Origin of the sequence: Mucilaginibacter sp. JRF (genome assembly GCF_015223065.1) — a bacterium.
GTDB lineage: Bacteria > Bacteroidota > Bacteroidia > Sphingobacteriales > Sphingobacteriaceae > Mucilaginibacter.
Genome location: NZ_JADFBY010000001.1, coordinates 519,043 through 576,713, shown reverse-complemented (window position 1 = coordinate 576,713; position 57,671 = coordinate 519,043). Strand labels below are relative to the sequence as shown.

The following is a 57,671-nucleotide window of genomic DNA, read 5'->3' as shown; positions in this document are numbered from 1 at the left end:
AGACCACCAATGGATACACACTGATGAGGAAAGAGCGAAAACCGAAGGGCCCTTCAATTCAACTATAGCCCATGGCTATTTAACTTTATCCTTAATTCCCTATTTATGGAAGCAGATAGCTGACATCAGAAACATAAAAATGGAAATTAACTATGGTATAGAGCGTTTCAAATTCGGGCAAGCGGTAAGGGTTAACGATGAAGTACAACTTAAGGCAAAACTTATATCCATTGCCAATTTAAGGGGCGTTACCAAAGTTGTTATTGAAGCAACACTCCATATAAAAGGTGAGAAAAAAGCAGCCTACAATGGAGATGTAGTGTTTTTATATCATTTTATTTAGAATAACAGCTTCTCAAAAGTTCCGCAAGGCGACTTTGATTAGATACCGTGATGAATATGTGGGGCTGAGTTTGCCAGCCCCACATATTTATTTACATTAACTATCACTTGAAAGCGTATATCAATGATAAACGCAGAGTGTTGTCAATAGCGCTTCGGCTTTTGGTAGATATAAGGTACGAAAGATCAAATTGCAGGGCGTGATATTTGAAGCCTGTTCCGGCAGTTAAGTATTGTACATTATATTTTGAGGGCCCGGCGAAATATCCGGCGCGAACTGCAAAAACCTGATCGTACCAATATTCCAACCCGGTACCTACAGAAAGGCTTAGCGGAGAGAACGATTTGCCAATGGCATTGGGCAAGCTCATATCTTCGTCGGCATTATCGGGTATAAGCAATTTATTAAAGTCAAGCGACCAGGCCAGCATGTTTTTATCAGCCATTTTAAACTGTGCCGTTCCTCCTACCTTGAGGTTTGCCGGTAAAAAGGCCCTTTGGTTACCATAGCCTATTTTAGTACCCAGGTTTCCCAGGTTTACGCCCAGGGCGAGTTTGGTTTCTTTGTTAAACAGCTTCACATCATCTTTCAAATACAAACCAACTGTAGCGGCCACAGCGTTACCGGGTTTTAGATCAAGGTTATTGTAACTACCCGACCCCATTGCCGACCGTATATAAATTGCCGATAGTGACATTGAAAAATTGTTGCTCATTTTACGTATGTAGGCTACGTCAATAGCCAGCTCATTGGCCCGGTATTGCTGTAGCAGATCGCCATAATCGTTTGTAAAATCAACATCGCCCAGCGAAAAATATTTGAGTGATGCCGCAATGGTTTGCCTTTCATCAAGAACGCTGTAGCCCGAGAGGAATGCCATATAGGCGTCCTTTACACCCAGATTGCGAAACCAGGGTGTATAGCTTAAACTAAAAGCCGTGGTATCTGTAGCGAAAGCCAGTTTTGATGCATTGTGATACATCGCGTTCGGATCAGCATCGGCAGAGGTGGCCGCACCCACATCGCCCATAGCGGCCGATCGAGAATCGGGCACAATATTGAGGAAGGGCACTCCGGAAGAGCTATTACTCTGCGCAAACAGCTTACCGCTTATACCCATTAACAGTATTGTACAAATTAACCTTAAAAAATATCTTTTCATTCTTATTATTTTTAAGGGGATGTCAAGGTTGGCATACCCCTGCACTCGTAAATTATTGTTTGATCAGTTTTTGGGTGATGCCGGTATCCTCATTAAGCGAGAGGTTATAGAAATATACCCCGGCAGGCAAGCCCGACATGTTGAAATCTACCTTGTGCGTACCTATGTTTTGGTTGCCGCTTACCAATGTGCGTATCACCCTGCCCGATACATCAAACACACGCAGCAGCACTTTACCACTTTGTGGCAACAGGTACTCAATAGTAGTACTAACTATAACCGGGTTAGGGTAAGCCCGCAAGTTTTCATCGCTGCCGGTAACTACTTTAAGCGACAGCGGTGCGCTCACTGTACCACCTGCACCATCAGCAGCGGTAATGGTTATAGAAGCATCGCCAACTTTAAGCGGGGTTATGGCCAGATCGTTTTGCTCAATTTTAACGCGGGCGGTAGTGCTATCATTAATGGCCGTGGTATATCTCATTGAATCGCCGTCGGCATCAGTAAAATACTGGCCCAGGCTTACTTTCTTTACACCATCGGCTATGTTAATCACCAACGAACCAGGCTGCGCGCTAATAACCGGTGCCGTGTTGTTCTTGATCTCTACATTTACAGTAAGGGTATCTTTACCGCCCTGCCCGTCATCAGCTACAATTAGCGCTGTAGTTGCACCTGCACCAAGCGGGTTAAAGGCAAACTCATCGGCAGCGGTGGTTACCTGTAACAGCGTATTATTGCTTACCACAAAGCTATAGCTGAGCGGATCGGCATCAGCATCACTAAACCACGGTGCTTGTTTAACCCGGTGTACGCTGCCCGTGCGCAGCTGCAAGCTTTGCGCAGCCACTGCAACAGGCGGTCTGTTGTTATTGATCACCTCTATTTTAAGTTGATAAACGGTAGCATGCTGGTATGCATCGGTAGCCTTTACATCAACTATGTAACTGCCCGCATCGGCATAGCCCGGCTTAAGGTTTAGCCTGAATGTACTATCGGCAACCTGGGTAGTTAACCATGCAGGTGCGTTAGCAAGCGTGTAGGTGATCTTATCGTTTTCAGGATCGGTTGCCTGCAAAACTATTGTTGTATCGCGATTCTCTTTAATACTTACCTGATTGCCTACAGGTAGCTTAACAAACACAGGCGGCTGGTTAAGTCGTAAGGTGAGCGCCACGGCATCACGCTTGCGGATAGGATCATTACTGTTAACAATTACCTGTGCCCTATTCTCGGCATTTTTTGTGTTGGCGGCTGTAAACCTCACATCAATGGTTTTTTTAGCGCCACCGGCTACTGTTCCTTTTAATGGCGATGCAAGGTTAACCCAGGCAATGTCTTCATGCGTATCCTCAATGGCTTTTACCATAAAGGCTGCCTTGTTCAGGCCACTTTGCGAGGCCAGGTCAATCCACATCCAATTAAGTTCATCAAAAAAGAAGAACGTATTTGTAAGTGATTGAGAAAGCGTGGCAGTACCTTGCGGAAACTGAACTCCAAGCGGATAATTAATGAGCACGAAGAACTTTTCGTTAGGATAAATTCTTTTTGCTGATGATAAACTAAACGTTTCAAATGAGCCTTCATCGGGCACGCTACGCTGTACCTGAAAACGTTGTGTATGTATCCTTTTAGCAGTGTACAGATCTTCTCCTGCCCATATCTCAACATTAACAGCTGCCGATGGTGTGTTTTCAAGCATCATGTAGGTTTGCACCTTTGACAGATTGAATCCATCATTACCGGCCACGAATGCCGTTGCTGTCCAAAAGGCGTTGCCAACCCCGATTCCTAAAAATCCGTCGGGGCGAGAGGTATTCTCATATTCCAATACATTGGTAGCCGCAACAAACACATCGCGGATTGCTCTCCTGTTAACGGTATCCCGTGGTACAACCTTCCTGCTTAGCTTGAATGGCTTAGATGCACGGGTTTTTGCTTTCGGTACCTTTGCTGTTTCCAAATCGCCGGTTGGCTGTTCGTCGTCGCGGCTGTACTTTATGCTCATGTCATACTTCAGCTCTGAACGGCCTTGTGTGTTATCAATAGTAAATGCTTTGGTAACAACCTCAGTAGCGGTGTTGGCCTGCGCTATAATGTTCTTCTCGTATACTGACATCAGCGGCGGATAGGCCACAGTACCCAATATTTTTACGGCCTTTGTTTCAGCATTTCCGGTGATGGTAAGCGAGGTATTGAAAACCATTGCCTTACTCCCATCTACCGCTAAGCGGAATAAAGCTGTTTCGTTAGGCGTAACTGTAAGTGTTTCGCCGGGGAGGGTATTGTGTACAGGTGTCCAAACAGTATCGAGCCTGTAATTGCTCTGCACCTCTTTGCCATACTCAATATTAAGGGAGGCATTGTTACCCAATACCATATCATTAATAACGAATGGAGCATTACCCAAATTAATAATATCAAAATAAGTATAGCTGGTTGAGTTGCCTGCACCTATCATCACCGTACCTGCATCAATAGTATCAGGAATGCTAACCAATGGCGTTCCGCTTACGGATAACGATACCGGTATAATGATATTAGGTTTTGATGGGGTGTTATTTTGTAACACCAGTTTGGTATCATACTCGCCGGCGCTAAGGGTTGTGGCATCAAATTTAAGATCATACACCTTTGCTTGCCCCGCCGGTATGGTTAACCGGTACGAAGGGCTAAAGGCTACAGCAAGTTTATTAATAATAAACTCCTTGTTGCGTGCAACCTGCACACCACTGGTACCGTCATGGTTTTCGATGCCTATTAACGGCCTGCGTATCCAAAATTCAACACCCCACTCATCACCAACACCATTATATTGGAATTTTACGCTGCCGTTTTTATACAGTATGATCTGGAATGATATGTTCCCTCCGGCAAATGCTGAGCTCGATATAAAGTTTTCGTAAGAGATAACCGCCTTATCATCGTAAAACTTATAAAAAATACCCGAAGATGCTCTTGGGGCGGTAACATCAATCCCACCTCCAATAAAGCATGGCGCCAGATAGGTGTTCGGTGCATCGGGGGTTGGTATATCCGGCGGGCCAAAACGAAATGTTTCAGGTATAGTATCAGTGAATGATATTGCGCCTGCCCATAAACCAATGTATACCTTTTTATATTTTTTACCGTAATACTCAAATTCAAACGGCAACTCAATTGTTCTTGATGCATCGGGAGTATTTCCGCTGTATTCTATACGGGTGCCTTGCTTCAGCAGATCTATCCACTCAAATTTCGGCCCGTCAGTGCTACGGCTGTCGCTCCAGCTGTAGGCCGGGGCTGTTTGGGTATCCTTTTTATCATACAGGCTTAACCAATGCGCGGCTGTAGGGATCACCTCCAGCGGAGCCTTTCCGGCACTGTTATCAATAGTTAGTAGCCTTTCTTTAACAGCACCGGCATTAATGCTTTCTGCAATAGGTTTGGCATCAACAACTATGGCCGGTGATGGTATAACTTCGGCTTTTATTTTAACCGTTAAGGTTTTACCCTCCGCCGGTTTAATAGTGAGTACATCATTATAAATACCTACTGCTTTGGTAGAATCAATACGTATATCAATAAATGCCTTGCTTTTAGCCTTTATAATAAAGCTATCATCGCCCGAAATGGTAAAATCATTATTACCTAAACTTAGCGAAGCTATTTGCAGTTGAGAAGTGCCGGCATTACTTAAAACTACGGTACGCTCACCGGCACTGCCTTGTTGCAGTTTGCCAAAGTCAATTTGTGTATTATCGATCTCCAGTGCTGCCTTGCCCCCGGTGGTATTGACTTTTACTGTAAGATAAGCCGACTGGTTGCGCGGATCATTAGTGAGTACCGTTAGATTTTGCGTATGGCTACCCTCGGTAAGGCTGTCGGTATTTATGGTAAGCTTAAGCTGCTTGCTGCCGCCCGGGGCTATGATACCATCAGGGTTTGACAGGCTGGTAACCATATCCGCACCCGGACTAACAATGTTCACCACTGTTTTACTGGTGATGTTAGCCTTGCTTTCCCAATTCTGTATCAAAAGGGCATCTTCCCTGTCAAAACCTTCTACCGCGAGAAAGTAATCTTCGGGATTCGATTCCTCCACATCATCATACAGGTATTGCACATTACCCGTATCATAAACAATAATTTGAAAAGTAGTAGCCTTACGAGTGTCATTCAAAAAATCAGAATACACATTTTTATATTCTACTATTAGTTTACCCGGTTCCCGTTTGTAATATATATGGCCACCCTTGTTCAAATTATAGGGTACATAACTGGCAGATATGTAACCATTAGGCATATGGTCAGCCTTAATGTCGGGTGTGCTGCCGTTGGCAAAGTTGGCAAATTCATCGCACGTAAGCGCCCCCAGCGGGGTGATGTACAATTTATCAACCTTACGCCCAAAAAAGTTAATGGAAAAGCCAAGATCAACAGCATGGAAGTATGAGCCAAACGGCTTGAATACATCGCTAATATCCTTACCGGTAGTACTTATATCAGTCCAGTTGTAACCTTCTTTAGTTACTTTGTACGAATACCCGTAAGTGCTCACTTTTTTAGGGTCTATATCTTCAATAGTATTCTTTGAAAATTTAGGCGCCGCGTACTTAAGCGGGTATTTACCCACATTTTTCAGGGTAAAGGTAGCAGAGGCAGTATCGCCAATGTTCAGGTCTAAACTACGTTCGGCCGGTTCAATTTGCAGCTCGGCAGGCTCGGCGGCTACGGCGAATAAGTTAAATTGGAATTTAATTCCCTTGTCGTCGGTAAGTGTTAAAATGGCATTCGTTGTGCCGGTGGTTTTGGGCTTAAATGTAACCACCAGATCAGTTTGGCTGCGAGCCGGTATAGTACCCGGATCATTTACCACGAACTGCGCATCAGACGCGCTTAGCAAAGCGGTTTTAAAATCACCGTAGCCGGTGTTCTCAACCTTAATAGCTACCTGTTTTTCTTTACCTAAAAACACAGTGCCAAACTCCACCACATCGGGCATGTTAAGCGTAGCCATACGGTTGCTTACTTTAGTATTAACAGGTATACGTACTTCTTTTTTAGCAGGATCATTGTTATTGATGACGATTACGTGGGCATAATCGCCGTTTGTTAAACCAGCTGCGTTAACGTGTACATTTACCGGCGATGCGGCTTTAGCCGTGCCTCCTATCTCGCCCGAAGCTGGATCAAGCGTAATAAAATCTCCTTGGTGGGGTTCCTGGCTCTGGGCAACTACATTCCAGGCAAAACCTTCGGAAACAATGGCACTGGCCAAAGTTGTCCAGCTGGCACCGGTATCAAAACTCATCAGGAAGTAACCCGAAGGCGTATTCTCATTGATCAGGTATCCCATCCCCAACGGATACTCATTGCCCGCAGGTGTATGTATCACTATCCAAAATTCATCGCTTTGGTTAAAATACAACTGTTCATTTAACCTGATGGTGTAATACCCTTGGGTTGATATAGAATTAGTGGTTTGCGAATAAACGAGGTTATCAGCATCGGGTTTTACGCCCCCCTTGTAAATTTCTACAAGTATTGGCTGGTTGCTGCTTTTTATATTTAGAAAAGTGCGTACATGGGTAAGGTTAAATCCCTCAGCACTTTCAACAATAAACTTTGTGGCGGATGAATTAGGAATAGACAGATCATTATCTCCGATAACATTGGTAGGAAATTCAGAGTAATACATTTCTATAGGCTGAAAAGCCATCACTTTTGGCTTAGCTACCGAACGCGCTGCATGTGCCTTAGCTATGTTTACCTTGTGTTTAATGTTGGCTTTTACCGCGGTTTTTGTGGTAGGTTTAGCTTTGGTACGGAATGCTTCAGTTTCGGCCGCTCTTTGACGGATTACCGAATGCCACGATAAATTACCTGCCCCGGTATTTGTTATATTGAAAATATCACCGGCTTCCAGGCCTGTTTTAGCATCCAAACTAAAGGCAAGCAAACTTTTATCAACGCTTATTGCAGGACCGGCAGTGGTGCTTGCTTCTGTGGTGTTTGACAGGTCTGAAACATTGTCCCATCTATCAATGGCTACCACAGTAAAATAATACCTGGTTAGCGGTGATAGCTTTTCAAAAACATGCTCTTTTACGGTGCCCGCCGCATCCCAATTACGCAGTTCATGAAACTTAGCCTTGCCAATTGTGGCGGCAGTAATAGGCTGTGTATCGTAGTATAACCGTAATGTGGCGGGGAAGTCATCATCCCCATCAGCGGGTACTTTAAAGCTGATGCCTATGGCATCCTGGGTAACCGATGTGATAGCGAGATCAGCTACCTTATCCGGCCGTACAAGATTATTTGTTTTGAGGGCGAGTACCGCATCGGCATACCCTGCGCCAAGGTTACCGGCATCGTCAGGATTAGTATCGTAAACATTTTTTACACCTGTTAGAATGTGCTTCTTCAGCTTATCGGCCGTGAAGCCGGGGCCGCCATATTTTGATACGATGAGCGCTGCAATGCCCGCCACATGCGGACAAGCCATTGAGGTGCCCTGGAAATAGCCGTAACGGTTATTAGGCAACAAGCTTAAAATACCATCCTCACTGGCAGTGTTTTGCTCGCCGCCCGGTGCTGATATATCAACCCAGTTGCCATAGTTTGAATAGTATGAACGTACGTTATTTTTATTGAGCGATGATACGGCAACCACCTCATCATAATAACCGGGATACCATTGCCCGTCGGCACCGCTGTTACCCGATGCAAATAGCACTATGCCGCCGCGCATGGGGCTGCCGGGAAAGCGGCCAGCTTCGGCAACAAAGTATTTTATGGCTTCGTGGATAATCTGTTCGTCAACACCGGGAGCATTATAGCCCCAGCTGTTTTGAGATATTACCGCGCCGTTGTTTGCCGCGTAAATGTATGACAGGGCAATATTTTCAGCAGAAGCGCCTCCCAGTATTTTGAGCGACATGATACGTGCGCCATCACCCGTACCCGTACCTCCTGCCACGCCTGATACACCAATGCCATTGTTGCTAACAGCCGCTATGGTACCCGCAACGTGGGTGGCATGATCATCAGGATCGATAGTACCGCTTTCACTTACATAATTGTAACCGTTTATATCGTCAATGTAACCGTTCTCATCATCATCAACCCCTGGCTTGCCATTGGCTTCGGCCGTATTTACCCACATGTTGGCTTTCAAGTCCTCGTGTTTTACATCAAGGCCAACATCATGTACCGCCACAATTACATTACGGGTGCCTTTGGTTACCTCCCATGCTTTGAGCAGATTAATATCGGCACCGGGCGTACCACCGTTTTGGCCGGTATTGTTATAATGCCACTGCTGGGCAAAGTATGGATCGTTAGGGAAACCGGCCGGCTTGATCGGGGTTTTAGGCAAGTCAACCAGGCGTTTACTGCCGGGAAGATAGCCATCGTTTATCTTTTTTTCGTAAACGGGCTGGGCAACGGTAATTTCAGACAGTTTGCTGAATGCCGCCACAGCCTGGTTCACATCCACACTTTGATCAAACGTAAGTTTGTACCATAAATGCAGGCCATGCTTACGTAGCTGTTCTTCATGCTTTGCATCATACGGAAACACACGCTGCATGGAGGTTGCCTTGAAACGAATGGCTATGGCATCAAGCGTGGTGATACCGGTATTGAGCTTTCCGCTCCGGGCGGTAACAATACGCGATGCTATACGGCTTTCGGCCTGCGGCGCAATTTTGATGTTCACTACGCCGCGTAGCACACCTTTGCTGTACGGGGCAGGCTGAGCTTTTTGCTGCGCCTGCACATTATTGCATGTAACAACAAGCGCCAGCAATACCCAAAAAACCTTAAATAACTGGAGTAAATTTTTCTTCACGGATGTAATCGTTTTATGAGGTCAGATAATAGCTTACTAAACTAAGCTACAAGGCTTTTGATGCCTATTTTATCCACCCTTACACCAATACATCACCACAATGTTAACGCATATTTAACACTACATCACGATTACATCACAACAGACATAAAACACTAATTATCAATGACATAATTCACCAAAAACAACAAATTAAAATAAACCCGCAAACAAGATGAAATAATTGAATTTACACGCTCATCATAAACTCAATAAGGTTTTGATCGCTATTTAGCTTAAGCCTTTTGCGCAGGCGATACCGTTTTATCTCTACACCGCGCGGAGTGATTTTAAGAAGCGGCGCTATTTCTTTGGTACTCAAATTCATTTTAAGATAGGCAGCCAGTTTTAGATCGTGCGGAGCCAGATCAGGATAAGCCTGCAAAAGGCGTTTAAAAAATTCGTTATGCACCTGCTCAAAACTTTCATCAAACAATTGCAGATCATTATCACTACTGGTTTGCATGCTGATCATCTTAACAAGCCGGTTATACCTATCCACAGGAAAACCGGCACCAGCTTCTTCTTTTATTTTAGCCAAGGCGCTTTTTACCTTATTCAAAAATTCCTTTTTCTCGATAAGGTTGAGCGATGAATTAGCCAGATTCCTGCTATTTAATGCCACCTGCTGAGCCAGTTTTTGCTGTTCGCCCAGCATAATACTATGTTCGTGATCCTTTCGCTCCTGCTGCATACGCCGTTCCAGATCGAGCTCCATTTGTTTTTTTTGCTCGGCGAGTTTAAGCTTGTGTGTGCGGTATAAAAACACACCGAGATATACCAGCGCGCCCACATAGGCTATTTTAGCCCAAATGGTAAAATACCAGGGCGGCAACACCTCAAAGCTAAATGAGGTTACGCGCTGATTAATATCTGTACGTACCTGAAAGATATAGCTACCCGGCGAGATATTATCAAACTGCTTTTGATAGGCTGCCGACCATGCGCTCCATTGCTCATGCCCAGCCATGGCTTTTACACGGTAGCTATACAGCTTTTGCGATGCGAACATTGGCATTCCCCATGATATGGCGATATTGTTATGATCATAATGCAGTCGGGGCCGCGCAGTGGTATCAAACTTATTTACCGGATTGTAAACGCTGTTTTGCAACACATTAACTTCGTTTATAACAGGTGCGTTGTTAACCGGATTATGGATCATCTTGCTTTCATCGTACAAACTGAAACCATCTTCGGTACAAAAAATATAGTTAGACTGAAACTTACGGATGTGCTCAAAATCATTCAGTAAATAAAAATTGCGCTGCTTGAACCGGTCAATTTCGGTTTTGCCGTTAGGCAGCCACTTTAGTCGCGCTATCGAATTATCGTCCATAACCATCCACCACTCGGGCTGGTACGCAGATATGATACGCTTTGAATAGAAATATGGACCCAGCTTTTTCTTTAACATATTATCCGGCACAAAACGACCATTCGCAGCCTGCATATAAATACCTTTACTGTTTGAAATGCGTATGCCGTTGTTGTATTTAAATATGTTGAGCTTGCCCGTGTTAGGCAGCCCGGAACGTTCGTTAAATAACTCTGTCTTCAAAATGGAACGCATATCGGTACTGAGCGTTATTTTATATATTCCGCTATACAGATGCTTCATCCAAATATTACCGTGCTTATCAAAATCCAAATCTCGGGCTGGCAGCCACTGTGCTGACTTTAACATAGCATGTAAAGCCCATTTGCCTTGTTGTTTACGGTATACTATCAGCCCATGATAGGAACCTTGTATAATATAATCGGGATTAGAAGTATACTGTTTAATTACCCAGCCTACCCCTATATTCGATACACGGTTCAACTTATCTCCTTCCATTTGATACATCCCTGTTGTGGAGCTGAAAAACAAGCTGCCATCCAAAACCTCTATACTGGTTACGGGATCACTGATATTATTTATTCGTTTAAAACTTTGGGCTGGTTCTGTAATATTACGGGCAAACAAACCATTCGGCGTAGCCAGATACAGCACATCTCTATAAACGGCGGCGCTGTAAACTATACCTAAAAGTCCCTCACTGTCTTTATATTGTGAAAAAGGCGCTTGTAATAACACGGTGCTTATCCCGCCCTCTAAACCAACCCACAAATCAGCATCCCGGTCTGCAAAAAGTGACAGCGCTGTATTACTCCCCAATCCGTTATGCAGATCGAGTTTTTGAATTATGCGTCCAAAGCCATCACTAATAATAACTCCTTTGTGCATGGAGCTGAATGCAAACCTGTTTTCATCAATACGTAATGCCCGTAAAATACCATGCTCACGCAAAAAGGACTGTGTTTCGGATATAAAAGGCTTGAATTGTTCGTGGTTGTAAATAAACATATCGCCACGGGCAGTAATAGCGAGCAACTGATCAAGCGCGTAAGGAATAAGCTCATCTGGGGCTTGGCCGTTAAGCGCGGTACTACCGGCTATAAAAGCAAGTTTGTTATTCTTGTACTCATACAGGCCATCATCAGCTAAAACAAATACCTGGCCATTAATCACCTTTACATTTGAAAAAGGATGTTGGGTGCTCACCACTTTAACAACCCCGTTTTTAGCATGATATAAGGTTGTTAACGACTGAAAAATGATCTCATCATCACCAATAACAGCAATGTTCCATATTTCCTCCTGTTTAAAGTTGGGATGGCTGATGTTATTTGCGTATGAATGATAAATAAGTTTACCGAAACGCTCCTTTTTCCAATAGCCAACTTCGGCATAACCACCGGTGAAAATGCGGCCCTGGTTATCTGTCGCTACTGTGCGTACCACCTGCCTCATGGGCAACTCGTTCACCTGCCATTGGCTGCCGTTGTATGATAGTAAACCTTTTGAATTAGCAAAATACATGGTACCATCGGCCCCCTGCGCTACCGACCAGTTTTGGTTATAGGCATTATAATCAGCGCGGCTGTAATGCTGTATTTTGGGCATTGCCAACTGCTGCAACTCCTGCGCGTAGGCAACGCCCTGTATTTTGAAAATAATAAGAAAGAATACCCATACCTTAAGTACGGTTTTCATTTTCAGTTGAACCACTAATAGCAATATTTTTAACTTACCGATATAACCTTATCATAAAGATAACTTTAAATAAGCGAGTTAGTAGATGCTTGTGGCACACTATAATAAACTCAGCTTAAGTAAACTTAAGCCGTTACGTATTTTTAAGCAGCTACGCTACAGCTATTATCTAACTATTGGTTCCCAGGTGCCTTTGTGTTCAGGCTCGGCAATTTGGTTGCCCCAATCATACATGGCCTTTAAAACGGGAATTAGTGTTTTGCCAAGTTCGCTTAGTTCATATTCAACACGTGGTGGTTTCTCCATATAGCTGTGACGGATTATCAGGCCATCCTCCTCCAGCTCCTTTAATTGCTGGCTGAGTATTTTTCGGGAGATATCCGGCATCTGAACGCCCAACTTGCCAAAGCGCACCTTTCCGCCGTTTAGCAATCTTACTAAAATAATAGGTTTCCATTTCCCGCCGATATAACCTACCGTACGTACAACAGCACAGTTTTCGGGATTTTGCAGCATTTTTCTCATGTGTTAGTTACCAGTATGTTACCACTATTTGCTTTTGGTTACAACCATGTAACCACTTATTCCGTGCTTATATAATTGAGCCGGAAAATGCTTTAGTAACTTTATGAAACAAAAGTAATTTAAATTTTATAAAGATGAGCGATCAACAGGATAATGTTAAAGACCTTGAAGGAAAAACAGCACTCGTTACCGGAGGCACCAAAGGCATCGGAAAAGCGATAGCCGCACGTTTACTGGCTGCCGGGGCTACAGTAATAGTAACAGCACGAAATCAGCCGGATGAACAGAATAACCCCTATCATTTTATAGCGGCCGATCTTTCGCAAACGGATGATGTAGAAAAGGTAGCGGCGCACATCAATCAAAATTTTGGCGGAGTTGATATTCTAATCAACAATATGGGGGCCAATACGTTTCCGGGCGGTGGATTCAACACACTTACTGACGACCATTGGTACAAGGCATTGGAGATAAACCTACTGTCATCAGTACGCCTGGACCGGGCCTTATTACCTGCAATGCTCGAAAAGAAAAGCGGGGTGATCGTCCACATATCTTCAACAAGCGGACAGTTCCCAATCTGGGAATCCACAATGGCCTACAGCGCCGCCAAGTCTGCACTGAATTCATACAGCAAATCACTTGCCGACGAAGCCGGACCGCAAGGCGTTAGAGTGGTTACCGTATCACCGGGGTTAAATAAAACAGAAGCGATGTCAAGCTTTTTGACAGAACTTGCAAAACAGGCCGGAATAACGTTCGAGGAAATGACTCAGAAGCTGTTTGACAGGGTTGGTGGCGTGCCGCTGGGCAGAATGGCCGAACCCGCGGAAACTGCTGAACTGGTTTATTTCCTCGCATCACCTAAAGCCTCCTACATTAGCGGTGCGAATTATTTTATCGATGGAGGTAATTTTCCGGTCGTAAAATAATACTATCCCTAATCATGTAAAGGAAAAATTAAATGTCCTTCCTTTACATGATTAGTGATTAAAATGGATATTGAGCCTTATGAAAAACGCTTAATTAAAATGTATTACTGATCTAGGCCGTACTTTATGACATACCCTTACGGGTTTTTAGAATATTTATCCCCATCATAAGCGATCATAAATATTCTCCAGCAATACGTCTTCGTTTAGTAAAGGCTCCACAATATCTGTATGATGTTTCAATGCCTCGTAATAACGTAGCCCTAATTTTCTTAACGAGGGAGCGTCGAAATGCAACTGATCATCATTGGCTGTCAGGCACTGCGCTGTAACAAAATTGCAATTATCGTGAGATTGGGCATAGCTTAACAAAGCCTCATTAACCAGCCTATAATCTTTAAAATAAGAGCCGTATACGCCATCTGGCAAAAAATCGCCGAGGGCACCTACAACAAGAGGAATATCCGGTTCCGTTAACTGGCCGCGTAATTCGTTTATGATCCTGTCAAACTTTTCACAATAAACGGCAGCAAGCCCGGCAGAAGAATCATTTTCACCCTGATGCCATAAAATACCTGATAACTTACTGCTGCGCTGAGCAAGTTTTGCCTGCGCCACCGCATGATCAAAAAGCGCACCGCCAACCTGCCAGTCATCAAGGCTTGTACCGCCATCTGCACATGGGACAAGGCCGATCCGATCATCAGCATGATCTAAATACCAGGCCGCAGCGAACGAAGATGCAAGCCCAATGCCGGCCGTGGGGCGATCATTATGTATAGGCTCTGCCATTACCTGCCAGCGGCCGTTACGCAGCATCATAATTGACTCATTAATTATTGGCGGTACAGTTTCGCGGATACCACGCCCCGCCATATTTGACTGCCCGATAAGTAAAAAAGAATGTATCATAAAGTTGATGGGGTAAAAGATTATTTACTGATGCCTATGCTTCGGCTAAACGTTAACCAAACCAATCTTTTCAAATCATTTGGAGCAACATCGCCCGAGTTTTGTGCCTGCACGCAGGTTCGTACCGTATTGATAAATAGATGCCTGATCCAGGCGGGAGATAACTGATGGTCAATAATATTTTCTTGCTGTAATTGCGGAACAAGGCTGAACCATTTATTTCGGGCTTGCTCATACTCAGCAAACAGGTCTTTATCATGTATTTCCATATTTACCGGATTGATCTCCAGTGTAGTTAAAAAAACATATTTCACACCGCAGTCCATCGCTGCATATAACATTGCCTCTAATTGCGCAATGGGGTCGTTATGGCTGCCTACGGCTATCAGCATCGCCCGACTGCAGGTTTGCATCATATCCAAATAGCAGGCAGCTATCAGGGTATCTCTATCGCTAAAATATCTATAGAGCGTTCTTTTATTTATTTGCGCCTCGTTGGCTATTTTTTCTAACGGTGCATATAAATCTTTGTTCAAAACCTTTATTGCACTGTTTAGTATCTGTTTTTTTTTCATCACGTATTGGCACAAATATATGACAAATGCCACTAATTAGTGACATTTTTATAAAATCGACAATGCTTATTTTAATTTGATATCAACTTAATGACCGTAAAACCAAACACGACTACGTCATTTAAACAACATATTCAAACCTGCTTTATAGCTGTATAAAAGTCTTTTAAATAGCTTTGTTAAATGTTTGAAGCTTTAGCAGAATATCTTACTCAGAACGGAGGCCTGACACCGAGCGAGATCGAGTCGGTTCAAAAGGTTTCAGTCGCGAAAAGGATTCGCAAAAACCAATATTTATTGGAAGAAGGCGATGTTAGCGATTTTATTGGCTTTGTGGTGAAAGGGAGCTTCCGGCTATTTCGTGTAGGCGAGAATGGCGAGGAGCATATTATGCGATTCGCTATTGAAAACTGGTGGATATCAGACTATACCAGTTTCATGACCGATCAGCCATCAAACTGTTATATCGAGGCGCTTGAAAATAGCGAGCTGATCTGGATATCAAAAGACGACTGGGAGAACCTATCGCAAACGATCCCGAATTTCAAACAATTGATCGATAAACTAACCGCTAAAAATTTTGAAGCTCATCAAAACAGGATATTCAGCAATATCAGCGAATCAGCCGAGGTGAAATACAATCACTTTGTTAAGCAATATCCAAGCATTTATAACCGTATCCCACTTTACATGATCGCTTCATTTCTTGGCCTGACACGCGAAACTTTAAGCCGGGTCAGAAAACAGTCGGTTCATGCTTTCAAATAAATAGAACAATTTTTCCGGCTTTTATTTATTGATATTTGTCACACTGCTTTTGTAACAAATGTCCTCCGCTCCCGGGCATTATAACGCTCACTTTTGTTTCATAATAATTATTAAAGAATATGAAATTAAAGAACAAAGTTTCCGTAATTACCGGAGGCAACAGTGGTATAGGCTTCGGTATTGCCGAAGCATTTAAAAACGAAGGCGCGACAGGCACAATTACCGGAAGAAACCAAAAAACGCTCGACCTTTCGGTTAACGAGCTGGGGGCTGGCTTTATTGGCATAGAAGCCGATGTTACAAAAATGACAGACCTGGAAAGGGTTTTTAAAAACACATTTGAAAAGTTTGGCAAAATTGATACGCTGGTTGTTAATGCCGGTGGTGTTGTAGATGGAAACCCGATGGCTGCTATTACGGATGTTACGGAAGATAACTATGACGGATACATGGATCTGAATTTAAAAAGTTCTTACTTCACGGTTCAAAAAGCGCTGCCATATTTAAATGATGGGGCTTCCATAATTTTAATTGGGTCGAGCGCTGCACACCGTGCCGTAGCGGGAATGACTATATATGCCGCCGCAAAGGCAGCGATTATATCATTGGCTAAAGGTTTGTCGATTGATCTATTAGAGAGAAACATAAGGGTAAATACATTATCGCCGGGTTCAATAGATACACCTGCATTTGACAAACTGGTACCGCAGGAGCTGGTAGCACAGGTTAAACAAGCCTGGATAAATTTGATACCGGTAAATCGAATGGGCCAACCTGCTGATATTGGAAAAGCCGCGGTTTTTCTTGCTTCGGATGATTCTTCGTTTATCGTTGGCACCGAAATACTTTCAGACGGGGGCATGACCAATATCAGCTTAATGAAATAATAACAAGCAAAATGGTAGCGTACAAGATCACCGATATTTGTACGCTACTGTTTTATACTAACAATAAAGGTGTTATTACATATCCCTTTTCTTTGAGATCATCGCTCGCCCAGCTGCCTGTATTTACCCGGTGAGCTATAGGTATATTTTTTAAAGAATGCTCCAAAGTGAGTCGGGCTGCCAAACCCTAAAGCATAGGCTATCTCTGATACTGACCTGTTGCTATACGTAAGCAATAATTTTGCCTCTTTTAACAATCGCTGCTGAATTACATCAGTAGTGGTTTTGTTCAATACCTCTTTTACTGATTTGTTGAGATGATTAACATGAATAGCTAATTGTGACGCATATTCTGTTGGGGAGCGTAATGGCTCAATAGGTTTTCCAAGTTTGAGCGGAAATTGCTTTTCCAATAATTCGAGGAAAAGTTCGGTGGTACGTAAGGCGGCAGCAGCATGTTTGGGCACCATTGGAGGAGAAGGCCGCATTTTAAGCGCCCGGTGTATGATCTGAAAAATTAAGCCGCGTAAAACATCTTTCTTAAACGCGAATGTATCATTCTTTTCAGCGATCATCTGGTTAAAAATATGGCTAAAAAAAGAAAACTCATCGGCAGTAAGTTCAAATATGGAATCGCTCCCCGGCTGAAACACCGGATATTCTCTGATGCGCCCATAGTCGATAAAAAAAGCTTCATCAAAAATGCAGCTATAACCTGTTTGGCTCTTTCCTACCCATTGCCAATTATATGGTATCATGGAATTTCCGAAAAATAATGCCCTGTTATTTACGTGAACACTTTTATCAGCGTAATGTATAATACTATTACCTGCTATAATGCAAACTTTAAGATATTCCTTTCTGCCGAAAGGGACGGCCGCAGTACCATTGGCAATATATTCTTCTAACCTAAAAACATCAAAATGACCGATAGATGCATCATCTTGTGGCATTGTAAATGAATGGCCTGCATAATAATCCTGAATGGTTTGCTGCATAGAATATGGTTTGACGGTTGGAGCAGATATAAGATGAGGAAAGTTTTTCGCCATAGCGATATTCCCTCATCATCAACACAATAAATAATAACATATTGTTTGAATAGTATGCTTTTTTGTTTGATTAATGCAAACAAGAGGTTACTGATACGGCTAAATTTGATAATGCATCGCCCAAATACATAGCGCGATTTTACACATCTATATTAAACGTACACTACCATGAATCTACAAGAGCCTATTAAAAGCGGATTTAACGATAAAACCACAGCCGACGAAGTGCTGCAAGGTATAAAACTTTCAGAAAAAACTATAGTGATAACCGGGGGACATTCCGGTATCGGGTTAGAGAGTACCCGGTCATTGGCCAAGGGCGGTGCGCATATCATAGTAAGTGCCCGCAATACCGATGAGGCTAAAAAAACACTTGAGGGCATAGCTAACGTAACGGTTTTGCAACTCGATCTGGGTGATTTTGATAACGTACGTGCCTTTGCAGCTAATTTAGTTGCTAAAGGACAACATGTAGATATACTGATCAATAGCGCCGGTATTATGGCCAGTCCCGAAAAAAGGATTGGTGCCGGGCAATGGGAATCGCAATTTGCTACCAACCATCTGGGGCATTTTGTTTTGGTTAATGAGATGTGGCCGGTACTTAAAGGAGGCTCGAGAGTGATCAGCGTTTCGTCGTCAGGACATCAGCTTTCTGATATTCGCTGGGATGATATCAATTTTGACAAAGGGTACGACAAGTGGCAGGCCTACGGGCAATCAAAAACAGCGAATGCCTTATTCGCTGTACAGCTCGACAAATTAGGCGCGCCCTATGGTGTACGCGCCTTTTCACTTCACCCCGGAAAGATATTGACACCTCTGGTAAGGCACATGACCAAGGAAGAAAAGATAGAGCAGGGTTGGATAAACGAACAGGGTGAACTTATTGACGCTACATTTAAAACGCCTGAACAAGGCGCGGCAACGCAGGTATGGGCAGCAACTTCACCACTGCTTAACAACCTGGGTGGCGTTTATTGCGAAGATTGTGATATTGCCGAAATTGAAGAAAAAGACGAGATAACTTATACCGGTGTAAAGCGCTTTGCCATAGACCCGGCAGCAGCACAACACCTGTGGGAATTGTCGGTAAAAATAACAGGTTCAGAATTTAAGGTGTAATAAACCACTGATCAACATTCAAACAAAAGGCTTATTGATAATCAGTAAGCCTTTTGTTTGAATGTTGTATACTATAAACTTATTACGGTATTAATCGAGATACCCGTAACTGATCAAACAAGTCAAAAAATGATTCTTCAGTATTTTGATAAACGTTGAAGCCTAACTTACGGCTCCTGGCCATATCGGTCACTACTTCTATTGGTCGCCCAAGGTCAAGATCGGTATGCCAGGCGGTTGCCATTTTGCCGAGGTCATGCTCTTTTAGATCATATTTTTGAGCGATGTTTTGCCACATACCTGCATCGTTAGCCATCTCTTTTTCTAAAGAGCGGATAGAGCCATTAAATCCTTCCGGTTTAACATCAAAATAGGCGGCAATTCGCCCCCATAACCGGCTCCAACGGAACACATCTCCGTTTGCCACATTGTATGCCTGGTTACGTGCCTCATCGGTTGTTGAAGCCCATATCAAATGGTCAGCCAATATGCCGGCATCGGTTACGTCAGACAAGCCATTCCATTGCGCTGACGAACCCGGGAATATAAACGGCCGGCCGGTTTCTTTACAGATAGAGGCATAAGTAGCTAAGGTGGTCCCCATGTTCATGGCGTTACCTACTGCTTTGCCAATAACTGTATGCGGTCGGTGAATACTCCAGGTAAAACCATCGCGTTCTGCGGCTGCATACACCTCATCTTCCTGCGCGTAATAAAAATTCTCGATATTAAGACGAGGCTGATCCTCGCGCAATGGTGTTTCGGGTAAAAAGCCTTGCTGCGCATACGCCTCAAACGGACCGAGGTAGTGTTTTAAACCGGTTACCAAAGCAACATGCTGTACCGACTTATTTAATGATAGCACATCGAGCAGATTGCGCACCATTAAACTATTCACCCGGATATTCTCGGCTTCGGTATCATTACGCATCCACGTGGCGATGAAAACGTGCGTTGGCCTGAGATTGGCTAAAGCCTGTGTAACACTATCCTTATTCAAAAGATCCGCCGCAACAGGTTTAAGGTGTTCAATTTCTGTATTTGGTTTGCGCGCCAGCCCATAGGTTTCCCAGCCCTCGGCAATCAATTTTTCAGCCAGATTGCCGCCAATTATACCACTGGCTCCAACTACTAATGCAATTTTGTTCATGCTTTATATTTTTGTTTTTACTTATAGCTATTCTGCTTTTGGTGAATAGCATTTTGTTTTTACAAAATTGCAAATGAACATACCCATCAGCCGATGACCTGGCTCAAGAAATACAATTGATGTAGATCAAGCGTAAACGGGCAAAACCCATTAAAATAATGTATTGGCTAAAAATCTATCTTTGCCTCAAAAGATCGCCACAGCATGATCAACGTATTATTTAGTCACATTGAAAATAAAGTTGCCCTTACCGATGATGACCGGGAGAAGATAGCATCGTACTTTGTGCCTAAAAAGCTAAGAAGAAAACAGTATCTGCTACAGGAAGGCGATGTATGCAAAAATCTCACCTTTGTAGCCAAGGGATTATTGCGCACCTACAATGTTGACGAAAAAGGCGACGAACACATGAGCGTTTTTGGTTGGGAAGGCTGGTGGATATCAGACTTTAATAGCTTTTTAACAGGCGAAAAGTCTGTTTTTAATATTGACGCAATAGAAAACTCTGAACTACTGCTTATTTCACAATCAGATTATGAAGCCCTTACACTGGCCGTACCTGTAATGGATCGTTACTTCCGTATTTTATACCAAAACAGCCTGGTTACCAAAGAGCGCCGTCTGATGAGCGCTGTTACCTATACGGCCGAAGAAAAGTATTTAAAACTGATAGAATCAAACCCGCAAATTATTCAGCGCATTCCACAAAACCTGATAGCCTCCTATCTGGGTATCGCTCCCGAAACTTTGAGTCGCATTAAAAAGAATCTGGCGCTTAAGAAGTAAAGCATTAACTCAATATACCACACTATCGCTTAGTGCGAATGATTGATTTAATAGATTTTTTGATTGTTTGATCATAACCATACAGATTCATTGGTAATATTTTTGCTTCTACTATCGGGTGGTTCAATATTGATAATATCCGCTTAAAACATCAACCCAAATGGAAAAACGAGTGATCAACCCCTGGAACTGGCAGGAAGAATTAAGCTATGTGCAAGCCGTTGAAGTAAAAAACGTACAAGGCACATTATATTGTGCCGGACAAGCCGCTGTACATCCTGATGGTACACCAAGCAATGCCGATATGCGCACCCAGCTTGGGCTGGCCATACAGAACCTCGAAACTGTTATTAATGAAGCAGGTTACGAATGCCGTAACATTGTAAAGCTTACTATTTACTCCACCTCGTCTGATGAATTCATCAATACCTGCTTTGACCTATTTAAAGACTTTGTGGCAAAGCATGGCATGAAACAGGTAGTTACGCTGATGCAGGTAGTAGCCCTCAACCAAACGCTGATTGTGGAGCTGGAAGCTACCGTAGTAAAATGATCTGTTTTAAACTAACAGGCTAATACAAAACAGGCCGCGGATAAATGCGGCCTATTTTGTATAGATATTGATCTTTTAAGCTACCGATATTTATCTTGGCAAAGTAGCCATAAACTCAAGAATATCAGCCCCTATCTCTTTGGCGTTGGTTTCCAACGCGAAATGGCCGGTATCATAGAACTTTAGTTTGGTATCGTGCAGATCTTGTTGATACGCACATGCTCCGGCAGGCAAAAAATACGGATCTTTATTACCCCAAACTAATAATGCTTTAGGCTGATACTTTTTGAAATATTCGTGAAATTTAGGATACAGCGCCAGATTGGTTCTGTAATCTTTTACCAGATCGAGTTGTATTTCTATGTTGCCCGGCCTGTCTAAAAAATGCTGGTCAAGTATATAGGCTTCGGGAGCAATTAATGATGGGTCTGATACTCCTTCATGATATTGGAACCAAGTGGCCTTTTCCGAAACAAAATCTCTTAACGCTTCTCTATTAACCTGAGATGGATCTTTCCAGTATTTCTGTATTAGGTTCCACTCATGGCTCAGTCCTTCTTCATAAGCATTCCCGTTTTGTGATATGATGCCGGTTATCTTTTCAGGGTTAGCCAGGGCAATCCTCAAACCCACAGGTGCTCCATAATCAAAAATGTATATGGCAAAACGCTTTAAGCCTAACTGATCAATAAACTGCTGAACCGTGCCCGCAACGTTATCAAAAGTATAAATGAATGATTGATGATCAGGCGCGTCTGAATAACCGAAACCCGGAAGATCAGGGGCGATAACATGATACTTCTCTTTTAGTATCGGAATAAGATTCCTGAACATATGAGATGATGTAGGATAGCCGTGCAGTAAAAGAATAGTTGGAGCCTCAGCTTTGCCAGCCTCCCTGTAAAAAATATTTAAACCGTTTACTTTAGTGGTGCGGTAATGAATTGATGTATTTTCCATGGTATTGTTATTTAAGCTATTAGTGTTTGATTGCGCTGCTGATTTCCCGGCTATTAATGCTGCAAGTGCAAAACCTGCAATCAGCTTACTTGTTATTTTTTTCATTGCTTTTTATTTCTTTCAATCAAAATTAAGCGCTATATTTAATTATTAAAAACGATTAATAATGATATTATAAATCACTTTTAATGATTATAAGAATGAATACTAACGATCTAAAAATTTTTGAAGCCGTAGCCGCTACGGGTAGCTTTACTAAAGCTGCTACGGCTATGTTCACCGTTCAATCGAACGTAACGGCCAGGATAAAAAGCCTGGAAGAAGAATTTGGCGCCGAATTATTTTCCCGGAAATCGCGCAAGGTTGAACTTACATCCGCAGGGAAGATACTGATGCAGTACTGCAAACAGATAGGGCATCTTTTGGCGGAAGCGAAGGCCAGCGTAATGAATACTAATACTGTTGCTGGGAGTTTAAAAATTGGCTGTATTGAAACCACAATGGCCTTAAAGGCTCCCGAAATTCTCAAGCAATTTGAAGACAAATACCCTGACGTTGAACTGGAATTTAAATCAGGGATGAGAAATGCATTGATTGATGATGTATTGAATTACGAACTGGATGCCGCGTTTGTACCCGCTCCTATTAACATCAACGGCCTTGACCAGATCAGCGTAATGGAAGAACAACTGGTGATACTAAGTTCTGCCCAAGGCCCGGAACTCAAAGACCTGCTATCTGCTCAACCTTTAAAGATTGTTGTTTTCGCGGAGGGCTGTGTATTCCGGGCACGGCTGGAATCATGGCTAAGCTCAAAAGGTATATTAAACTACAAGAGCACCGTATTAAACTCCATTGAAGGTATCATCAACTTTGTAGAGGCTGGCCTTGGTATTACCTTATTGCCTGAAGAAGTGGTTTCAAATTATTATTCGGGCCGAAAGATAAGAACGCAAAGCCTTAATAAGCAATTAGGAACCATGAACACAGTATTGATTTTCAGGAAGGATACCGCTCCTTCAGCAGTTTTACAGGCATTTATGGCTATGTATCAGTAACGCATGATGACACATTTAATTTACTTTTTGATGTAATTGGAGTATTCAGTTTTTATTTGTGTTGTTACGGCCTTTTTCAAAAACTCAGCATCTAAAATTAAGTTATCACTTGCGGGCAGGTAACGTTTAGTGGTTTCATTGTAAGTATACTTTGTTACCAATTCAAACTTTTTAGCCTGAAGTGGGCCAACTTTAACCGGCTTTTCATTTAACAGTTGTAATTGCGACAGATGCTTTGTTTTAAGATCGATGGCCATGTATACCCTGCAATCTTTTAAAAAGTCTGTTTCCCTGGGAATTGATTTGGCTTCCAGCTTGTAACTAATAACCAACTTATCAGCCGATTCGCTTTCGATCTTATAAGTTTTATCATCCGGTTTATCTACCGCTTGCTTAGCTTTTGTGTTGCGAAATGTATTACTCTCGTACAAGGATGGCGACTTACCATCAACAGAAACTACCGTCCACTGATCTTTGGGTGGATGTGATGGATCAAATTTGGCTTCAATAACTTTAGTAGTACCGGCAGTTATTGTCGATTCTTTCAGATCAAACGCGTGATCGACCGGCAGCCTGAAATTAGCCGGATCGAGAATAAATTGATCGAGGCCATGTTTAGAGAATACACTATCTACCACGGCCTTTTGTGCCGAGGCGTTTATTGCAGATGCAATGAGCACAGTTAAGATGATACATCCCGACATGATGCAGCTTTTTAACTGTAATTGTCTATGTGTTATATTTTTCATGTTATTTGTATTTAATGATGCTTTGGTAACCACAACTACCGTTCATGGTATAGCCAGGCAACTTTTAGGGCAACCCAAAGCAAACTTTATATTAAAAATATATGTATTATTGATGCCGGGCTTAAAGTCTTCAACAGATTTGGCGCCATTAATTAACCGTGTTATCCGGCGGCATAGAAAGCAGTTTGGCATTGATCAACTCAAAAAACTCCTTGCGGTAAGCTTCGCCAATGGTTATGGGTTCGGTTTGGTTCATTATTCGCACCATGTTTCCCTCTACCGCGGTTAAATGACTCAGCGAAATAATAAACGATTTATGTATGCGTACAAAACCCAAAGCGGACAGGTGATCTGCCAGTTCCTTTAATTTAAGATAGGCCGTAATATTACGCTGATCGTCCATGTGGATAACGGCATAATTACCCAAACCTTCAATGTAAGTGATCCTGCGCGAATCGATCTTCAGCAACTTGCCTTTTTGTTCTGTTTTTACAAACACGTAGTAATCCTGATCAGCTCCAGCCCGAGAACTATTATGAATGGTCCATAACCTGTTAACCGCTTTCAGAAAACGGAGAAACTGTACGGGTTTCAACAAATAATCAACTACGGCGTGCTCAAAGCCCTCAAGCGCGTATTCTTTATAGGCAGTGGTCATGATAATATGGCTGTCTTTGCCTATCAGCTTAAGCATTTCTATACCGGTAAGTTGCGGCATCTGCACATCTAAAAATATCAAACCGGGTTTCAGGTCAGCAATCATTTCCAAACCTTTTATTGGATTGGTTGCAGTGCCTACCACACGCAAAAAGTGCACCTGGCTAATATGCTCTACAAGCAGATCGATGGCATGCTGCTCATCATCAATTATGATGCAATCTATCATACAGCAAATGTTATTTTTAATGATACATTAAAACAGATGTCGTTTTCTTCCACCAAAAAGGAGCTCTGCTTGCCATAGGTTAACTTAAGTTGCTGGCGAATGTTTTGAAGCCCTATCCCGTTTGATAACTCTTTGATACCCTTGCCCTTCTTATTTCTAATATCAAAAGACAGTTCATTAACGCTTGTATCTACCCGGATAACCAGCGGATGAGCCGGATCATGCAGATCACCGTGTTTAAAGGCGTTTTCAACCAGGGTGATGAGTATCAGCGGGAGTATACTTATGGATTGATCGTCTATCTGTTCGTGATAACTTATGTTTAATCCATTATTATGGCGCCGCTGATTGATCTCCATAACATTTTTCATGTGCTCCAGTTCGTCCATAATATTCACCTTGCCGTCGGGACTTTTGCCCAGGGCATAGCGCATAATATTGGCCAGGATCAGTACAGAATCAGCCGTTTCTTTATCCAGCTTAAAAACCTTGCCGTAAATAAAGCTCAACGAGTTAAACAAAAAATGCGGATTTATCTGATGCTTTAACGCGCTGAGTTCGGCCTCGGTTTTTTGCTTTTCAAGCATAATACGCTGCTTATCCTTATGCACCCACTCAAACAAAAGGGCTACCGAAAAACTGCTTATCAGGGTAAATAAATAAGAAATGATGAGCACCCAGCCTAAACTATCATTAGATAATACCCCATCGGCAGAATTATCATTACCGTTCCTGTACTCGTATAAATAATTACTGTAATTCAGTGTAAACTTTATTGCAAACAGCAACAACGCTATAATCACAACACGTTGATAACTGCGTTGCTTGTGCATGGCTGGCAGTATTACCTCAAATATCAGAATATAATGAGTTATTACCGACTCTAACAAAAACGTTAGTATGTTTAACGGAAAGCCTGCCCGCCCGGCAAAATTCTTTGCTGTTTGCTCAGGGTTAACCACATAGGACAGCGTAAAGAACAAGCTATAAATAAATAGCGAGAACATGGTAAGTAATAATAACCGACTGCCATTTGCTTTAAAGAACTTTATAACCAATTTAACCATGCTACCTGATTTACGTTGCTGATACCTATAACAACAAAGTTTTTAATTAAGTGTCGCCCTTATTGGTATTTAATGAAGGTAGCGGTTATATTTTTCTGTTTTATATCCGTTGTTGTTGAGGATGATGTGCCAATAACATTCTTCTTTTTAGTTTGGGTAGCAACGCCCGTTCCGGTTTGCTGGGTGCTAACCACATCTTCACTAAGATTCATGATCACACCGTCTGCTCCTTTGGCTTTACCCAGTTCTATCACTTTTTGCTGGGCGGCCTCCAATGAACTAAAGCCTTTGGCTACCTTGGTAGACCCCATGGTGGTGTAATTTTGCTTTACATCCGCCTTATCCAGATAAACGTCTACATTGTCAGTAGGTGAATAAGTTTTCCCGAAATAAGATGGTGTTGAACACGCCGCTAAAAATCCCATAAACAGGATAGCGATCATTAAAATTGATGTTGACTTTTTCATTTTACTTGTTTCTTTAAATGGTGATGTAATAGATGTTAATGTGATCTTCTCGGGCAGGGATATGTTATTAAACCTGCCACTAAAACCATGAAACAAATGTAAAATGACCTTAAGAGGCATGAAATTCTATTACACGAACGGGCGTTTTGTATATGTGAAACCTTGTATTATACTATTGACCTACACTCTTGATCAATATTCCAAAACGTAGATCTTTTGATGAGCATAATCCCAAACGGTTTTATACTGCGCAAGGAACCGGTAACCGATGTTCATCAGGTTAGACTCGGTAATTCCGGACTTTTCACGCTCAAGTTGGGTGGCTTTAAGATGAGCCAACTCCACTCCTTTTAAGGTGGTTTTTAGTTTTCCGTCTATGGTAATGTTTTTAATGTTAAGCAAGGTGTCGCCGTAACTGTCTTTACCGGATGCTAAAACCGAACCTCGGCGTTTAAGTAACTCAGCAGACGGAGCATCTAATTGCAACAAACCATTTTGTCCTGTATCAAACGCTCCAATAACATTCACCCCATCAATATTTAGTTTAACAAACGGATGGTTTGCCAATTTCCTGATCTCAAAATCGATAACAGCCAATACCTTCTCATTCTTTAGAAAATCCTTTGACTGGCTGCGTTCCGCTGTGGATCTGTAAAAAGTGACCTTCCTGTGCTGATAATCCAGCTTAAACAGATAACCCTGAAAAAAATCGTGGCCGATAAAGCCGAGAAAGTCTGTCGTAATGTTCTTCTGTATAAAATCATAATTCGCGCTGGAGATATTTTCCAGGTTACGGTAAGTGATACCGTTCGCTAACCGCACCTCCCGTATCGTATCATTGGTGTTGGTTACAAAGGTTTGCCCGCTGCCGGTACTACCGCTGCTTTTCGATCTCTTGTTAGGCAGTTTGATATAATTATCATTAAGAGCCATAGAAGTTCGATAACCTGTATCAAACATAAACTTGCCCTCAACACCATTAACGTTGCCCGAAATAAAAGGATATACATTAATTAGGCTAATAGGAAATACAACCGTATCGCCATGCAACTCAGGTGTCTTTTCAAATACCTGGGCCTGCAAAACGGATACTGAATTCAATATCAATAAGCTGACCAGCCAAATGGTTATTCTGTAGTTTGACATACTTTTTTAATACAACAAACTTCACACTCAGTTCGCTATTAAGTGTAGACTTATATCATTAAATAACATATTTTTTTTCTTAATCTGATTACTAAATGGCCATTGAGTCAAGCAATCATTCATATCATCAGCTATATTTTCTTACTGCGTCCGGCTCCACTGAAACAGGTCTAAATGAGTTCAAAACGCTATAAATCGTTGATTTATGGCATTTTTTTAATTTCAGTCTAAAAGTTCTATAAAATACATCCGCCCATAAATCTACCACACTTTTGTGTATCAGGCCTATACATCTCTCTGCACAGCGCCTAACTGGTAATCACTGTCTATAGCGGCCTCTTAGACAATCAATTTATTATACAGAGAATTTCAAATCCTCTGCACACCACCCATCTTTGATATTCATAACAGATGCTTTGCTATTCGTAAGGCATGCGGTGGCCTCGCTGTCGAAATTTGGCCTGACAATAAGAAACAAGAGAATGAAAAAATCAATATTAATAATTGGTGCAGGCCCCGGCTTAAGCAAAGGTATACGGCTTTTCAGTTAAACTTCATTTTTCAGAATTACATCCGGGGGCACTCTGAAAATTTATTTACATCAGAGTTTAGGGTTTAGGCTCACTTAAGGTACATAAGGCTGATAACTAATTATTAGCTACTTGCAAACTTAAATAGTACTCAGGAAAAGAGCCATAGCAACTTTCGATAAGCACCAGTTAATGAAGCCAATAAACCAGTTTATCGAAACAATAATCTTGGTTTCGGCAACCTGCCATTCAGATGATAAAACATGTCTTTAATTGATTGCAAAGTGATAAGTATCGGTACACATGAAAATTAGTGAGATTGATGATATTGAATTGCTTAATAGGTTGCAAAATAGCGACAGGCAAGCATTCAACTTGCTTTATCATCGCTATTTCGCTAAGCTGTACAGTGTTGCTTATAAGCGTGTAAAGTCAAGAGAAATAGTGGAAGAGATAATACAGGAGCTATTTACCATGATCTGGATAAAACGTATGGAGATAACTGTTGAACGCGCGTTTTCATCGTACATATTTACTGCCGTAAAGTACATGGTGTTTAAATACTATCGCGGCGAGCAGGTTAAACGCAATTATACTGAAAACACCCGGTCAAGATATATCGACATTGATAATTATACCCAGGATATTATTGTTTTTGATGAACTGAATAAATGTTTTGAGGCGGCATTAAAAGAGCTGCCGGCCAAATCGGGGCATGTTTTCAGGCTGAGCCGAAAGGAGCATAAAAGCAATAAGGAGATAGCACAACAACTTAATATTACAGAAAAAGCGGTTGAGTATCACATTACCAAATCATTGGCTCAATTACGTATCCATCTTAAGGATTTTGCCCCTCTACTGTTTATACTTCTCTCCTTTCAGTTTTAATCAGCCTAATTAAAAAAAATCATGCTTTTAGTTTAGGGGTGATGCCCTTCTCGGGCACTTAGTATTATAAAACCAATATCCACCTTTTTGCCTGACGTATGAACAGCGACATTACTGAACTTATTAATAAATTTTTTGATGGTAAATGTACCGTTGAAGAAATGCTTAGGCTTGATGAATGGTATTACTCATACGATGCCGAAAGTGATCCGGATGAACTGCTGGACAGCCACAGGAAACAAGCACTTGAAGCCTTGATGCTCGAGCGAATAAATATCAACATACTTAATGTAGAATACCAGGCAAATAATACTGTGCCAATTCATCAAAGCACCAAACCTAAATGGATGGCCTGGAGTGCCGCGGGTATAGCCGCGATGTTGTTGATGGCTGTGGGTATTTATTTTGTGCGCTCGGTTAAACCCAATAACATCACAACAAAAAGCAATACAGCTACACTACCTGATCAGAAAAATAAACTGATGCTCACCCTGTCTGACGGTAAAAAGATCGATCTGGCCTCGAACATCAAAAACCTGAAAGAAAGCGATGGCACAAAAATAGAAGTTAACAATAACACCATTACATACCACAATACCGGCAACGGTAACCCAAATGCTCAAAATATTTTGAGCGTGCCTACCGGCCAAACATATAAGCTCAACCTGTCTGACGGTACTGCCGTGTGGTTGAACAACGTATCAGAACTTACCTATCCGGTTTCATTCGATAATGCTGCTGATCGAATTGTTACGCTGAAAGGCGAAGCTTACTTTGAAGTATTTCATGATGCATCAAGACCCTTTAAGGTTAACGTTGTTGAAACTGAGATAACAGTTTTAGGTACAAAATTCAATGTAAATACCTTTAATAAGGGAGCTATTGCCACTACACTGCTTGAGGGTTCTGTCCGGGTAGCCAGTAATGGAAAAGAGGGGTTGCTCAAACCCGGCCAGCAAGCTATATCCGCGCATAATGATATTAATATAACCAATGCCGATGTTCAAAAAACGATAGCCTGGAAAAACGGGTACTTCAACTTTAGGGAAGACGGTATCGAGAACATTTTAAACCAGATAGCACGCTGGTACGATCTTGACATCAAATATCAAACACCTGTAACACCCGGTTTGCATTACAGCGGCAAAATAAGGCGGGCACAACCGTTGGATGATGTTTTGATGATGCTGACAGATATAACTGATCTCAAATTTAAACACGTTGGCAACACCTTATGGGTTGGCAGCAAATAATCAACCTGTACAAACACTTAAAAATGCGCCTATGATTAAATAAAGTTTACACCAAATCCCAGTTTGATCATCCCGGAAAATAAATAAACCGGAGGTAAACCACTACTTCCGGTTTTGTCTGGTTTGATCCCTTTGCTCTAAAACCAAGAACCAAGTTATAACCAAACCTCACTAAATTATGAAATATCTGATTTATGTCAAAGAACATGAAGAGAAACCCCTTTGTTCAATATTTACCCAAGGTGTCAGGATCATGAAGCTAACCACTATACTCCTTGTCATCTTTACCCTGGGTGTGCGGGCTAATAGCAGGGCCCAGCAGGTTACCCTGTCACTTAACAACAGTACGCTAAAAGTTTTTTTAACCGAGGTTGAAAAACAAACCGGCTACGAGTTTTTGTATAATGATGAGTTGTTGCGAAAGTACAACAACATTAGCCTCAATATTAAGAATGCCAGCGTTGAGCAGGCGCTTGATCAGGCTTTTAGCGGCAAGCCTCTGTACTATAAATTCCGCGATAAAACCATTACTATTTTAGAAAGAAGATCACCGCGACAAAACCCGAATGCCGACTTTACGCTAACGGGTGTGGTAGCAGACCGTAACGGCAACCCGATACCCGGGGTGAACGTAAAGGTTGAAAACACCAACAACGGTACAGCTACCGATTATACCGGTAAATTCTCGCTTAAAAACATCAAGGTTAACGATGTTATTTTCATCTCCGCCTTAAGCTATCTTACTCAAAGAGTAGTTATAGGCAACCAAACTGAACTAAGAATAACCCTGCTTGAAGACAATAAGGGTCTTGATGAAGTTGTAGTAGTTGGCCAGGGCGTGCAGAAAAAGGCAAGTGTTATAGGCGCTATCTCATCCGTATCAACCAAGGAGTTAAGCCAGAGCCCGGTATCAAACATCAGCAACGCGTTGGCGGGGAGGCTGCCCGGCCTTATCTCCATACAACGCAGTGGTATGCAAGGTAATGATGATGCACAATTGCTGATACGTGGTGTAGCGACACTAAACGGCTCGGGCCCTATGGTTGTGGTAGATGGTGTTGAAGGCCGTACCATGGCCGATATTGAACCAAGCGATATTGAAAGCGTAAGTATACTTAAGGATGCTACCGCAACAGCCATTTATGGTATTAGGGGAGCAAACGGCGTGGTGCTTATTACCAGCCGTAGGGGTTCATCATCAAAAGCGCCTGCAATAACTGTAACATCGCAATACGGGCTGCAATCGCCTACGCGTGTACCCGATGTAGTAAACTCCTACGAATATGCTACACTATACAATCAAGCCAACAAAAACAACGGGCAACCGCTAACCTACACCGAAGAACAATTGGAGGGTTACAGAAATCATACTGACCCATACCTATATCCGGACAATGACTTTGCGTCGATCCTGCTGAAAAAACGTTCGGCCATGACGAGGACTAATCTGACCGTTACGGGTGGCTCTAACTTCGCGCGCTTTTTTGTTTCAGCCGGTTATTTATCACAGGATGGAATATACAAAACATACCCTACTCCCTACCCTTCAGACCAGGTGGCCAAGAGGTACAACTTTCGTGGTAATCTCGATGTAAATGTTACCAATACAACCATACTCCGGTTAGACCTTTCGGGCAGTTTCGGATCGGTTAACAGGCCAAGATATTCTAACGAGCCATTCTTTTCCATTGTGCGTGTACCGCCTAACCTGGCACCTATCAAAAACCCCGATGGCTCATGGGGAGCTGCAACTTCTTTAGGCGTGAATCCGGTGGCCGAACTTTCGGATGTTGGGTACGTGGTTTCGTACATCGGGCGTTCGCAGGGCACATTCGCGCTTACTCAAAAATTAGATATGATAACTAAGGGGCTTTCGGCAACGCTTTCCTTATCATACGATGCCAATTACTATCAGGATCAGCAAAGAGGCAAAAGCTACGACTCCTTTCACTACAATCCCGATGGCAGTTACACCAGGGTTGGCACAGGCTCAAAATTAGGCACCGTAGCCGGATCATACGGGCTGAGTCGTTTTTCAACCTATCGCGCAACACTGGCTTACGACAGAACTTTCGGCTCAAATGCCATAACCAGTTCCATGATATTCACGCAACAAAAATCATATAACAATATTGAGATACCGGCAGCCGTGCAGGGCTTTTCGGGCAGAACTACCTACAACTACAAGTTCAAGTATTTTGCCGAGGCTACCTATGCTTACAACGGCTCAGAGAATTTTGCGCCGGGCAAGCGCTATGGCTTTTTTCCGGCCGGTGCAATTGGTTGGATAGCCAGCGAAGAACCTTTTATTAAGGAGCATGCCAAATTCATATCGTTCTTAAAATTAAGGGCATCATTTGGTGTTGTTGGTAACGACCAAATTGGTGGCAGCCGTTTCCTGTTCAACAGTTATTATGCTGATGCAGGTGGCAGCAGCTTTGGTAATCCGCCATCGGGTGCTAATGGTTTGCGCGAAGCATTTTTAGGCAACAGAAACATCACCTGGGAGCGTGGTTACAAAAGAAACATAGCCTTTGAAAGCAAATACTTTAGCGACCTGATCACCCTGAATGTCGATCTGTTTCGCGAAAACAGGAAACAGATATTGGTAAGTTCTCTGGTGCCTGATGCGGCAGGACTGCCCAATTTCCCGCCAATTAATAAGGGCGAGGTCAGGAATCAGGGCTTTGAGGCCGAGCTTGGCATCCGCAAAAAATTCCGTAGCCTGATGGTAAACCTGCGTGGCAATATGGGCTTTAATAATAGCAAGGTGCTCGACAATAACGAGGCTACACCACTTTACGGCTACCAAACCGGAGTTGGCAAAAGGGTGTATCAACCATTAGGGCTTATCTCTGAAGGTTTTTTTCAAAATGCTGATGAAATTACCAACAGCCCCACACAAACCTACAGTAGCCGCATAATTCCGGGCGATATTAAATACCGTGACGTTAACGGCGATGGCATTGTTAACGATTTTGACCGTGTAGCCATAGGCTATTCCACTATCCCTGAGATACAGTACGGTATCACGCTTGATATGAGTTATAAAAACTTTGATCTGAGTGTACTATTCCAGGGCTCAGCACATTCGAGCGTTTATTTTGATGAGTTTGGCTATGTTCCGTTTGACAGGCAGGGAACAGCGCTTAGGGAGCAACTTAACAGCTGGACACCCGAAACCGCGGCAACAGCCACCTACCCGCGTATTGATATTGGCGCCAATGCCAATAACACCAGGCTATCAACCTTTACGCAGCAAAACGGAGATTATTTGAGGTTGAAGAACGCTGAGATTGGCTACACCTTTTCGCAGGATCTGCTTAAAAAAGTCGGGCTGAAAAAGGTACGGGTATTCGCTAACGGCCAAAACCTGCTTACGTGGTCTGAAATAAAATTTGTTGACCCCGAATACGGTAGTGGCGGCATAGGCAATACCTACCCTCAGCAAAAGGTGTACAATTTCGGTATCAGACTCGATTTCTAAAAAAAGATAAACCTATAGTATCATGAAAAAAACTATAATAGCGGCAGCCGTTCTAATATTTACATCGCTATCTCTGCATTCGTGTAAAAAATATTTAGACCTCGCTCCCAACGAAAACATCTCTGAAGAACAGGCTTTCAGTACGATGATACAAACAGAGAACTTTGCCAACAACATATATGCAGAACTCCCGGTATATCAAACCAGGGTGGCCGACAGGTTTACCACTTTAGATTGCCTGAGCGATGAGGCTGCACCTACCTACTTTCAAGGCGGGCGAACATTTAACGGAGGTGGATATGGCCCTACAAATATCACCAACTTTATAGGTCACATTTGGGGAAACGCTTTCCGCAACATCCGGAAGTGCAATATTTTGCTGGAGAAACTACCAAGCGTACCAGCCATAATTCCGGGTGATGATGATACCAGGACAAGGTTAAGGGGCGAGGCTTTATTTTTGCGTGCTTTTTTGTATTTCGATGTATTGAAGGTATTTGGCCGGGTGCCCATCATTTCGCAGCCCTTAGCTCCGGATGCCGATTTCAAGCTATCACGAAACACCTATGATGAATGCGTAGCCTTTATACAAAATGATTTGGATGAGGCGGTTACCCTGCTTCCGGCTACTTATCCAAGTAACCGGTTGGGCAGGGCTAACAAGGCTATGTGCATGGCGCTTAAATCGAGGTTATTATTGTATGCGGCGAGCCCTTTAAATTCTGACGATAATGCCGCGAAATGGCAGGCGGCGGCAACCGCGGCAAAAAATGTTATCGACTTAAACCAATACTCGTTGTACGACCTGAACCCGGATAAGGCTGAGAACTACAAAGCCATATTTAATGATTTTGCCAACAAGGAGATCATCTGGTTCATGAACCTGGGTAATGGTAAAAATTACGAACAAAATTACTACCCGGTATCAAACGGTGGCTGGGGCGATGAAACGCCTACGCAAAACTTTGTAGATGAATTTCAGATGGATAACGGAAAAGATATTACCGACCCAACCTCCGGTTATGATCCCGCCCAGCCTTATGTTAACCGGGAGCCTCGGTTTTATGGCACGGTTTGGTACAACGGCAGTGTTATAAGAGGCATCCGCATACAAACCAACCCGGGTGGTAACGCCGCTATTAATGGGGGGAATGATAACACACGTACCGGTTATTATACCCGTAAATTTTGCGATGAATCGGTTGACCTGTATAATGGCCCCGGCAAGCAAATGATGAGTATATGGTTCAGGCTGGCTGAGTTTTACCTGAATTATGCCGAAGCAAGCAACGAGGCCAACGCAAGCCCATCTGCCGACCCGTTGATATACTCGTATGTAAACATCATAAGATCAAGAGCCGGTTTACCCGATTTGGCAACAGGACTAACGAAAGAGCAAATGCGCCTGGCCATAAGGCACGAACGCCGGATAGAGCTGAGTTTTGAAGAACACCGCTTTTTTGATGACCGCCGATGGAAGCTAACTTTTGGCGGACAAATAAAAGGTATTGTTTGGGCCGACGCTGCCGGTTCAAGTTATAACCTGATAACTACCGAGAATAGGGCATTCGACCCTAAGATGTGGTACATGCCCATCCCCCAACGCGAGATAGATATTACAAAAATGGAGCAAAACCCGGGTTGGCAATAGCAACCATATAAGCAACTCCCTGCAACACAATATCTTTTTGCAGGGAGTTGCTTTAATCCACCCTAAACATTCATCAACTATTTATGCGAATGAGATTTACTTTATTCATCATCATAGCCTTATGCTTAAGTTATACAGCCTACGCTCAACCCTCAAAATATAAAAACGTATGGACTAAAGCCCCGTCACGTATACCTAATAATGCTTCGGTAGATGCGCCACTGATGGGTAACGGCGATATTTTGATGAGCATGGGGCAGGTGGGTAACACGCTTAGATATTATTTATCCAAAAATGATTTTTGGCGATTACAATCCAAAGCCGATCACTTGTCAGGTCCGCGCATAGCAGGTTATCTGGATATTAATATTACAGACGTAGCCCACCCCTATTTTCAAGCCGAACAATCTCTGTTTAATGGTACAACGACATGCACTTTCGGCCAAAATAATGAAGGAATTATAGCTACCTCCTGGGTTGCAGCAACTGATAACCTGATTTTTATCACCCTTAAAACCATTGGTAAACCAATAACGATATCCATCAGCGTGGGGGCACCTGCTAATAACGCAGCTAAATTGAAAATTGGTAGCACCAATGGCATAGCCCACCTTACCCGCGCATTTACTGATGATGTTGATATTCCGACTGAAATAGATGTAGCCGTTAAAGCATTAGGCCAAGCCGGAAATACATTTACAATCGCTCCCGGCAAGCCCGTAACGTTGGCATTGGCATTCGAGAGTAAGTTCAAGCAAAATACTCCCTTAGCTTATGTATTGAAAAAGGCAGGTTCGGTCGATCAAAAGATGGTACAGCAATATCGGGTGGCTCATCAAAAATGGTGGCAGGCGTATTGGCAAAGATCACAATTAACTGTGGCTGATACCGTATTGATGAAAGCCTATTACCAGGGCCTGTACACCATGGCTGCCTGTAGCCGTGATACCCGGTTTCCTCCGTCTATTTTTGGATGGTGTGTTACCGACAACCCCGACTGGAATGGCGACTATCATCTTAACTATAACTTTTACGCGCCATTTTACGCTTTGTACAGCGCTAACCGATTACAACAGGCCCAAACACAGGATGCGCCTCTGTTGGATTTTATGCCCAAAGGGCAATCATACGCCCAAAAAGTTACCGGTACCCGCGGCATACTTTATCCGGTTGGTATTGGTCCGCTGGGAGTTGATCTGACCAGGGATTTCCCGGCAGGTACGGATAACGGGTACACAGAACATGGCGATGTAGAGGCCGGAGGATTATTCTATAAACAACGATCGAACGCGGTGTTTGGCGTTATAAATATGGCACAGCATTGGCGCTGCAATTATGATAAGGATTATGGCCGATTGATATACCCTTATGTTTTGGCCACCATTGATTTTTGGGAGGATTACCTAACGTTTGAGCAAGGCCGCTATGTAATATACCGCGACGCGATAACTGAAAAATCAGGCTACAACAAAAACCCACTGATGACGCTGGCCCTGCTACGTAACGCGCTCGAACTGATACTGGATATGAGCAAAGAACTTAACAGGGATGCACCCAGACGTGCCAAATGGCAGGATATGCTCAATAAATTAAGCGATTACCCTACGGAGGTAAGTAAAGGCAAAACAGTGTATCGTGGTGCCGAAGCTGATTCAGCCGGTAGGCCGGTTCATGGGGCAAGCTACTCAGCTATCTATCCGGCCAATGGTATAACATTTAACAGCACAAGCACAGAGCTGGCAATTGCACGTAATTCTGTTGATGCCACACAACGCTGGGATCATCATAACAGTACCAACAGTTTTTATATGGCGGCAATAAGGGTTGGCTATGATTCGCTAACCATCCTGAAAGAGTTGCATATATACGCGTTACGTACCTACCCCAATGGCTTTCAACTGGATAATCCGCATGGTATTGAGAATAGCTGCACGGTGGTTAACGCCTTGCAGGAGATGTGCTGCATGAGTGTGGGCAACCGCATCCGGCTGTTCCCTGTTTGGCCAAAGGATCAGGATGCCGCGTTCAGGGATATTCGTACCTGGGGAGCATTTTTGGTTTCGGCAAAGTTATCGAACGGCATCATCTCCGGTGTTGTAATCAAGAGTGAACGTGGCAAGCATTGCGAAGTGCTAAATCCATGGCCATCAAAAACCGTATCGTTAGTACGTAATGGCAAACCTGCCGGCAATCTTAAAGGCTCAATACTGAGCTTTAAAACCACTGTTAATGAGTTAATAACATTACAACCTTTATTTTAGCAAACGTATATTGCACTAACATTTATCTGATAATACATAATGAGAAACAACTACCTGAAAAACCTTGGTATTTTACTACTGCCTTTGGCGGTTATACTAACTACGGCAAGCTTTTATAATGCACGCAACGTCAAAAAAACTCCGAAGCCGATAGCTGACACTGCTGCCATCCCGCGGGAAATTGAGGACCCGGAGCTTTTGGGTATTAATAAAGAGGCCGCACACGCTACATTAATGCCTTATGCCTCGTTAAAAGAAGCATTGACCGCTAACCGCAGGGCATCAACATTTAGCCGAAGCCTTAACGGCACATGGAAATTTAACTGGGTACCTACGCCACAGCAACGCCCAGCAGATTTTTACAAACCAACCTATAACGTAAGCTCGTGGAAAACAATACCGGTGCCATCAAACTGGGAGATACAGGGTTACGGCACGGCCATATACAGTAACTACACCTATGTTTTTAAGAAAGATTTTCCGAAGATTATGAGCACCCCTCCCGCCGATTATACTACTTATAAGGAGAGAAATCCTGTTGGCAGTTACCGCCGCGATTTTGAAGTTCCGGCACAGTGGAACGGCAGGCGCATATTTATAACTTTTGATGGTGTTGATGCCGGTTTTTTCATCTGGATAAACGGTAAAAAAGTTGGCTACAGCGTAAATAGCCGTAACGCGGCCGAGTTTGATATAACTAAATATATAAAGCCCGGCAAAAACATGGTAGCGGTTGAGGTATATCGCTTTACATCGGGCAGCTATTTTGAGGATCAGGATATGTGGCGATTGAGTGGTATATTCCGTAATGTTACTTTATGGAGTAGTCCACAGCAGCATATTCGTGATTTCTTCATCAAAACAAATTTCGATAAAAGCTACCGCAACGCGCAGCTATTGGTAAAAACCAGGATCAGAAATTATAGCGATAAACCCGTTAAGAGCAATATACTTTCGGTAACCTTATACCAGGGTAATACACCTGTTAAGGGTGTTGTGAAGGATCAGGATATACCAACCATTCAACCCGGTAAAGAGGTTGAGGTAAGCGTGAGCATACCGGTTATCAACCCTAAAAAATGGACCGCCGAAACACCCGAGCTGTATACCACGGTGTTAAGCATCAAAAATGGCGACAAGGTAACAGAAACCATATCGGCACATACGGGTTTCAGGGAGGTAATTACCAAAGGAAGGCAGTTGCTGGTTAATGGCGTACCTGTAAAGCTTAAAGGCGTTAACCGCCATGAAAACTGGCCCGATGTTGGTCATGCCGTTACCGAAGCGCAAATGGTGAAAGATATACTGCTGATAAAACAGGTAAACTGTAATCATGTGCGTACCTCGCACTACTCAAACGACCCGCGCTGGTATGAGTTGTGCGATCAGTATGGCTTGTTCCTGCTTGCAGAGGCCAACCTTGAAACCCACGGTGCCAACTCTGATTTTGATGAGGAACCCCGAGCCAAAGCAGCTATTACAGACCGTAACGTGGCCAATGTTGAAAGTTTCAAAAACCATCCATCGGTAATTATATGGTCGCTCGGCAACGAGTGCAGCGATGGCGGCAGTAACTTCAGGGCGGCATTAAAAAGGATAAAGGAAATTGACTCGTCAAGACCAACCCACTATGAAGGCTTTGGTATAGACAGCCGTAACCCTGCCGATATTGACAGCCGCATGTATACCAATACTGCCGACCTGGAAAAGAATGCTAAAAACCCAGAACTGACCAAGCCTTTTTATTTATGCGAATATGCGCACGCCATGTTCAACTCTATGGGTTCCGTTGATGTTTATAACGATCTGTTTGATAAATATCCATCATTGTTAGGTGGCTGTATTTGGGAGTGGCAGGACCAAGGTATCTGGAACCGGAAAGATCCAAAGCATCCGTTTTTAGCCTATGGTGGAGATTTTGGCGACTTTCCGAACGATAAATATTTTATACATAAAGGCGTAGTAACGTCTGAAAGAAAACCTAAACCGCACTTCCCGGAGTTAAAGCACGCTTACCAATGGGTAAGCATAAAACCTAAAGACCTGGGCGCTGGTTTAATTACTATCCTCAACAGATACCAATTTACTGACTTAAGCGGCCTGACTGCAACCTGGAAATTATATGAAGATGAGCATTTAATAAGCTCCGGAGATATAAACACCAGCAACATTAACGCGGGCAGTAGTAAGGAGGTAAAACTGCCATACTTATTACCCTCAGCCAAACCGGGGGCATCTTATTATCTAAACATTTCGTTCGCTTTAAAAAATGCTCAGCCCTGGGCCGCCAAGGGATATGAAGTTGCATCGCAACAACTTTTATTACCGGTACAGGAGCTTCCCGCTGCCAAAGCTGAAGCGACCAATAGCCTTACATTAGCTGAAACCAGCAACAACATATCAGTTAAAGGCACAGGCTTTGAAATTGAGTTTGATAAGGTCAAGGGCACATTCTCAAAACTTATCTCAAAAGGCAATAATGTGTTAAACGCTGATGGCGGCCCTATGCTACATTTATGGCGTGCGCCTCACCGCAATGATGATATTTGGGCTGATGAAGGCTGGGAAAAGAACGGGCTTAAAACACTCACCTGGAAAGCGACAAATGTTACCGCCAAGCAGATAAACAACAGCACTGTTGAAATAAAGGCGAGCCTTACCGGCGCCGGAAAAAATAATTTTACAGTGACGCATCATGTTACTTATCAAATATTGGGCAATGGTGATGTATTGGCTGATAATGATGTAACGTTCAGTCAGCCGGGGCTGGTATTGGGCAGAGTTGGCGTGCGCTTGTTTTTCAATAAAGAACTTGATAATTTTGCTTTTATGGGTCGTGGACCGATGGAAACTTACAGCGACCGTAAAAGCGGGTTTGCTATTGGCAAGTATACAGGCCTGCTTAAAGATCAGCTTACGCCATACGAAAAACCAATGGAAGGCGGTAATCACGAAGATGTAAAATGGGCTACCTTAACTTCCAAAAACGGAACTCGTGTAGGTATCAGTAGAGTTGATTCTCTGCTACAGGTTTCTGCCGTACCATACAGCGATGAGGAGTTGGAAGTAGCGCCCCACCGTAAAGATCTGCCTGTAAGCAAGGCCACCGTGCTTTGCATCAGTCATAAAACTTTGGGGGTAGGTTCCAACTCGTGCGGGCCGGCACCGCTTGAGCCTTTTGTTGTGTATTCAAAACCTGCGCACTTTAGGTATCATTTGCAATTGTTATAACATATGGCTTTGCCGAACAGCCCGGCTTTAACCTGTTATTCAAAAAAAACACCGGTGTAATCCCTGCCATTTCAAGAAAGAACGCCTGATGGTTGAAAGAAAATAATATTAGAGGCCGTTTCATAACTAATTTATGACGCGGCCTCTTTCAGTACTACTAAGCATTTGAACACACATTTAACTTATAACACACCATTTAGTTGTTATAACTGTTTATTATATTCTTTAAGCTGATTGCTCATCATTTTATTCTATTTTAGCGATCTCATCTGCTACTGATCCATTTTTTGCCGAAATTATGTTCCGAGTTTTTCCGGTCAGCAGTTTTTGATAAACTCCTATGATGGAAAGAAAAAATTACGATTCGGATTTCTGTGGCAGTTTGCCTTTAAATCATATTAACGTTGTTCAGGATTATGGCTACCTGCTTATAGTACGGGCTAATGACCTTCAGATAATTCAATGCAGTGAAAATTTAGCTGACCTGACCAATTTAACACCCAAAGAACTGGCGGGTAAAAATCTGGCTGAATTAACTGGACCCGCGCAGCTGGAAAAACTACGCCAAAGATTGGCTGACCCGGTACAGGCAAAGGCACCAATGACCTTTGAGCTATTCGGGCAGGTTATGGAGATACTTATCCATTATAAAGACGACCATATCGTACTTGAAATGGAAAAGAAAACCGGTACCGACCGCGTATTTACAGAAGCTTTTGAGGAAGTTAAATTAGCCATTGCCCGCCTTGAAGCTTGTAACACCGTTGAGGAAGTGAGCCGCATAGCCGTTGCCGAAACACGTAAGATAACGGGCTTTGATGGTGTGATGATGTACCGCTTTGATGAAGATTGGAACGGCACAGTAATAGCTGAGGATAAAACGGATCAACTGGAACACTACCTCGGTCATACCTTTCCGGCATCGGATATTCCGAAGCAGGCAAGGCAGTTGTACTTGAAAAATCCTTACCGCTTAATTCCCGACAGATCATACCAGCCTGTACGCCTCTACCCTATAGTTAACCCACTAACTCGTACGTTTACTGATCTTTCCGACTGTAATATACGTGGCGTGGCGGCTGTTCACCTCGAATACCTGAAAAACATGCAGGTAACGGCATCAATGTCTATCAGGGTTATTTTTCATGGCCAACTTTGGGGCTTAATTGCCTGCCATCATATTGCGGCCAGGCACTTAAGTTTAGAGTTATGTTCGGTATGCGAATTACTATCATCTATCATATCGGCCAGGATAGAATCATTATTACATAAACAGGAAGCTGATATTGAAACCGAGCTACAAAAACAGCAAACCCTGCTTATGGCCCAGGTTTATGCCGAGGATGATATTGCCAAAGGCCTTTTAACAAATACACAAACCAGCGTTACTGATGTTTTAAGCGCCGACGGGGCCTTATGTATCATTGATGGCGAGCTTACTATTCATAAAAACATTCCGGATACGGAATTTGTTGACAATCTGATTTTGTGGCTCCAGACGAAGGACATCAACCGCGTTTTCGCGACAGACCATCTGCCGGAAATATACGAAGATGCCATTCCGTTATCAGCTGTTTCAAGCGGTATTCTGGTTTTACCTATCGACGCCGAAAAGGGTGATTTTATCATCTGTTTCCGCAGTGAGGTAAAAAAAGAGATAAAATGGGGCGGTAATCCTGACCAGGCGATAAATTTTGAGCTGGATGGTAAAAATTATCATCCCCGCAATTCGTTCAAGCTATGGTTACAAACGGTGCACCATACATCTTTACCGTGGACCAAGCAGGAATTAGCTGTGGCTGAAACAATGAGGGGTTTTATTTATGAATTCCAAACCAAAAAGGATAGGTTTTGAGTATAGAAGTTATTAAGGAAGGTAATGATTCAAAGATCAACGATCGTTATATCATAACGATCGGCGCCTCTGCCGGCGGCCTCGAGGCTATACATGAGTTTTTTGATCATATGCCGCCCAACTCCGGTTTCACATTTGTTGTTATACAGCATTTATCTCCGGATTATAAAAGCTTGCTGGTAGAGCTGGTTGCCAAACATACGCACATGAAGGTGATGGAAGCCGGGAATAACATGATCCTGGAACAGAACTGCGTATACATTATTCCGAGTAAAAAGATCATGACCATACGCCATCACAAGCTTAGGCTTGCTGATAAGGTTAAAGATAAATCGCCCAATACGGCTATTGATACCTTCCTGACCACCTTAGCAACTGATGTGCGGGAAAAAGCCATAGCTATCATTCTATCCGGAACGGGTACAGATGGCAGTAAAGGTATAGAGGCCATCAAGGCATGTGGTGGTATGGTTATAGCGCAGGAGCCATCAACCGCTAAGTTTGATGGTATGCCCAACAGCGCCATTGCCTCCGGTAATACCGATTATGTTTTATCGCCGGCTAATATGCATGCCGAGATATATAACTACGTTAACCAGGAACATGTACCCGAGCTGGAAAAGGAGCTTTTTGAAGATGAGCACCTTACCGAGATATTCGATGTAGTTTCACGGCAAACCGGTCAGGATTTCAACCTTTACAAAACACCAACAATATTAAGGCGCATTGCCCGCAGGCTTATTGCTGCCGATGTTGCTAACCTTGACGAATACCTGCAATACATACAGAAAAAACCCGGCGAGGCTAAAATTCTGGCAAAAGAATTCCTGATCGGTGTTACCAAGTTCTTTCGGGATCAGCCGGCTTTTGGCAAGCTTAAAGATGATATTGTCCCCGCCATCATCGCTTCAAAGCAAGATGGCCAAACCATTAAGGTTTGGGTATGCGCCTGTAGTACCGGTGAGGAAGCATACTCCATCGCTATACTTTTTGACAGGGCGTTGAAAAGCAGCCGCCGCGATCTTGAGGTTAAAATATTCGCTACGGACCTTGATGAGGAAAGCATCCGCATAGCTTCAAAAAATTGCTACCCTGCATCGAGCGTTAAAGAGATCGATGATGATATATTGACGCGATACTTTATCAAAAATTCGGACAATACCTATTCGGTTATTCCCGAGATACGTAAGATGATCGTTTTCGCTGCGCATAACGTGATCAAATCTCCGCCGTTCATCAAGAATGATCTGATATCATGCCGCAATATGCTCATCTACATGAACACCGTATTGCAACAAAAGATACTGACCACTTTTCATTATTCGCTGATGCCACAGGGATATTTGTTTTTAGGCTCAAGCGAAAACGCCACCGGCATTATGGAAGGGTTGCGGGAGATCAACAGTAAGCAAAAGATCTATCAAAAGTCAGGGAATATCAAATATAACCTGCATCACAGCTACACCACGGCATCATTGCCTGTGCCACCGGTTTCTAAAAAAACGGCGATCAAAGAGGCGGAGCAGAAACGCACTACGGCGGATGAATTCCAAAGCCTGATGATTGAGCAGATGGGCTACGTTGCTGTTTTTGTTGATAAAACCTTTATCATTAAGGAAACTCTGGGTGAATTCTCAAATTTTTTGGCCCTGCCTAAAAAGAAACTGGAGCTGAACCTGCTGAACATGGTTAACAGGGAAATATCTATCCTGCTGAGCACAACCATACGCAAAGCCTGGAAAGATGGCAAGGTTAAGGTTATTACCGGTACTATGAACAACGATAGTAACGTACAGATGACCATTAAACCACCTGATGATCAAACACCTCACGGTTACACGCTTATCATATTGAACGAACTGTCGGTTGAAACCCCGGTTAAAAATTTCTTACCGGCCGAAGTTGACCACATGAGTTCGCAGGATGAATACCTGTTAGAGATGGAAACCGCCTTGACCGAGTCGCGATCTAACCTGCAACTGGTGGTTGAGGAAATGGAAACGACTAACGAGGAATTACAATCCTCTAACGAGGAGCTCATGTCGGCCAATGAGGAGCTACAGTCGGGCAATGAGGAGTTGCAATCACTCAACGAGGAATTACATACGCTGAATACAGAACATCAGCAAAAGATACGTGAGCTTATTGAGCTGAACGAGGATCTGGATAACTATTTCAGGAGCACAACCATTGGCCAGATATTTATTGATGCCAATTTGCACATACGTAAGTTTAACCCGGCAGCTATCGATATGGTTAACCTTATCGAATCAGATATCGGGCGACCTATCAATCACCTGTCCAATAATATCCGGTACGATAATTTAAACAACGATATTCATAACGTACTGGCTAACGATACCGTGATAGAGAAGGAAGTATCCCTCAACAACGGCACCAACAACCTGATGCGTATTATGCCCTACCTGAAAAAGGGCGGCAAGGTGGATGGCGTAGTTATAACCTTTATTGATATAACAGCTATTACCCGGCTTAATAACATGATTGCCGGTGTTTACAACGCCAGTTCGGCCGCCATACTCGCCTTTGCCGAGATCAAGAGTAAGGATGGTGCTCAAAAACAATATCATTGTATTAGCCATAACAGCGCGGCTCAAAAATTATTCAAAAAATCAACAGATGATTTTCTGCGCCAGCCTACCCTTAATGATTTCCCGCAATTGGCTAAGATCATTAACGCGACCAACATAGCTAAGCTGCTAAGCAATAACGAGCCTTTTATAACTGAACTACAGGTAACTGATGGGCAATGGCACCAGTTGGTGTTGGGTAAAATGATAGATGGCTTTGTATTAAGCCTGAATGATATTACTAAACGCAAAGTTGCCGAACAAAAACTTAGAAGCAATTACAGTGAACTGGTAAAAGCCCGCGAAAGCCTGCGTGAATTGAATACCGGCCTCGAAGAAAAAGTGCGTGAAAGAACCCGTGAGCTAAGCGAAAGTGAGGAACGTTTCAACTTTGTTTCAAAAGCTACTAATGATACCATTTGGGATTGGGATCTGGTGAGCAACACCATGTGGAGGAGCGATAACTTTACCTCTATGTTCGGTTACGAGATATCGGTAGATACCGAGGCTGTTGGGCATTGGTTCGATCACATTCATGCTGATGACCGCGAGCGCATAGAGTCAGGCATTTTTGATGCCATCAATAACCACGAACCTTACTGGTCGGCAGAATACCGCTTTAAAAAAGCCGACGGGAGTTATTCCGTTATTTTAGATCGTGCAAGCATCCTCGAGGATGAATTTAATACTCCTTACAGGCTGGTAGGCTCTATCATCGATATAAGCAAATTGGTTGAAACCGAAAAGCGCCTGAGCAGCAGTGAACGGAAGTTCAAAAAGGTTTTCGAATCAAACATGATCGGTATGGTTTTCGCCGATCTGGATGGTACCATCCACGAAGCGAACGACGCGTTTTTGGATATGCTGGGCTATGACCGCGATCAGTTAGAGAATAAAGAACTTGATTGGTCAAAACTTACACCAAAGGAGTATATGGCCGTAAGTTATCAGGCTGTACAAGAACTCAAAGCCAATAAGCTGTGCCCACCGTTCGAGAAGCAATACATTAAGCGCGATGGTGGCATAGTTTCGGTACTGATGGGTTCGGTACTGTTAGAGCAGGACGATAATATGACCGCGGTAAGCTATATCATTGATATTAGCAAACAGAAGGAAGCAGAACAGAAACGGGCCGAACTGCAAACAAGGCTTAACAGGCAGCAGGAAGAATTTACCAATATTTTCAGTCACGCGCCAGCTTTGATCGCCATAAAACGAGGACGTGCATTAACCTACGAATTTGTGAATGAAGCTTATGCCGATTTCTTTGGTCCTGACCATGCTATAGGCGAGCATACAAAATTGGTATTTACCGCTGATGATCTGGATTTCGGGCAGCTGGAGCTGGAAGTATTTGACACCGGAAAAACGTTCGAGGGAAAACAGATCGAGATCAGCATTGATAAAAATTCAAAACGCCGCCTTGGTAAATGCTGGATGGACATTACGCTCACCCCTGTTTATAATTTTGATGGCCGGTATATTGATGGCATCGCTTTCTTTGGCTACGAGGTTACCGAAATTGTACGCGGACGCATAGCTACCGAAGAACTAATGCGGCGTAAGGATGAATTTATGAGCATTGCCAGTCATGAATTAAAAACGCCTATCACCAGCATGAAAGGTTCGCTACAGATAGTTGAGCGAATGGTCAAGAAAACGGGTACAAATAATAATTTAACCAGTTTTATTGACCGTGCTAATCATCAAACGCAAAAACTAACAAACCTGGTTGACGATCTGTTGAACGTAACAAAGATCCAAGAAGGGAAAATGTTACTTAACTACCAGGAATTTAACATTGTAGAGATGCTAAAGGAATGTATTGAAGATATTAAAAGCTCAGGCATAAAGCATAAGATCATTTTTCAACCCGGCGACGAGATATTAATGAACGGCGACAGGCAAAGGATTGAACAGGTAGTACATAACTTTTTGACCAATGCTATTAAATATTCACCTGACGCGGAAACTGTGGTAGTTAATTGTGGTATCACTAACGATGCGGTAAAAGTTGAAATTAAAGATTTTGGTATTGGCATACCTGAAGAAAAGCTGCCCTTTATTTTTGACCGTTTCTATAGGGTGCAGGAATCATCGCAGAAGTTTTCGGGTTTAGGCTTAGGCTTATATATAAGTTCAGAGATCATCAAAAGGCATTCCGGCCAGGTTGGCATAGAGAGCACACCGGGAGAAGGAAGTACATTTTGGTTTACTTTGCCTAAAAAATAATGAACAATATCTCAGGTTAAACCCGATCACCTTATCACTCTTTTTGCGATCTAAACAGCTATTGCATATAAGTTTAAATTTTGATTAGATTTGTTTGCTTTAATCTTTATAAGCCAATTAGCAAATCTGTTTGCATCTAATTTAATATGTATCAAGCTACGCAACATCAATTGTGGCCCGACGATAAATTATTGGAGTTACTCAAGCTCGATGACAGGGCTGCGTTCGAGATGTTGTATACCCGGTACTCGGCCAAGGTGTTTCATGTGGCTTATAACCTGTTCAGGGACAAATATGTATGCGAGGATCTGGTACAGGAGTTATTTACCGATATTTGGTTCAAGCGGCACCAATTGCACATCAGTAGCTTGTCGGGTTATTTAAAGGTGGCCATTAAAAACAGGGTGCTGGTTTATATACGCACCCAAAAAGCTACGATTGATATTGATACCATCGACAGGATGATGGAGCAATACAGTACGGATAGCAAGGTGATGCAAAATGATATTGCCCGCCTACTTGACGAGGGTATTGCCGGGTTGCCCGAAAAGTGCAGGCAAATATTCCTGCTCAGTCGTAAGGAGTATCTATCCAATAAAGAGATAGCTGAAAAACTGAATATCTCAGTAAAAACCGTTGAAAACCAAATGACCATAGCCCTACGGTACCTGCGTACCGGCCTTACCGACTATCTGCCATTAGCTGTATTGGTAGTACTATTACAGGACAAAATTTAACCTCTTAATTTTTTTTCATTTTCTTTTAGGGGGTGGATGCTTTTTCTGCATCCTACAATATGTAAACCCAATGAGAAGATTTAATAAACCTAATGAGCCCGGCAGGGTGAATAGCGATCGTTTGCAGGAAAAACTGGTGGAGAAGTATTTTCAAAACCTTGATCTGGACGATGTGCAAACCGGCGCGCACGATGCCGAGTTTGACAGCAAAGGGGTTTATGCCAATATATTAAGTACCATTGATACCGTGCCCGAAGTGCCCAAACGCCGCGCATACACCGGCTGGATGGTGGCCGCGTCAATACTGGCGGTATTTATCTCCGTATCCTACTATTTCCGTTACGATATTCTGAACTATGTGGCACCGGTGCATACTATGCAGGTATCAGCGGCGCGCGGTAGTGTAACCAACATTGTTTTGGGCGATGGTACAAAGGTATGGCTTAACGCGGGCAGCAAGATCAGTTATCCTGAAACCTTCAGAGGCGAAAAGCGGGAAGTTACCATAACCGGCGAGGCTTTTTTTGATGTGGTGCACGATGCCGATAAACCATTTATTGTGCACACCGGCGAGCTTGTAACTCATGTATTGGGCACCAGTTTCAATATTAAGGCTTATGATGATGACCAGCTGCTGCATGTTGATGTGTTAAGCGGCAAGGTTGGCGTAGTACCTGCCGAGGGCAGCACCCTGTCATTCAATGCTATTTATCTTACCAAGGCACAGGGTATTACCTATAATAAGAACAACCGTTCTATCGATCGCAATAATAATGTTGACATGGCATTGCTTAACAGCTGGAAGTCAGGTAAACTGATATTCAAGAATACCGCCCTGCCCGAAGTTATCAAAACCCTGAACCGTGAGTTTGAAGTAAGCATTCGTGCTGATGCCAACCTATCCGCATGTAACATATCGGCAGATTTTACCAATGTGCCTATTAAAGATATTATGGCCGTTATTGCCCGCCTTGTTAAAGGTAAGGCCACCCTTAGTGGTACTGTGTATCACCTAAAGGGCAAGGGGTGTTAGTTTATTTTACCGACCAATAAATTAAACTGTACTATACCAGTTGTAAACTTAAAAAACCAGATTATGAAGCAAGAGTCTACTTAAAAAAAAATAAAAAACCCTGTACAAACGGATTTGCACAGGGAAAAAATCAAAAATGCAGGTTAATAATAAGTGTGTTTGCGTCAGAGGTGCAATTCGTAGCAAACCACTTTAGTTTCTAACACTTTAATTTTCTCAAAATTATGAATAAATCTCTGTTTTATAATGGAGTGATTCGTCATGTGCTAATTCTAATGAAAATTACCTCGCTTGTTTGTTTTGTTGTTTGCTTTATGTGCCTAACCGCCATTGCAGACAGCTCCTACGGGCAGCAATTTTTAGAATCGCGGGTAACGCTTAAACTTAAAGATACCAGGCTTACCGACGCGCTCGAAAAGATAGCTGCCGATAATAAGATCCGTTTCGCGTATACCGATAATGTGCTTAAACAAAGCTACAGGGTTACGTTTAACGTACAAGGCAAAAGCGTGCGCGACGTATTAAGCGAATTATTGGCTCCGTTTAACCTTAGTTACAAGGTTATTGGCGATGTTATTGTGATAAGTGAACCATCAGCCCAAACCATTTTGCCGGGCATGCAGGAGGCATCAGTAAAGCAGGCAAAGGTTACAGGTAAGGTTACTGACGATACTAATTTCCCCCTACCCGGTGTAACCGTAAAGGTAAAAGGTACAACCATAGGCGTTGTTACCGATAGTAATGGCATGTTCACCATTGATGCGCCTGCCGATGCTGTACTGGTGTTCTCGTTTATTGGCTATGCCCAGCAGGAAATAGCGGTAAACGGCCTGAGCACCATAAACGTAAAACTGGCACCCGAACAAACCGCCCTTAACGAAGTGGTTGTTGTAGGTTACGGTACGCAAAAACGTTCGAGCGTGGTTGGCGCTATTGATCAGGTTACCTCCGAGGCTATTGAGGGTAAGCCTGCCGTAAGCGCTATACAAGCCTTGCAGGGTACATTGCCTAACTTAACCATCCAGCAAAAAAACCTGGAGCCGGGCCAAACACCAAACATCAATATACGTGGTTTGGGTACGCTTAACAACAACTCGCCGCTACTGGTTATTGATGGTATTATTAACGAGGATGTGAGCGCTATCAACAACCTCAATCCATCAGATATTGAAACGGCCACAGTACTTAAGGATGCAGGTAGCGCGGCCATTTACGGTTCACGTTCGGCAAACGGTGTTATTTTGATCACTACCAAAAAAGGTAAAAAAGACTCAAAAGCCACGGTAACATACAACGGATTGGTAGGTACACAAGTGCCACGCATGACGTATAAGCCCGTGCACTCGTATGAGAACGCCATACTCCGTAACGAGGCCGCGGTTAATGCCAATTTACCTGCTGTATATACCCCGGCACAGATACGCCAGTTTGAGCAAGAGGGCGACCACGAGTGGTTTTTAGATGCCATTTTGCAAAATGCCATGCAGCAAAACCATAATGTGAGCATCACCGGTGGTAATGCCACCACAAGCTACCTGGTATCAGCCGGTCTGCTTGATCAGCGCAGCAACCTGGTGGGCCCTGATTATGGTGCCAAACGCTATAACTATCGTATCAACTTAACCAACGAGATTGGTAAACTAAAGCTTACCAGTATTTTGACCTATAGCCGTACCGACCGTAAGGAGCACTCGTACAGTACAGGTACACTGATAGTGGATGCCGGTCGTACGCCTACATATTATGATATAAAGGATGCTCAGGGTAATTACCTAACCAACGATGTACTTTCTGAATTTAACCCGCTGGGTATTTTAGAAAAAGGTGGCTACCGTAAGTTTGATGACGACGTAATAACCGCCAACCTGAGCGCTGAATTCGCCGTTACCAACGATTTAAAGGTACGCGGTGTATTTGGCGCTAACCTGGGTAGCTACCATACCCTTGAGCGTATACAGCGTGTTGACTTTTTACCAAAAGGAAACTATGGTGCTGACCGTAATACGAATGATATCAGCTCAAAAAACCTGTTCCTGAATACGCAATTGATCGCGGAGTATAATAAGCTGATCGCCAAAAAACATAGTGTTGGCTTATTGGTAGGTGTCGCCAACGAATCGGTTACTAACCGGGGCACTGCATTGCGTTATAAGCTAACCGACCCTGAACTGGGTACACCGGTTGACGGTACTGAAATTGATGAAGCTAATACTTACGGCACACTGGGTAATACTAACGAGAGCAGCCTTAACTCGCTGTTCGGTCGTGTATCATACGATTATGAGAACAAGTATTATGGTGAATTCAATTTCAGGGTTGATGCCTCATCAAAATTCGCTAAACAAAACCGTAACGCTTTCTTCCCATCATTCTCTGCCGGTTACCGTATCAGCCAGGAGGAATTTATGGAAAGCTACCGCGAACGTTTTGGTGATCTGAAGATACGTGGATCGTACGGTGTGTTGGGGAGCCAGAATGTGGGTAACTATCAATTTCAAACCACTTACTTCAATATACCTAACAGCTACTCGTTCAACAATACACCAACAGCGGGTACGGGCTTTAATATTGCCAACCCTGATATCCGTTGGGAAAGAGCGGCTACCTTTAACATTGGTTTCGAGGCTACGCTGTTTAAAAACGCGCTTAGCTTCGCAGTTGATTACTTTAACAAAACCACCCGCGATATCCTGATCCCACCTGCTGTTCCGGGTACTTTCGGCGCAGGGCTGCCGTCATTTAACGCGGGCGAGGTTAACAACAGGGGCTGGGAGTTTAGCGCTACTTATCGTAAAAGCACCAAAAACTTTAAGCATGTAGTAAGCTTTAACATTGCCGACTCAAAGAACAAGGTATTATACTTTGAAGGCGGTCAGCAAATTTCAAGCTATGATGAAATGCAGGTGCTGCTTAAGGTGGGCTTGCCTATCAACTCATACGTTGGTTACAAACGCGATGGCTACTTCCAAAATCTGGACGAGGTTAACAACGGCCCCAAACCAACCGGCCTGAGCGTATTACCGGGCGATATACGTTATGTTGACGTAAATAAGGATGGCGTAATAGACGAAAACGACAAGTTTGTATTGGGCAATCCGCTACCTCGCTACACGTTTGGCTTGAACTATGACATCAGCTACAAACAATTTGACCTGGGTATATTTTTACAAGGTGTTGGCATGCGCAGCATGTTTTTACGTGGCGAGCTGATAGAGCCTTTCCACTTCAACTACTCGCAGGTGATGTACCAGCATCAGCTGGATTACTGGACGCCGCAAAACCCTAATGCCGAGTTTCCGCGCCTTGCGGCAAACGGCAGCCAGTCGAACACCAACAACTTCCGTCGCGGGTCTGACCTGTATTTATATAACGCCGCTTACGTTCGCTTAAAGAATGTACAGTTCGGTTATACCCTACCGAGCACTATAGCGCAAAAGATAGGTATGAAAAAAGCGCGTGCTTATTTCTCAGGCCAAAACCTGATCACCATATCGGGCATCAGCTTTATCGACCCGGAATCAACCGAGTTTGATAACGGACGTGGTGTTGGCGGCGCAAACAGCGGCCGTAGCTACCCACTACCGGTTTATTATGGTTTAGGTATTGATTTAACCCTTTAATAAAGTACCAATATGAAAAGATCGCAACTAACAAAAACAGCATTTTTGATCATACTGGTAAGTGTATTATCAGCATGTAAAAAGCTTGACCTGGTGCCTACCAATAATTTTACCGACGCGAATTACTGGACCAGCGCCGCCAAGGCCAACAGCGTATTAAATACCGCCTATTCACAATTATTTAACAGCAGTGTTTTCTTTTACAACGAAGGCCTGTCTGACAATGCCTTTAACGGTCGTGGTGATAACGATGGCGCAGCCTCATTAGCCGCCGGCACTTATGATCCATCATTACCGAGGCTTAAAAGCGAGTGGGGCTATCACTATACAGGTATTAAAACCAGCAACATTTTTTTAGAGAATGTTGACCGCGTTGAAGGTATGGATGAAAACCTCAAGAACCGCATGAAGGCCGAGGCTCGTGTGCTGCGTGCATGGCATTACTTTTACCTTACCACCTGGTTTGGTGATGTGCCCCTTTTCAGCAAAGATCCTACGGTTGAAGAAACCAAGACGGTAAGCCGCACACCTAAAGATCAGGTTATTGAATTCATCCTGAAGGAGCTTGACGAGAGCGCCGCCGCTTTACCGGTGAACACCGCCTATCAGGCTGCTGATAAAGGACGTTTAACCAAAGGCGCAGCCATTGCTTTAAAAGCCCGTGTATTATTGTACCAAAACCGTTGGGCCGATGTAATTACCGAATGCGAAAAGCTGATGAACAGCAATGCCAACGGTACGTACAGCCTGTTCACATCTTACGAGGGATTGTTTTTGCCTCAAAATGAGTATAACAACGAGGTTATTTATGATATAGGCTACGTAACTATTGACAGGGAATATCAAACCTTTTATGATATGGCACCCCTATCAGTTGGTGGTCGTCTTAATGCTCTTGCCCCTACTCAGGAACTTGTTGACAGCTACCTGATGCTGAATGGCAGCGCCATAAACGATGCCGGTTCGGGTTATGATGAGAATGACCCGTATACCAACCGCGATCCTCGATTAACCAATACAGTGGTATACAATCAGTTTAACTGGAAATTGCCTGATGGTACCACCAAGGTGATCTATACCAAACCGGGCACCGATCCTGATCAAAGCGCGCCTGATGAGTATCGTTCAGGCAGTATCGCGTCACCCACAGGTTATTACACCCGTAAATATTATGATCCGCAATCGCGTACCAACTTCCAGGCGGCGCTTAACCTGATCATGATACGCTATGCCGATGTGCTTTTAATGTATGCCGAGGCCAAAACGGAGCTTAACCAGATGGATGCCTCCGTTTGGGATCAAACCATAAAGCCGCTGCGCCAACGTGCGGGTTTTACCGCTGCCGCGGCTATCAACTTCAACCCATCAGCAAACCAGCGTAACGTTGTACGTAACGAACGTAGGGTTGAGCTTGCTATGGAAGGCCTGCGCATATTCGACATACGCCGCTGGCGGACCGCCGAAAATGTACTGAACGGCTGGGCACATGGTGCCAAATTTGGCCCTGTCAATGTTGATAATGGTTACATACGTGCTAACGAGCGCAGGTTTGATGCCAGCAGGGCTTACCTATGGCCTATTCCGCAGGATGAACGCGCGCTTAATCCTAACCTTGGTCAAAACCAGGGCTGGTAACATTATTTAGTTTGAAATTCAATTAAAAGGATCAGATCATCATGAAAAAAAATATATTCTGCATAGTACTTGCAGGCATTATAGCAACTGTTTTTTCAGGCTGTAAAAAAGATAAAACGCTTGAACATACCAACGTATCGGCCGTACAAAACCTGTATTTGCCCGAGGATAATAAATTCTTAAAGCTCGATCCGGGTAGTGCCACCGTTACTTTTGAGTGGGAACAAGCCAAGGCTGAGGATAATGGCTTTGTAGCTTATGAGGTTGCCTTTACCAAAGAGGACGGTGATTTTAGTAAACCGATATATACCGCCGTATCAGGCCGTAACGGATTGGACAATACCCTGACCATAACTTATGGCGACCTGAACAAGGTTGCCGCCATGGCCGGCATTCAGCCCGAACAAACCGGTAAATTAAAATGGACCGTATTAGCATCAAAAGGCATTAATGTTAAAGTGCCAACGGTATCGCACACGTTAGAGGTTGAACGCCCTAAAGGCTTTACCGAAATACCTGCCGACCTGTATATTACCGGTAGCGCTACCGAAGGTGGTGAAGACTTGAGCAAGGCCATGCACTTTAAGAGCGCGGGTAACGGCGAGTTTGTGATCTACACCAAACTTAAAGATGGTAATTTCCAATTTGCTGAGCGTAACAGCGGCACGCCAAAGGTATTCTCGTTAGATGCAGCTAACAAACTGGTTGAGGATGGCTCAACCACTAACACCGGCGAAAGGGTTGTGCGTATTAAACTAAACTTTAGCACCACAGCGGTTGAAGTAACCGAAATATCTTCAGTTGGCTTATGGTTCTCTCCGGAAGGTAAAGTATTGTTTGATCTGCCTTACGCGGGTAACGGTACCTGGTTAGCTAACGATAAGCCTATCGTTTTCAGGCAGGAAACCTGGGGCCGCGACGAGCGTTATAAGTTCCGCTTCACCGTGAAAAACACCGCAGGCGAACAAGGTATTGAATATTTTGGCAGCAAAAACCGTGATAATAACAGGCCCGATGCTTCGAGCCCTGCATCATATTATGATGTGGTAGCGGTTGATAATTCACAGTTTGATTATGCCTTTAAATTCATAACCGGCGCTGATAATCACAATGTGGATATCAAGATTGATTTTAGCGGTGCTACCTATACCCATTCAGTAACTGTAAAATAACCTCGATCTATCAACTATGGATGCCCGGGTCGTAACTGATCCGGCATCCATTAATTAAGATACTTTATGAAACTGAATAAACTGATCATAGTAAAAATAGCGGCGGCAGCCGTGGTATCATTGTCATTGCCCGCTTGTAAGGATAAGGCGTTCCCGCTGTATGGTGCCGATAACCAACGCCCGGCAATAACTTATAACTGGGCATTAACGGCTGATACCTTGCAGGAAAAACTGTATAACACATTCCTGGCTGCAAACGGCCGGTATTTTGTGCAGGATGATGCCGGCAATGCAACATTTCACTATTGGCGCAATGCTCATGTGCTCGATGTATTGGTAGATGGCTATCAGCGTACCGACAATGAGGTTTACATACAGCGCATGAAATCGCAACTGAATGGTATGATCCAAACCAACGGTAACAGTCTTTTTAACGAGTATTATGATGATATGGAATGGCTGGCATTATCAACCCTGCGTGCCTATCAGGCCACTGATGATGCTGATTACCTAAATGCCGCCAACGCGTTGTGGACCGATATAAAAACCGGGTTGAACAATAATCAGGGTGGCGGTATTGCATGGCGTAAAAGTCAGCTCGATTATAAAAACACACCGGCCAACGCGCCGGCAATTATATTCGCGGCAAGGCTTTCACGTGTGAATAATAACGCGGCCGATCTGGAGCTGGCTAAAACACTGTATACCTGGCTAAAGGGCACATTGGTTGATCCATCAACCGGCATAGTTTGGGATGGTATAAACGGTAATGGCGATGGCCAGATCAGCAAGAATTTGTACACCTATAATCAGGGCATTTTTGTTGGCGCGGCGCTTGAATTATATCACGCTACCAATGATGCTGCTTACTTAAATGATGCGGTACGCACCGCAAAAGCGGCATTGGCCAGCGGCGATATAACCCCCGGCGGTATACTAAAAGGCGAAGGCCAGGGTGACGGAGGTTTGTTTAAAGGCATCCTGATCAGATACTTTACCCTGTTAGCGCAGGAGGAAGCCGTAGCAGCAATTGACAGGAACGAGCTGGTGAAATTCCTGAAGTTTAATGCTGAAACGTTGTATACCAATGGTATTGCAAGACCCGCACATACTATCAGCCCTGATTGGAACAGAAAGCCATCGGGTACAACAGATCTGAGCACACAGCTAAGCGGCATGATGCTTATTGAAGCAGCAGCCACCTTGAATGAAGCTAACCTGTTTTAACAGGCTATCAACCATAACTAATAAGGGCAGTCGAAAACGGCTGCCCTTATTAGTTATGGTTGATTTACTCAACTTAGCATTTACTTACGCAACACCACGTGCTTAACATTTTTACGATCATAAGTGTAGGTAATATGCACATCGCCGTTACGGGTTTGTATTATGGCCGGGTAGCTAAATTCTTCCTTATCGCCATCTTCAAGCACTGCAACATCCTTCCAAACCTTACCATCGTACGAACTGGCTACACGCAGC

At 43.4% G+C, this 57,671-nt stretch carries 37 protein-coding genes (2 of these 37 only partly in view); 22 read left to right on the top strand and 15 right to left on the bottom strand.

Translation table 11 applies throughout. The annotated features are described in order from the left end of the window. Window positions 1–343, top strand: the 3' portion of a protein-coding gene (locus IM792_RS02245) for a MaoC family dehydratase (RefSeq protein WP_194100045.1). Its footprint begins 116 nt before the window's first position; only the last 343 of its 459 coding nucleotides appear in the window; its start codon lies off the left edge, out of view; the stop codon is at window positions 341–343. Between the two features lie 103 nt (window positions 344–446). On the opposite strand, the gene porV is transcribed toward IM792_RS02245, so the two are convergent. The 4 genes from porV to IM792_RS02225 all read right to left on the bottom strand — a co-directional run bounded on the left by porV (window position 447) and on the right by IM792_RS02225 (window position 12,940). After that, window positions 447–1,505, bottom strand: a complete 1,059-nt coding sequence (gene porV / locus IM792_RS02240; protein ID WP_194100044.1) for a type IX secretion system outer membrane channel protein PorV — start codon at window positions 1,503–1,505, stop codon at window positions 447–449. 52 nt (window positions 1,506–1,557) lie between these two features. Next, complete coding sequence (locus tag IM792_RS02235; RefSeq protein ID WP_194100043.1) at window positions 1,558–9,339, bottom strand: S8 family serine peptidase; 7,782 nt, start codon at window positions 9,337–9,339, stop codon at window positions 1,558–1,560. Window positions 9,340–9,568: 229 nt separating this feature from the next. Beyond that, window positions 9,569–12,415 carry a hypothetical protein gene (locus tag IM792_RS02230; protein WP_194100042.1) on the bottom strand — a complete coding sequence of 949 codons (2,847 nt, stop codon included), beginning with the start codon at window positions 12,413–12,415 and terminating at the stop codon, window positions 9,569–9,571. Window positions 12,416–12,580: 165 nt separating this feature from the next. After that, on the bottom strand, window positions 12,581–12,940 hold the full coding sequence (locus IM792_RS02225) for a helix-turn-helix domain-containing protein (protein ID WP_194100041.1): 360 nt from the start codon (window positions 12,938–12,940) through the stop codon (window positions 12,581–12,583). Window positions 12,941–13,074: 134 nt separating this feature from the next. Between IM792_RS02225 and IM792_RS02220 the strand changes: the two genes are divergently transcribed. Beyond that, the gene (locus IM792_RS02220) at window positions 13,075–13,872 is read left to right on the top strand and encodes an SDR family oxidoreductase (RefSeq protein ID WP_194100040.1); all 798 of its coding nucleotides are present in this window, start codon (window positions 13,075–13,077) and stop codon (window positions 13,870–13,872) included. Window positions 13,873–14,037: 165 nt separating this feature from the next. On the opposite strand, the gene IM792_RS02215 is transcribed toward IM792_RS02220, so the two are convergent. Beyond that, complete coding sequence (locus tag IM792_RS02215; RefSeq protein ID WP_228084892.1) at window positions 14,038–14,784, bottom strand: sialate O-acetylesterase; 747 nt, start codon at window positions 14,782–14,784, stop codon at window positions 14,038–14,040. A 20-nt stretch (window positions 14,785–14,804) separates the two neighbouring features. Continuing rightward, window positions 14,805–15,359: a TetR/AcrR family transcriptional regulator gene (locus tag IM792_RS02210; protein WP_228084891.1), complete on the bottom strand. Its 555-nt coding sequence runs from the start codon at window positions 15,357–15,359 to the stop codon at window positions 14,805–14,807. A gap of 183 nt (window positions 15,360–15,542) precedes the next feature. Here IM792_RS02210 and IM792_RS02205 point away from each other — a divergent pair, with 183 nt between their 5' ends. Both IM792_RS02205 and IM792_RS02200 read left to right on the top strand, forming a co-directional pair. Further along, window positions 15,543–16,127, top strand: coding sequence for a Crp/Fnr family transcriptional regulator (locus IM792_RS02205; protein ID WP_194100038.1), 585 nt, complete (start codon window positions 15,543–15,545; stop codon window positions 16,125–16,127). Between the two features lie 119 nt (window positions 16,128–16,246). Next, the gene (locus tag IM792_RS02200) at window positions 16,247–17,014 is read left to right on the top strand and encodes an SDR family oxidoreductase (RefSeq protein WP_194100037.1); all 768 of its coding nucleotides are present in this window, start codon (window positions 16,247–16,249) and stop codon (window positions 17,012–17,014) included. Window positions 17,015–17,112: 98 nt separating this feature from the next. Here IM792_RS02200 and IM792_RS02195 read toward each other — a convergent pair whose 3' ends face one another. Next, window positions 17,113–18,066, bottom strand: coding sequence for a helix-turn-helix domain-containing protein (locus tag IM792_RS02195; protein WP_194100036.1), 954 nt, complete (start codon window positions 18,064–18,066; stop codon window positions 17,113–17,115). Window positions 18,067–18,234: 168 nt separating this feature from the next. Between IM792_RS02195 and IM792_RS02190 the strand changes: the two genes are divergently transcribed. Continuing rightward, complete coding sequence (locus IM792_RS02190) at window positions 18,235–19,191, top strand: SDR family NAD(P)-dependent oxidoreductase (RefSeq protein WP_194100035.1); 957 nt, start codon at window positions 18,235–18,237, stop codon at window positions 19,189–19,191. Between the two features lie 82 nt (window positions 19,192–19,273). Here IM792_RS02190 and IM792_RS02185 read toward each other — a convergent pair whose 3' ends face one another. Next, window positions 19,274–20,341: an SDR family oxidoreductase gene (locus IM792_RS02185; protein ID WP_194100034.1), complete on the bottom strand. Its 1,068-nt coding sequence runs from the start codon at window positions 20,339–20,341 to the stop codon at window positions 19,274–19,276. Between the two features lie 204 nt (window positions 20,342–20,545). Here IM792_RS02185 and IM792_RS02180 point away from each other — a divergent pair, with 204 nt between their 5' ends. Next, a complete protein-coding gene (locus IM792_RS02180; protein WP_194100033.1) occupies window positions 20,546–21,127 on the top strand; it encodes a Crp/Fnr family transcriptional regulator in 582 nt (193 codons plus the stop codon). Between the two features lie 160 nt (window positions 21,128–21,287). Next, window positions 21,288–21,680: a RidA family protein gene (locus tag IM792_RS02175; RefSeq protein WP_194100032.1), complete on the top strand. Its 393-nt coding sequence runs from the start codon at window positions 21,288–21,290 to the stop codon at window positions 21,678–21,680. Window positions 21,681–21,770: 90 nt separating this feature from the next. Here IM792_RS02175 and IM792_RS02170 read toward each other — a convergent pair whose 3' ends face one another. Continuing rightward, complete coding sequence (locus IM792_RS02170; RefSeq protein WP_194100031.1) at window positions 21,771–22,745, bottom strand: alpha/beta hydrolase; 975 nt, start codon at window positions 22,743–22,745, stop codon at window positions 21,771–21,773. 95 nt (window positions 22,746–22,840) lie between these two features. Between IM792_RS02170 and IM792_RS02165 the strand changes: the two genes are divergently transcribed. Further along, window positions 22,841–23,698 (top strand): LysR family transcriptional regulator, encoded by an 858-nt coding sequence (locus IM792_RS02165; RefSeq protein WP_194100030.1) that lies wholly within the window; start codon window positions 22,841–22,843, stop codon window positions 23,696–23,698. A gap of 20 nt (window positions 23,699–23,718) precedes the next feature. Here IM792_RS02165 and IM792_RS02160 read toward each other — a convergent pair whose 3' ends face one another. The 5 genes from IM792_RS02160 to IM792_RS02140 all read right to left on the bottom strand — a co-directional run bounded on the left by IM792_RS02160 (window position 23,719) and on the right by IM792_RS02140 (window position 28,013). After that, complete coding sequence (locus IM792_RS02160) at window positions 23,719–24,447, bottom strand: hypothetical protein (RefSeq protein ID WP_194100029.1); 729 nt, start codon at window positions 24,445–24,447, stop codon at window positions 23,719–23,721. 148 nt (window positions 24,448–24,595) lie between these two features. Then, on the bottom strand, window positions 24,596–25,333 hold the full coding sequence (locus IM792_RS02155; protein ID WP_194100028.1) for a LytTR family DNA-binding domain-containing protein: 738 nt from the start codon (window positions 25,331–25,333) through the stop codon (window positions 24,596–24,598). Continuing rightward, window positions 25,330–26,400, bottom strand: a complete 1,071-nt coding sequence (locus tag IM792_RS02150) for a histidine kinase (RefSeq protein WP_194100027.1) — start codon at window positions 26,398–26,400, stop codon at window positions 25,330–25,332. The genes IM792_RS02155 and IM792_RS02150 overlap by 4 nt, the downstream gene beginning before the upstream one ends. A gap of 59 nt (window positions 26,401–26,459) precedes the next feature. Further along, complete coding sequence (locus IM792_RS02145) at window positions 26,460–26,867, bottom strand: hypothetical protein (RefSeq protein ID WP_194100026.1); 408 nt, start codon at window positions 26,865–26,867, stop codon at window positions 26,460–26,462. Window positions 26,868–27,059: 192 nt separating this feature from the next. Further along, window positions 27,060–28,013 carry a hypothetical protein gene (locus tag IM792_RS02140; RefSeq protein WP_194100025.1) on the bottom strand — a complete coding sequence of 318 codons (954 nt, stop codon included), beginning with the start codon at window positions 28,011–28,013 and terminating at the stop codon, window positions 27,060–27,062. An 833-nt stretch (window positions 28,014–28,846) separates the two neighbouring features. Between IM792_RS02140 and IM792_RS02135 the strand changes: the two genes are divergently transcribed. From IM792_RS02135 to IM792_RS02070, 14 genes are all read left to right on the top strand, one after another. After that, a complete protein-coding gene (locus IM792_RS02135; RefSeq protein ID WP_194100024.1) occupies window positions 28,847–29,431 on the top strand; it encodes an RNA polymerase sigma-70 factor in 585 nt (194 codons plus the stop codon). A gap of 98 nt (window positions 29,432–29,529) precedes the next feature. Further along, the gene (locus IM792_RS02130; RefSeq protein WP_194100023.1) at window positions 29,530–30,684 is read left to right on the top strand and encodes a FecR domain-containing protein; all 1,155 of its coding nucleotides are present in this window, start codon (window positions 29,530–29,532) and stop codon (window positions 30,682–30,684) included. A gap of 253 nt (window positions 30,685–30,937) precedes the next feature. Further along, window positions 30,938–34,171: a TonB-dependent receptor gene (locus tag IM792_RS02125; RefSeq protein WP_194100022.1), complete on the top strand. Its 3,234-nt coding sequence runs from the start codon at window positions 30,938–30,940 to the stop codon at window positions 34,169–34,171. A gap of 22 nt (window positions 34,172–34,193) precedes the next feature. After that, window positions 34,194–35,822 (top strand): RagB/SusD family nutrient uptake outer membrane protein, encoded by a 1,629-nt coding sequence (locus IM792_RS02120; RefSeq protein ID WP_194100021.1) that lies wholly within the window; start codon window positions 34,194–34,196, stop codon window positions 35,820–35,822. Window positions 35,823–35,911: 89 nt separating this feature from the next. Further along, a complete protein-coding gene (locus IM792_RS02115; protein WP_194100020.1) occupies window positions 35,912–38,083 on the top strand; it encodes a hypothetical protein in 2,172 nt (723 codons plus the stop codon). Window positions 38,084–38,122: 39 nt separating this feature from the next. Beyond that, on the top strand, window positions 38,123–41,314 hold the full coding sequence (locus IM792_RS02110) for a glycoside hydrolase family 2 TIM barrel-domain containing protein (protein WP_194100019.1): 3,192 nt from the start codon (window positions 38,123–38,125) through the stop codon (window positions 41,312–41,314). 340 nt (window positions 41,315–41,654) lie between these two features. Then, window positions 41,655–43,169, top strand: a complete 1,515-nt coding sequence (locus IM792_RS02105) for a GAF domain-containing protein (RefSeq protein WP_194100018.1) — start codon at window positions 41,655–41,657, stop codon at window positions 43,167–43,169. Beyond that, window positions 43,166–47,992, top strand: a complete 4,827-nt coding sequence (locus IM792_RS02100) for a chemotaxis protein CheB (RefSeq protein WP_228084890.1) — start codon at window positions 43,166–43,168, stop codon at window positions 47,990–47,992. Before IM792_RS02105 ends, IM792_RS02100 begins: the two co-directional genes overlap by 4 nt. A gap of 146 nt (window positions 47,993–48,138) precedes the next feature. Then, window positions 48,139–48,729, top strand: coding sequence for an RNA polymerase sigma-70 factor (locus IM792_RS02095; RefSeq protein WP_194100017.1), 591 nt, complete (start codon window positions 48,139–48,141; stop codon window positions 48,727–48,729). Between the two features lie 70 nt (window positions 48,730–48,799). After that, window positions 48,800–49,762, top strand: coding sequence for a FecR domain-containing protein (locus IM792_RS02090; RefSeq protein WP_194100016.1), 963 nt, complete (start codon window positions 48,800–48,802; stop codon window positions 49,760–49,762). A 275-nt stretch (window positions 49,763–50,037) separates the two neighbouring features. Next, window positions 50,038–53,382, top strand: a complete 3,345-nt coding sequence (locus IM792_RS02085) for a TonB-dependent receptor (protein ID WP_194100015.1) — start codon at window positions 50,038–50,040, stop codon at window positions 53,380–53,382. 12 nt (window positions 53,383–53,394) lie between these two features. Continuing rightward, the gene (locus IM792_RS02080) at window positions 53,395–55,017 is read left to right on the top strand and encodes a RagB/SusD family nutrient uptake outer membrane protein (protein ID WP_194100014.1); all 1,623 of its coding nucleotides are present in this window, start codon (window positions 53,395–53,397) and stop codon (window positions 55,015–55,017) included. Window positions 55,018–55,058: 41 nt separating this feature from the next. Then, complete coding sequence (locus tag IM792_RS02075; protein WP_194100013.1) at window positions 55,059–56,189, top strand: SusE domain-containing protein; 1,131 nt, start codon at window positions 55,059–55,061, stop codon at window positions 56,187–56,189. A gap of 66 nt (window positions 56,190–56,255) precedes the next feature. After that, window positions 56,256–57,416, top strand: coding sequence for a glycoside hydrolase family 76 protein (locus tag IM792_RS02070; RefSeq protein WP_194100012.1), 1,161 nt, complete (start codon window positions 56,256–56,258; stop codon window positions 57,414–57,416). An 80-nt stretch (window positions 57,417–57,496) separates the two neighbouring features. On the opposite strand, the gene IM792_RS02065 is transcribed toward IM792_RS02070, so the two are convergent. Beyond that, on the bottom strand, window positions 57,497–57,671 hold the 3' end of the coding sequence (locus IM792_RS02065) for a sialidase family protein (RefSeq protein ID WP_194100011.1). The gene runs 860 nt beyond the window's last position; only the last 175 of its 1,035 coding nucleotides appear in the window; its start codon lies beyond the right edge, outside the window; its stop codon occupies window positions 57,497–57,499.

Bases quoted from the DNA above. Each gene is read 5' to 3' on its own strand.
- porV (WP_194100044.1), bottom strand. From the start codon at position 1,505: ATGAAAAGATATTTTTTAAGGTTAATTTGTACAATACTGTTAATGGGT.
- IM792_RS02230 (WP_194100042.1), bottom strand. From the start codon at position 12,415: ATGAAAACCGTACTTAAGGTATGGGTATTCTTTCTTATTATTTTCAAA.
- IM792_RS02225 (WP_194100041.1), bottom strand. From the start codon at position 12,940: ATGAGAAAAATGCTGCAAAATCCCGAAAACTGTGCTGTTGTACGTACG.
- IM792_RS02220 (WP_194100040.1), top strand. From the start codon at position 13,075: ATGAGCGATCAACAGGATAATGTTAAAGACCTTGAAGGAAAAACAGCA.
- IM792_RS02215 (WP_228084892.1), bottom strand. From the start codon at position 14,784: ATGATACATTCTTTTTTACTTATCGGGCAGTCAAATATGGCGGGGCGT.
- IM792_RS02210 (WP_228084891.1), bottom strand. From the start codon at position 15,359: ATGAAAAAAAAACAGATACTAAACAGTGCAATAAAGGTTTTGAACAAA.
- IM792_RS02205 (WP_194100038.1), top strand. From the start codon at position 15,543: ATGTTTGAAGCTTTAGCAGAATATCTTACTCAGAACGGAGGCCTGACA.
- IM792_RS02200 (WP_194100037.1), top strand. From the start codon at position 16,247: ATGAAATTAAAGAACAAAGTTTCCGTAATTACCGGAGGCAACAGTGGT.
- IM792_RS02195 (WP_194100036.1), bottom strand. From the start codon at position 18,066: ATGGCGAAAAACTTTCCTCATCTTATATCTGCTCCAACCGTCAAACCA.
- IM792_RS02190 (WP_194100035.1), top strand. From the start codon at position 18,235: ATGAATCTACAAGAGCCTATTAAAAGCGGATTTAACGATAAAACCACA.
- IM792_RS02185 (WP_194100034.1), bottom strand. From the start codon at position 20,341: ATGAACAAAATTGCATTAGTAGTTGGAGCCAGTGGTATAATTGGCGGC.
- IM792_RS02180 (WP_194100033.1), top strand. From the start codon at position 20,546: ATGATCAACGTATTATTTAGTCACATTGAAAATAAAGTTGCCCTTACC.
- IM792_RS02175 (WP_194100032.1), top strand. From the start codon at position 21,288: ATGGAAAAACGAGTGATCAACCCCTGGAACTGGCAGGAAGAATTAAGC.
- IM792_RS02170 (WP_194100031.1), bottom strand. From the start codon at position 22,745: ATGAAAAAAATAACAAGTAAGCTGATTGCAGGTTTTGCACTTGCAGCA.
- IM792_RS02165 (WP_194100030.1), top strand. From the start codon at position 22,841: ATGAATACTAACGATCTAAAAATTTTTGAAGCCGTAGCCGCTACGGGT.
- IM792_RS02160 (WP_194100029.1), bottom strand. From the start codon at position 24,447: ATGAAAAATATAACACATAGACAATTACAGTTAAAAAGCTGCATCATG.
- IM792_RS02155 (WP_194100028.1), bottom strand. From the start codon at position 25,333: ATGATAGATTGCATCATAATTGATGATGAGCAGCATGCCATCGATCTG.
- IM792_RS02150 (WP_194100027.1), bottom strand. From the start codon at position 26,400: ATGGTTAAATTGGTTATAAAGTTCTTTAAAGCAAATGGCAGTCGGTTA.
- IM792_RS02145 (WP_194100026.1), bottom strand. From the start codon at position 26,867: ATGAAAAAGTCAACATCAATTTTAATGATCGCTATCCTGTTTATGGGA.
- IM792_RS02140 (WP_194100025.1), bottom strand. From the start codon at position 28,013: ATGTCAAACTACAGAATAACCATTTGGCTGGTCAGCTTATTGATATTG.
- IM792_RS02135 (WP_194100024.1), top strand. From the start codon at position 28,847: ATGAAAATTAGTGAGATTGATGATATTGAATTGCTTAATAGGTTGCAA.
- IM792_RS02130 (WP_194100023.1), top strand. From the start codon at position 29,530: ATGAACAGCGACATTACTGAACTTATTAATAAATTTTTTGATGGTAAA.
- IM792_RS02125 (WP_194100022.1), top strand. From the start codon at position 30,938: ATGAAGCTAACCACTATACTCCTTGTCATCTTTACCCTGGGTGTGCGG.
- IM792_RS02120 (WP_194100021.1), top strand. From the start codon at position 34,194: ATGAAAAAAACTATAATAGCGGCAGCCGTTCTAATATTTACATCGCTA.
- IM792_RS02115 (WP_194100020.1), top strand. From the start codon at position 35,912: ATGAGATTTACTTTATTCATCATCATAGCCTTATGCTTAAGTTATACA.
- IM792_RS02110 (WP_194100019.1), top strand. From the start codon at position 38,123: ATGAGAAACAACTACCTGAAAAACCTTGGTATTTTACTACTGCCTTTG.
- IM792_RS02105 (WP_194100018.1), top strand. From the start codon at position 41,655: ATGATGGAAAGAAAAAATTACGATTCGGATTTCTGTGGCAGTTTGCCT.
- IM792_RS02095 (WP_194100017.1), top strand. From the start codon at position 48,139: ATGTATCAAGCTACGCAACATCAATTGTGGCCCGACGATAAATTATTG.
- IM792_RS02090 (WP_194100016.1), top strand. From the start codon at position 48,800: ATGAGAAGATTTAATAAACCTAATGAGCCCGGCAGGGTGAATAGCGAT.
- IM792_RS02085 (WP_194100015.1), top strand. From the start codon at position 50,038: ATGAAAATTACCTCGCTTGTTTGTTTTGTTGTTTGCTTTATGTGCCTA.
- IM792_RS02080 (WP_194100014.1), top strand. From the start codon at position 53,395: ATGAAAAGATCGCAACTAACAAAAACAGCATTTTTGATCATACTGGTA.
- IM792_RS02075 (WP_194100013.1), top strand. From the start codon at position 55,059: ATGAAAAAAAATATATTCTGCATAGTACTTGCAGGCATTATAGCAACT.
- IM792_RS02070 (WP_194100012.1), top strand. From the start codon at position 56,256: ATGAAACTGAATAAACTGATCATAGTAAAAATAGCGGCGGCAGCCGTG.